Here is a 57671-nt window from a genome sequence, read left to right on the forward strand (position 1 = left end):
TGGGCATACTGACATCCTCTCAGCCCGCCCCCACGGGGCAAGCCAACTCAGATGTCACCTATTCGTGCAGCAGACCCAACCGTTGATATGAAACCTGCGTACTGCTGATGGGCTTGCGCTTGCCGCCGAGCCTGCACGTCACCCACGATGTTCGGTGCTGTCGATTTCAAGAGCTCCTCAAGCGCGTGGTACGCCGCGAGCGCGTGTAGATGGAGTCTTCGAAGGCGGTCTACTCGGTCAGTGAGTATGTCGATGTCACTCACCGAATATCTCCTCTACTGGTAAAAAGATCGTGCAGATGCGTGAACATCAATTCTGTCATCGACACCGAGATCCCTGCCGCGGTTTGGTTGTTCTGGGCTATCGCGCAAGCAGCTACGGTGGGCCTTTGTCGCCAACTTGAGAGCTGATTCACTCTTCTGATTGATCTCTGGATTCGACTTGTGGCAGCTCTCTGGGGTATTGACTCGTTGTTGTTGACAACACGGGTGCGCTATGCGTGAATGCGTAGACGTTACGAGGGCTACGGGGGCCACAAATAATGCGTCGCATGCTGATCCTGATCGGATGCGCTCTTAGCGCGATCCTGGTGGCGGTCGCGATCTTCCGCCGGGACGCCACGCATGTGCATACGATATCGATTGCACTCATGGCGGTAATTAGCCGGCATGGACTGGTATTTGCGATGATAGTACTCATCGCTATCGCAGCGTTCATTGTTATTACGATCAGGCTAGATGTCACTAAGATCCGAAGCCGCATGATACCTCCCGATAGCATGCGGCTCGACCTAGGTTCTTTGAATGTGTCTTCTCGCGGAAGTCACCAGTCTTTCCCCGATCTTATTGATGAACTGAATCTCATAGCCGATCTGAGGTTTCCCGGTGGATCAGGAGCCACGGCTCGTCTCAGCCTGGAACATCCCGCAGATATTTCCCCACGTGGCCGCCTGAGGGTCTCGGTCGATTCGTCGTGCGCGACTTTTGATGCAGTGCGCAGGATCGATCATTTCGGTCCGCCCGATGAAGAGCTAATAGTGTGTGTCGCGCGGTACCGGAAGGACCGTATCCTCCAGGACTTCCAGGTCCTATTAAACGGATCGAAATGGACGACCCTGCATTCCGAAGAGGGTAAGGCGCTGACGTTGCAGATACTGGAATCTCAGTACGCAGGCCTCTCAACTTCCGAGCAGGCCAATAGGGTATTCGTAACTGCACTGGAAATGGTCCTTTCTGATCACTCACAATGGCCCGAAGAGCCCGTGCGCTTCCGCACAACTAAAATCCCGATGTACCCACACGATGTTTTATCCGAGCTGCGGAGACTGCTGAATGCGTTAGACAATTCCAAGTCCGATGTGCATCGATTCATGCGAATGCTCGAGGATATGTGCTCGTACCGCCCCATCTGGATCAGCCTCGGACTCAAGCACTCACCTATATGGACCGTCGCCGGTGATTCAACGTGGGCGCGGGTAGAATGCAAATACTCGTTGCCCGTTCCAACTAGTCGAACGATCGCCGAGAAGATCAGGACCGGACTTTTTGGTCTTGCAGCACGAGAGCTCGTCCTCCCTATGTATGGCGCGCTGGAATCTCGGAGCTGGCATTTCTCTTATTTACTTCCAGAGGGCTGTTATGTGTATGCCGCCGGGATCGTTCCGCACCCCTCTGAACATCGTCGCTGGTTTAGCAAAAAGGGACGTGCACGCGCTTCGCTGGCGTCTGAAGGGAAGTCGCAGATCGATTTTGAGAGTAGTAGTTCGCGTCTCGACGGTCCTAGTTCCCGACGCGAAGCACTCAAGGATGTAGCGATTAGCTGGTTTGGAGATTCGCAACCCCACGCGCGACTGTCGGGTGTTGGATCGAACCGACTAAACGTATACCTCCGTGACTATGCAAAAATTGCGATTTCTCCAAAACCTAGGGACGCAAATTCAAAACCGCCGGCGCCCAGCGTTCTTATTCCCACTATTCCGACTCTTTATGTGGACGCTCGCGAACGGCCACCAGGCATTTTATTGCCAACCGTGGTTGTAGCTTCGTACTCCCTTATCATTTCGACGCTCTTATCGTTTTGGCCGCCTAGCTTTGCTAGCGGGGTTTCCGACAGATGGTGGACGGTCACCGTATTCGGTCTACCGCCAGTGATATCTGCATGGGTATTAAGTCAGCTTAGGCGCAGCACCTTCGACCGAGCATCGTTGGTCGTGATGGTGTGTGCATGCTGGGGAATTGTAAATCCGTTGCTATTGCTTATCGCATGCTTTGTGAATGTGGCCAGATCAAAGCCGTTCGAGCTTCATGGCGGCATCCCCGGAATTGTTCCACGGTTGGTAGAGTCCTCGGACCTCTTGCTTTCTTTTGCGACGCTTAGCTCGCTTTCCAATGTGATTCTCTGTGTTGCATTGCTCACAGCACGCGCGGCCCGTTTCATTGGCGCGCTCAGGTGGGAATCGGAAAGGAGGAGAACCTCGGAGCTGTGATCTTCAAGGCGGTGCCTTGAATAGCCGAATATGGATGTGGTATATTTTAATCACGATGTCGCGTATTCGATAGTGGATCCGCGGCGCATCGAAAGGAGGATCGCGTGGGCCTGGATAAGCAGAGCGACCGCGGCGCCGATAGTGAGCATTTGAATATTCAACGATACTTCGAACACGTGTATGACGACACTCCGGGGGACGTAATCTACGAAGCTTCGGTGGAGGCCGTGGCTCCAAAGGCGTCAACAATTGTCATTGGCGGAGGTGCGTCTGCGTTTATAGATCAGACCGACCGCACTTTTTCTCGTGGCGAGGTTCTCTCCCGATACCGTAGGGAACGTGAAGCGCTGAGGCGGATCGGCAGTGTTACAGTCCGCCTTGGTGTAGTCGAAAATGAATCGTGATCGTCCCTTAATTTGAGCTTACCTGAGGCAGCCGGCGACCTCGCTATGATTCTCGGTTGCGGAGTCTAGGGGCTTGAGCGTTGTACGCTTCACTCCCTAGTGCTAGCACTACCACGCTCGATGGTATGCCCCGCCACATGGGGATGCGTCGGTAGGCGAAATCCAAACGTGCTGCCTTTATTCTCCTCGGAGTGGAAGATGAGTGATCCGTGATGCGAGGCGATGACCTTTTGGGCCAGAAAGAGACCAACGCCCGTGCCGTCTGGCCGCTGGGTGCGTGCATTTTTCGCTCTAAAGAACTTCTTGAACAGCCGTGCTTGCTCTGCTTTGGGAACGCCGATCCCTGTATCGACGACGGTCAGCATCGCGGCGCCTTTGGTCCTGACGAGATTGATAGTGATGGTGCTGTTGGGGTGCGAGTAATAGATGGCGTTGTCGACGAAGTTCATCACGACTTGACGGAGTTTCGATTCGTCGGCGGTGACGGCGAAGTCATCTCCATCTACGTTGAACTGCAACGTCATCTGGTGCGTGGCTGCGATCGGTTTCAGCAGGTCAATCTCCTCCTTAACGGCCGCGTGAAGGTCGAACGGAGCCTTTTCAATCACGAACTTGCCGGTCTGGATGCGCGAGACGTTCAAGAAGTCGGAGACCAGTCCGGCCATACGGTCGCTTGAGGTGAAGGCCTGTCGTAGTACCTGCTCTTGCTTCGGGAACAACGGACCCATATCGCCTTCCAGCACCATACTGAGATTGCCCTTGACGCCGGCCAATGGTGTTCGTAACTGGTGGCTAGCCATGCTCATGAACTCGTCTTTGACCTCGTCGAGGTGTCGGAGCTTGGCATTGGAGCGCCGAAGTTGTTTCGTTGCAAGGGCAATACGTTCTTCGAGCGTGGCGTTGATCGCTTTCACCTCGCGAAGAGACAACGCGTTCTGGATGGCGATGACGAGTTCGTTGGTAGCGCCGGCGAGCGTGTCACGGTCACGATCGGTGTAGGTTCCACTGAGCCGGTTGCCGAGTGCGACATAGCCAAAGGTCGTGTCTCTATGCCGCAGCGGCATGACGACAGCAATTCCGTTCTGATGGAGGAGCTTCCGGAGTGCTCGGTGCTGATCGCCGAGCAACTCGGGGTTGACGAGGCTTGTCGATGCACCGGCCGCATAGTCGTCCAACATTGCGATATCACGGGACGTCAACGTCGGGTGGCCCGGAGTGCCGGCCGCGAGGTGGCGCTCAATAACGCCTTCTTCGGGGTGAAGCCAGAAAAATACTTGGTCCAGCTTCAATGTCGTTGCGAGTTCTGTTGCGGCACTTTGGAGGAGATTGCGAAGATCATCGGTGGTGGTCAACACCTCTCCGAACCGAGCGAAGAAGTCCTCGACTTTGTATTGGTCGCGATAAAAGATGCCGTCGGTGACCGTGTCGAAGAAGCGCTTGGTCGGTTGGAAAGCGAGTGCAAACGCGAACCCGACGACGAGAATGATGGCGATGGGGTTGACGTCGACGACCTTGGTGATGTCGCCGTTGAGCACCGTCGCCGATATCAGATAGGCGATGGAGTAGAAGACGACGGACAGGGTCAGCAAGCTGGCGGCGTAGCTGAGTGTCCTGACGGTCGCCGATCGGATATCGAATAGGCCGCGGCGCGCGATCAGGTAGCTGATCGCGCCAACCAGGATCACAGTGGCGAGTGGGCTGAAGCGCGTTGCACCCCAACCAAGGCCGACGAGCGGCAGTAGTCCGTTGGTGATCATCACCAGGGCCGCGGTGAGCAGAAAGGCGACGAGAACGCTGTGTGCCTGGGCACTTTCCCTCTTGTCCCGGTCGTGCCGAGCGCTGAGATTCCACGCAATGAATCCGAAAAAGAACAGCGCCCCCACCACGTACAGCCACAACAAGGGGCCGACTGAAAAATCAAGGACACCGCCAGGTTGCTGAATGACCGTTCCCGTCACTGCGTCAGTCGCCGAGAAGAGGAGCGCGATGACCGCGACTGAGCTAAGGACCCAGGCGCGACGTCGCGATATGTCCCGCCGATGTGGAAAGAAGAAAGTGAACAACACTGCGCTCAGAAGGATGCTGTAGGCGCTGACGAACGCAAGCTTGTTCGCGGCCACGTTTATAGCTATATCGAGCGCGTGGTTCGTGATGAAATTGGCGACAAGCCAAATATCGATAAACACGCACAGCAAGATAAAACTACGCGCCATGCCGCTCTTAGCATCTCGCAGGAGAACTAAGAGTCCTAGCATGAAATTCGCGAAAAATGTTGCAATAAGGATGAAAAGATCCATCCTTTTTAGGATAACGCATGCGGCGCATTAATGACAGATTATTCGCCGACGCGAAGGAACTCGTCCTCGGAGTCGTCTTTCAAACTTTGAATCGCTCGCCGTGCAGCCAATCGGCGAGGTGTCAGCATCCGTAACCCGGACATTCTGTCGGCGAATTCCGGGTAGTAACAGTACATCGGATAGCTCTGCTGTGAGCCGAGGTATTCCATTGCTTCGAGGCCGGCAAGGGGTGTGTACGGAATCCCAAGATATTTTGTGGCCTGGTCTTTGAATCGTTTGTCCAGAATCGTAAACACGTGATGCAGGCCGTTTTCCATGCCGTACAGATAGGACGACCTGGTGAGGTATCGCATGATCCCGACATACTTGCCGGTGCCACGATAGATTTTCCGAACCGCGATCGTCGCCCCGTCCCAACATGTAGCTGGGTCCGTGATCCCGTAATACGAAAAGATCTGTTCTGATGCTATTGTCTGGGATGATTTTCGAGGGTCCGAGAGGTCATTCAGCGTCTTAAATCCCGCTGCGTTGTTCTGGATCATGCGCATGACCCCAGTTGGCGCTCCTTTCGCCCTGTCCACTGATATGAAGAACGTGGATGCGCCGGGCACGTCGTACGGCCCATACTCGCGATTCATGACAGCCGAGTCGTTACCGAAATGCTCGTCAAAGACTTCTCGCTCGATATGGCGGCCGATATTCGCGAACCTGCTGCCGCCGTCAACGCGGTAACAGACGTACGGTTGAGTATCCGCCGGTACGGCAAGTGGATAGGCTGCAATAAGGCTCCGTGTTAGATGGTCCAGTTCGTGCTGATCCAACTCGTAGCTGGCGTGGGCAGGAGCGCGTGGGATATCAGGGCCGCTGTCCATTGTTCACGATCCCCTGGCGGCTATCTGGGAGGCGCTGAAATAGTCGCCGGTGAAGTCGACGGCCACCTGTGGGTCGAACGGCTTGCAGGTGTAGATGTCGACACTGAAGAAGAGCAATGGCTGCTCCCAGGCATAGAAGTGCGCGCCTGACGTTTCCCAGTGGATCCAGCCGGCCCAGCCGTAGGTTTCGCTGCGGTGCGTCACCGGCTCGATGAGTTCCTTCATATCGAGCTTGGTCGACAGCTGGGAAAGGAACTGCTTTATGTCGTCGTCGGTGATCGGCGCTTTTGGATAGCCCTCGATCACCAGGCGTTGGCGGTGAATCGATGGAGCCAAATCGCGAAACTGGCTCAGAGAGAAGCCAATTGGCGCGTTGGTTGCCCTCGCCTTACCGAGGGTCACGTCGGTCAAACCGTCTCCATTGCAAACGACGCCGGAACACTCTGATGACCCCTCCGGTCTCTGGCAAACGGCCAAGTGGATGGCAGGACGGCCGTTGGTCGCGCCGGGGCGACGAATCCGCCCTTTTGCCCGCCCGCTGGTACGGCAAATATACCAGGATTCAAAGTATCGGGATTCATTGTCTCTGGATTGATAGTCATGCTACCTATGGGCTTGGGGGCATGCCTGCGCCGTCCCAGTCGCCGATCTCGGATGCGACCCGAGAATTTGGTCGTCGGGTGGTGCAGCGGCGCAATGAACTCGGGCTCAGTCAGGAGAAAGCTGCCGAGTCCATCGGACTGCATTGGACCTACCTGGGCCAGGTCGAGCGGGGACGGCGGAACCTGACGCTGCACAACATTCTAAAGATCGCCAAAGGTCTAAAGATCGATGCAGGAGTCCTGGTAAGCGGATTGCCGGCCCCTATCGATTGAGCGACTTGCGGTACCTGCGTTGATCAAGGACCAGGACCACGCCAGGACCACGCTGCGTCGTTTCGCCCGCGCGAGCGTTCAGCTTCCGTACAACCGAGCGATAGCTACGCGTATATCCGAAGTACGTCGCGCTTGGTTCGGACGCAAGGGCCGAAACTTGTCGGTGGTTACTGCTAAACCGGTACCGAAAGGTGAACTATCAGCAGAAACGGAGCTTGTCGGATGCGCTATCAAATAATCGCGCGGCGAATGTCACCGCCCGCCAGCCGCGAATACACCCATATCGCTGCGGTTCAATACCGAAGTGGTGCCGTCGCGACCTGCACCCGTGAGGAGATGGTTCTCCTACTGGAGCTCGGCAATACGGCTTTTGTCCAAGGCGCAAACCACCAGTCGGAGGTCGCCGTCTTCGAGGTCAACGGTGTGAAATACCTGCGTACCCATGCCGACGGCTACTGGGACGACAACCTTCTTTCCCTGCCAACGTTCTAATTCAAGTGACACCCGGAGGGTGACTGGCACCCCTCTGCCGTCACTGGTATCCATAAACCAGCAGGTCTGAAGGGGGACGAGATGTCGCTTCGGGTCAACATCGAGCATTTGGCCGCATCAGGCATTGCGGTCACCGGCCACGTCGAGAACGTCGCGGCCAAACATGCAGCAGCGGCCGGCCGGATCGACGCCGCCCAAGCAGGTTGGCAAGGCGCTTCGGCCGCCGCGATGGCGCTGTTATCCGAGCAGTGGGTGGCGACCACCAGCGCCCTCGTCACGCGCCTAAGCGATCACGCTCAAGGCCTGCATGCCAGCGCGCTCGGTTTCACCGAAATGGAGCACCAGAACAGCCAGGCGTTGGAACAACCAGCGCAGGCAGCGAACGCCATCGCCAGCCAGACGAAAATGTGAGCCCTGGTGACATTGACCGTCCTCGATATCGAGCGCTGGAACGCCGGCGATGTGCGCGAGGTGTTCCACGCCGCGTCGAGTCGCGCGCAGGCAGCCAAAGATGCTGCCGATGGCCTTGCAACATTGCCAGCCTTCGAGACATGGGGCGGTCACGCTGCCGACGCTGCCAACGACGCGATCGGCAAAACACGCCAGGATCTCGACGCCCACAGTGACGAAGCACTCGTCGTCGCCACCGCTGCCCGCAATGCCGCCGACGAGATCGAGCGCATCAAGTCCGAGCTGGCCACGCTGAAGGGCGACGCCGCATCGCTCGGCATGGAGATCGACCCGGTAGCGGGCACCGTCGTGCCGGGGCCATCGGTTCGTAACCCGATGGAAGCGGAACTCATAGAGATGCAGCTGCAGCCGCGGCTGGACAAAATTGTCGCCGAGGCCAACATGGTCGACATCGCACTGGCGAACGCCATCAATATGGCGAGCGGCAAGACGCCGATCCCGCCAACGCTGCATGCCAGTGACCCCGAAGTCCAGGACGTCCTCAACGGCGGTCCGCTGCCGGACGACCCCAAGCAGTTCCACGACTTATGGGAGAAGTTGTCCAAGGAGGACCGCGACTTGCTGTACAGCCGCGATCACAACATTGGCAATCACCCGGGCATGAATTGGGACCAAGATGCGAACGGAGGTGGCAAGGACTACTACAACCGGTTGCATCTGGACGACCTTCAGCAGACGAACCAAGCGAACCTCGACAGGCTTCGGGCCGCACATCCCGATTGGGCACGAGGTGATGCGCCCTTCCTGCTGTCGGACGAATATAAAGATTGGAAAGCCCAGTGGGACAGTGCGAATCAGCATCAGTCCGAGTACTCGCAGGTGCGTCAGGGACTTAACTCACCAGACGGACTGCCGCGACTGCTGGGCCTCCTCGATGACAAGGGCCACGCCGCTATTGCCATCAACAACCCGGATACCGCCAGGCGGACCGCTACCTTCGTCCCGGGTACCGGCCAGGACTTGAGCCGGCTTGAATTCAGCACCAGCAAGTCGCAGCAGATGCTCCAATCTGCCCTGCGCGCCGACCCGACTCTGAAGCCAGGCGATGTTTCGGTGACGACATGGATGGGCTATGACCGTCCGATGAGCGTCATTACCGATGCGCCATCGACGAGCTACGCCCATAACGGTGCCCAGGCCCTTGATGACTTCCAGGCCGGCTTGCGTGCCTCGCACAACGATATGGCCACCGGCGGCGCATCGATCAACACGGTGATCGGACATAGCTACGGGTCAACGTTGGTCGGCGCGGCTGGGCTCGACGGCCACACGCTCGATGCGAATAATGTTGTCGCAGTGGGTAGCCCCGGCGTGCTGGCTGGACATGCTAGCGACCTCAGCCTCGCACCCGGCGCGCACGTCTTCGCCACCCGCGCCCAGAACGACATCATCGGTATCGCCACCTACGCCACGCTGGGCGCCGACCCTATGTCGTCGAGCTTCGGAGGCATCCCGTTCGAGGCCGCTCCAGGTCCTGCCGGGCCGTTGGGTCTGCCGACTATCGACGCGCACAGCAGTTATTGGAGCGCCGGTAACCCGGCGCTCGATAACATGGGGCGCATTATTGCCGGCCAAACGAACGTCACCCCGCCAAGGTTTACCCCATGACCGCCTGGCACGCCTCCACTGCTGCCGCGCTAGTGCTGGTCGCCGCGGCGCTGGTGGCCTGCTCGTCGTCGCCTTCACTCGGACCGCCCTCGCCGACCGGTGCTACTGCCATTCCAGGAGGCCCCATGGAGTCAATACCTGTTCCTGCCTCACCGAAGATTCCGACGAGCCAGCAGGAGGCGCAGGACACGTTGACTGCCTATCTGCAGAAGACGGTCGACGCACTGCCGAAGGGCACGAGCCTCGACGGCACGCGCTACATCGTGGGTGACGGCACTGCCTACTGCGAGGACAACCCCAGCGGCCCGGACGCGCCGGTCCATGTCGAGGACTGGCGAGACATGAACCTCCCGCCGGGCACCGACTTCAACGCAATCATCAGCCAGACTGGCGACATCTGGAAACAGTGGGGCTGGAAGGTCATTGAGCGCGACGGATTCACTAAACCCAACCGCTTCGGCTATGGGCCCGATGGCTACATCTTGCAAATCGAGGCACGTCCAGATCCCAAGTTCCCGCCGTCACTGGTTGGATCGTCGCCGTGCTTTTCAGGAAACCTTAAGAGCAATAGGGTCACGAAGCCGTCGCTCATACAGCAGGCGCCCCAGCAGTAGGCACTCGGGGCAACTATTCGCGGCTCAATCCCATAGCGGATTGACCCGGGCAAGACCTTCGGCCTTCTGCGCATCGTATTCTGCTCGGAAAAGAGCGTTCAACTCTCGCTCCACGTCATCGAGAGATTCCGATTGGAATAGTTCGTCCGGGTTGATGCCGTCGTTCGGACCGACGTAGTAGCCGTGGATCTTCAAGATATCGTCGAACTGTGCGAGACGACCTGCCAGGTAATTGGATACTGCTTTAGATATAGGTCGTTCGCTGCGCCAACGGATCTCCCGAGCGCCAACATTAATTAGCTGATCGCGGAGTTCGTTAATTGCCGCCTCCCAGTCTTGGCGAAATGCTTGGTACTTGTTGGCTTCAACAAGGCGAGTGGTCGTCGGGAGCTGTTGATAAGAGGCCGTTTTGGCGTGATCTTTGAGGCCCTTGCTCATCGAAGCTGCTATTACCGCAAGGGCGGCCTGAAGTTGCCCTTCGGCGGCGGTCTGAAGCCTCAGCAGCTCTGGTTCAGCGGCCGCCAGCTGTTTCGCAGCCGTAACATCCATCGGCTTGATCAGTTCCGACACGGGCGATTCGGCAGGAGTCGTTTTCGTTGCAGTCGGTGGTGCTACCAACGGCGAAGCAGGTGGCGGTGTCGTGCCTGTTTGAGCGATTCGCTGATTATCGGCCGTGCGTTGAGTAACCGGTGGTGTCAGGACATTGGAAAGTTCGCCCTCAACACTGCCCAACTTCTGTCGTATCTCGTCGTCCGAGGCCGATTTGTCCGCACGGATAGTCGCGAGTACCGTAATCGCATTTGCTGCTGCATTTCGCAACTTATCGTAGGCGCTGTCGACTTGTTCGCTGGCCCAATGTTCAACGACTCTCTTGAGGTCGTCATCGTGTAGCCGCTGCGCATTCCGTATGAGATACCGAAAGATGTCCTTTCGGTGCTCGTCTGGCAAGAAATCCACTCGCTCAGGGTCGGCCAACCAGATGAATCGACTCCATATATCGTTTATTCGATCATTTGTCCATTTGTCGTGAACAGTCTTCCACACACCGCTGAGAGCCACGATCGCAACAAAAATAGTCATGCCTGCCGCAACCAAGGCAGCCCTCGGCGCTGTTAGCCCGGCCTCGTGCGCAGGCTTGAGTTGGTCAAACGTGGTGTCGGGAATAGCAATATCAAATGTTCGTTCGTCATGGTTACTGGGGTGTTCTGGGTTAAAGGGAATCGTGACGCTGATGGTTTGTGACGCTGGCGTTGTTGATGCTGCGTTGGAAGCTGAATGCTGCTTACTGTCGTCCGATTGTCCAATCACTGGCTCGATTAAGCCGACCTTCCAGGGAAAGATACCGAGGCCCAGCATCACCAGCCAGGCGCCAAGAGCTGCGGCTACTACGAGGCTGCTAACCGTGAGTGTTGTCTTCAACCCGGCCTTCAGCTTCAAGATTGTTTTTTCGTACCGTTCTGCGCATGAAGGCGACACTGCTTTCCCACGGCCTTGGTCGGAGGGAGAATTAGACGAAGCGGTAGCCTGCGTTGGCACGCGGATGAACCCCCGACCATATGACACGAGGTAGAGAGTAATTCTCTGGTTGGACATGGTATCCGAAGAAGGGTGGTCGCCCAACTACAAGTACTACGGAACGTTGCAAAGAACTCACGTCCCGGCGCTCTCTCAGAGACGAATTCATCTGGCCCGGCTGGATGTGCCCTTCTGAGGTGAAGATCGCGCTGTTATGCCACCTGAGGCTCGAAGTAGCCTGTTGGCCAGCACATTTTCGATTCGTGTCTATTGATAGAGGTATCTGTGCGATGCGGGGCGCCCATGTTGGGCTTGCCTTGCACAGGGTATTCTCTGCGACGGAAAGGTTCTTGGTCTCATCTTCGATGATCTCGGCCGCCACAGCGGTAGGGTTGCCGTAAGTCGGGTTATGACGGAGGAGAATTGATATGGCCGAACGCATTGTGCGACAATTGATCGACGACATTGACGGGACAGAGATCGCGGAAGGTGCTGGTGAGCGCATCGAGTTTTCGTACCGCGGCATCGACTATCACATTGATCTTTCGTCAGCGAACGTTGCGAAGTTGGATAAAGCTTTAAAGCCGTACGTTGATGCTGCTGCCAAGGTTCGCGGCAACGGCCGAGTGCGGCGTTTTAAGGTCGCTGCTGGCGGAAAGGCGTCGCCGGAACACCTGGCCGCGATCCGCGAGTGGGCTCGTAAGAATGGGCACGAGGTGGCGGACCGCGGACGAATCAAGGCCGAGATCGTGGATGCGTTCGAGGCAGCTCACTGAGGCCTCTGCTCTTACCGTCAATCAAGAGTCGGCATGGATACGATCAGCGAATGGTGGCCACAGTTGCACGAAGAGATTCGTCGGTGGCTGGTCAACAATTTCTGGTCGCCGGTGGCACCGTTTTCGCAAGGTGAGATTGCGCGCCTTGGTGGTCCGGCTGAGGACGACAGCTCCTTTTGGGAACGGCGTGACGGTGAGGCCTACCTGCGCCAGGAGGCAGTCATGTGGATCGTCAAAAGCCCCGACTTCAAGCGATTCAATGCGCCGAAAGAGCCAGATCCGCGAGCAGCTTATTTCCGGCGAGGCTGGCCCCGGCGTCAGCCGTAGGTCTGAACGGCGTTGAAGGACTTCGAGCGTGGGAAGTCTCGTTGCGACACGCGGCTACACCCAGATCCATCGGATCAACTTCATATCCAGGGCAGACGCAGTTATCCCTGTAGCCGTCGACGTGGCAGCCGGTGCTGTCGTGGTCGGTGGCGGGATGCTCGCACGCCGAGCAACAAAGGGCATGCGTGGGCGTCTGCGGTCCGACATCGGGACCATGCTGGATCACGGGGATCCCGGCGATGCGCGCTCGCGTCGTGCAGTCGATCGATCCGCGGGACTCCTGGTCCGATGAACGCGAGACACAGATCGGCGCCCCGGTCGACCATGCGCTGATTGCGCGCCGGGACGCCATCAACGCTGTCCGCATTCACGTCGACCGGATAGATCTCCTCACATTCACGCATTATGCGCAGGTTCCCCGACATCGCAACACGGGAGACCGCAGCAAGGATCTTCGATAGATAGCCATTCGTGAGTCAATGCATCGACGCCCACGAGTAATCCACCGTGGACGAGGATGAATGGACGTGCTCTCGGACCTGCTCCGAGAGCACGCCCAAGACGGTGTGATCGTCGGCCCAATAGCGGGCACCTGTCACCAAGACGACTCGCATAAGTTGCCATGCTGATCGTGTTCGTCGCCGACCTAATGAACGTCGTCGCGGAGGGTGTGTGGTCTCCAGCCTTGGCTGAGGCCCTTGACCGCCACCACCGAAGCGCCAAGCCGCCCACGCATGCTCCGCTGGCTCGGTGAGTCGTCACGTGGCGACACCGGCGAAAGCTTATGGGCAACAGGCAAAGAGCGACAGAATGGCCCCTAGACGGTTCGTTGATCACAGGTGTTTGCGGATGGTCGATCGCAGGGCGTGCCCGTAACGAGGTGACAGCGTCCGCCGCATTCGAGTCGACCGACCAGCCGTGCATCACTGGCGCGAACCCTCAGTTGTTGGTCGGCCCGCAGCGGAGTCTCCCGGAGAGTTTGCACACTCGCTACAGAACTCTCAGCCGGCCGTCGGGTTAGCCATGAAACTCAGGCGCACAAGAGAGACGTTGCTGCACAACAAAATATGCAACTCACCTACGTAAACTAACGTTGCCAAAACCTTGTCATCGGGTTCGAACAATTGTACGATCTCTAGATCCGACGTGTCCATGTTTTCCATCCCCAGCGACGCGTGCGGTTCCTCCGATTCCGGTTCCGAAAGGTCGTCCCTTGATGTCTATGCGCACACCCATCCGCCACGGCGAGATCCTGCTGCTTCCCGTCGCGACGGTACCTTCTGGTGAAAGTGAGCAGGTCACCAGTTGCATTGTCGGGCATAGTGAATCAGGCCACCATCACGTGCTCGAAAGTGACCAGGTCTTCGCGCAAATTGTCGCGATGAACGGCGATCTGTTCGTTGACCTGCCTACCGAAACCCCGCTTCGGCATCACAAGAACCACCAGCAGCACCGCGAGCTGACGGTCCCGGCCGGCACATGGAAGGTTGTCCGCAAGACCGAGTTCGATATCCGCTCGACGGTTGCACCGCGCCGGTTCGTCGCCGACTAACGATGCGTTTTCACCATGACCGGGTGATCGAGCTGGTCACCGATTTCTACCGTGCCCACGGTGCTGACGAGGGCACCAGGTACGAGGTCGTATCGAATCTCGATGATGCGCTGTGCCTGGCAGTCGTTCACGGCGCAGACATGCGCCTCACGAATGCGTCCCTACGAAGAGCGGCAACGGCGATACAGGATCTCGACAATGATCGTCACGTCGTCATTGGGGTGCATGACCTGGTGTTCGACCATGCCGTGCGGCGGGAAGCGACACGGCGGCGCTTTCGGACGGGTGACGTATTCGTCCTCTCGGCGGATGCGATTGCGACGCTGCGCGGAGATCTGCGCGCAGCCTGCCGTGACGGTCTTGGCTGGCTCATTGCCGCAGACCACATAGCGATCATCGTGCCCAGCCCGCTTGTGCGGTTTGCCGAGGGACGGCCAGGTGTGCTCCACGACGACAACGGGCGGATGGCGGTCGTCTGGCCCGACGGCCACGGCTACTACTTTCTGCACGGCGTGGAGTTCGATAAGCGGCTCTATTTTCAGGTCATCGATCACGAACTGCTCGTTCAGGACATCGCTGCCCTCGACAATGCCGATCGTCGGGCGATTGCGCTGCAGTACTTGACCTTTGAGCAATTGGCGCTCGACTCCGACGCCGAACTACTGGACCGCGGTGTGCGGGGCACTGCGCTCTATCGGCTGGAACTGCCGCCACGGTTGGCCCGGGATCGCAAACCCGACTACGGCCGCTACGACTACTTTATCCATATGCGTGACGCCAGCCATCCTGAACGCGAGTTCATCGAGTGGGTTGATCCGCAGATCGGGCGGCAGCGCAGCGCCGAACTCTGCCAGGCCTATGCCTTCGGGATCACGCTCGACGACTGGCTATCAATTGAGCACGAGGGAGAGGCACCGCGGGGGTCATGATCTTGCCCACCTCGAGGTGCGCGCCACTGGCGGTAATCGCGACAAACGAGTCGCATTCGCGTTCCAGGGTTCTGCACCACCAACTGCCGAACTATCGGACCATGACGGCAGCGAGGGTTCGGAACTCCCAGTAGTCACTGACAAAGTTGCCCGCCTGCAGTTGTGTCAGCAGCAGCATGAAGCCCTCCGGAACCAACCGACTCCTTACGCAACTCGTGGGCGCGAACGCTCAACGTTGCACCGAATGCCAGTGCACACAGATTGCGATATGTTCGCCGATCCGGGTTGGCTCGCCCGATAGCAGTCGATGAACTACTAGACGCGTTAGAGCCCCGGCGTCCGGCAGCAGGCAGTGAAGGCGCGCCTCCGGCATGGACGTGCCCTCCCAACAGCCACCGCACGGGCTGTCATTTAAGCCGTCGAGAGACTGTCTCCGAGTATCCGATTGACGGGTTCACCGACGCTGGCTCAACTCGTCGTGACCGACGGAGGCGATTTAGGAATCTTCAGCCATCGGCCGCCTAAGCTGAGGGGAATGAGGGCCCGCAATGTTGGGAACTGTGCACGTGGCATCTGAGGACGCGTTCGAGTCAATAGATGCGATGGCTGCGGCGGCCGGCTTCGTCGGCTTGCCATCAGACGGCGGAATCGTCATTTTGAACGCGGTCGGGGAGATCATGGCCGCATCCGCAGGAGCGCAAGACATTCTAGGGCTTTCCCTGGCCCAGCTGCGCGGCCGGACGTCGCAGGATCCGCGGTGGGCGGTCGTTGACGAGCTAGGCCAGCTCGTTGAGGGCGCGCATGCACCGGCAGCGATCGCCCTGCGTACGCGGACCGCGGTGCGTGGCCGGATCCTCGGTGTGCACCGGCCGCGCAGCGATCCAGCTGGTTACTATGCCTGGGTACACGTTGATGCCGTGCCGCTGGTCCACGCTAGCGGGCCCGCACCCTGGGCAGTCGTGATTGCTGTGAGGCCTGTGCGGGGCGAGCAACGACAGGCTTTGGAATTGCGCGCTTCCGAGCGGCTCTTTCGGATGATTGCCGAACACAGCTCCGACATGGTGGCCTGGCAGTTGCTGCCTGACACCACCTTCCTGTGGGTATCGCCTGCCGCGCGCACGGTACTGGGCGTCGACCCGGACTTCATCATCGGCACTGCTTGCATCGGGCTCGTCCATCCCGATGATCGCGCTGGGCTGGCCAAGTCTTGGTGCGCCGCGGCGGATGTCCCACCGAAGCCAACCGTGCGCATGCAGCACGCCGACGGCTCCTATCGATGGGTCGAGATCACTGCCCATGTCCTTCCTCATCTAAACCGCAAACCGCAACAGATGATCACGGCGTATCGCGACGTCAGTGACCGTGTGATCGCCGAACGAGCTCGCGATGCCGCGGTGCGCAGTTTCGAGTTGGCAATGAGCAGCTCCACCATCGGTGTCGCGTGGCCCCGGCGTAACGGCACATTGGGGCGGGTTAACCCTGCCCTATCCAGGATCCTGGGCCGTAGCGTCGACGAACTGCTTGGACACTCCTTGCGAGAATTCGCCGCGGACGATGATTGGGGTCTGGACGACCCTCTTGTCATTGTGCAGACCGAATCACTCGGCTATCACGAGAGCGAGCGGCGCTTTGTTCGGCCAGATGGGACAGAGGTCTGGTGCCAGTACACCGTGATCGGATTGCGCGACGAGTCCGACGCCATCACTAATTGCCTTCTGCAACTGCAGGACATCACAGCTCAGAAAACGGCAACAGCCCAGCTTGAACAGCTGGCGGTCACCGATCCTCTCACCGGATTGCCCAACCGCACGGTCCTCGGGGATCGCCTTACTCGCGCCCTGGACGAGGCTCGCAACACCGGGACATCCGTCGGAGTGCTGTTCATCGATCTCGACCGGTTCAAGGATGTAAACGACACGTTGGGCCATGACGCTGGCGACGGCCTATTATGTGAAGTTGGCATACGGCTCACCACCGTGGTGCGACACACCGATACTGTCGTCCGCCTCGGCGGGGACGAGTTCGTCGTCGTGCGTGAGCAACTGTCCTCGGCCACTGAGTTGGACGATCTTGCCGACCGGATTAACGACATCTTTGCTGCGCCGTTCGTAATCAATGGCAACCCGCTGCGCGTCTACGCCAGCATCGGTCGTGTCGCCGCCGGTGGCACGTTCACCGCCGACCAACTGCTTTCTGAAGCAGATGAAGCAATGTACCGAGCCAAACGCAGTGGTCGGCCGCGCTAACAGCCGAGGCGACTTTTCTCCAGCTCGATCTCGTCGATGCATCTATTGTCAACCTATGCGAGGCGATCCAGATTACGAAGGCGGCAAGCGGAAAATGAAGACCACAGCCAGTTCCAGGCAAAGGGCCGCTTCTGAGGAACAACACAATTCCAGTGGGGGCTGATAGTCATCGGCCGATATGCCCGCGCCTGTGTAGCATGACGGGCTCAATGCTGTAGTCGACAAGATTCTGCGCCGATGGAACCGAGCTCAACGAAGGGTGACCAGGTGTGGCAGCGCTGAAGGACAAGCGACTTGATTTGAGCGGCAGGGGTTTCCATGTCCCGGTACTTGAGTCCGAGCCGCACGTCGGCGGCGAACGCTGATCATCGGCATAGAGGGCTGATTGATTGTCTGCGCTGCGTCCATGCATTTCAACGCCTGCAAGTGCGCTGTTGAGTCTTATCGACGAGGGTGATCGAGGTGGCCGGATTTCAGCCGACCGCGGGGAGTGCGCGGCGCCCGCCCCCCTGAGGTCCAGCCGTCGGCGGCGGAGACCGAATCCAGATCTACCACAGCTTCTTCGTCCATTCTGGCGGTGAGGCCGTCGCGCCGGACTTGTGGGGGAACCTTCGAACCGCCGGGCACCATCGTCGCCTGGCTAGTGGCGCAACAGTTGCCTTGCCCGTCCTCGATCACCACCTCGACGAACTTGATCCGACGACCGCTGCGCAATGACGTTGCGCGAAGCGTGACCGGCGCAAATGCTGGTCGGTGGAATTCGATATGCAGAGAGCCAGTCGCGGGCAGCTGCCTGGAGTCACACAGCCGCACGGCTAGAGCAGCCATCGCCTGATCTGCCGCAGCAGCCAACATCCCCTCGGCGATCGCACCATCGCGACTGGGGGACAGCGGAGCTCGCTCTAACTGAAAGGACGCCCATGTCTCGCCAAATTCGACGCACCGCAAGCCAATGTCCCGACAGAATGGCAACTTGTTGACCCATTCGAGCCAATCGGCAGTCTCGCCGGCCATTGGATACCACTCATGCTGAGCGCCTGGATCTCGGTTGGCAGCGATCGCCACAGAAAATTCTGCGGGTTCGACGTCGCGTGTCGGTCGGTTAGCCATGACCTCGACCGGAAGCCGCGGGTCGCGGGCGACATCGTCGCGGATCCGGGATGCAGGTGTTTCTCTGATTTCCACAACCGCATTGGCGCCGAGGTCTGCCACGGGCGTGTGGTGTGCGCTCGTATCGAGGCGTGGGCTGGGGCTCATGACATTGCTGCGGCGATCCGCGCGTAGTGAAAGTTCGGTCCGCCAAAGAGATGTTGCGACGATTTGGCGCGACGCAAGTACAGGTGCGCGTCGTGCTCCCACGTGAAACCCATGCCGCCATGAACCTGGATGCAAGCTGACGCCGCGTGAACCAGCGCTTCGGAGGCGGTGATCGCAGCGATGCCGGCGGCGACCGACAGTTCTGTTTCATCGCCTACCTCGTAGTGGCTGGCAAAATCCACTGCGGCCCTAGCTGATTCGATTGAGATCAGCATGTCGGCACACTTGTGTTGCACAGCTTGAAACGAACCGATCGGCCGGCCGAACTGTTTACGGGCCCTCGCGTACTCCACAGCCGTGTCCAGACAGGCTTGTGCGGCTCCCAGTTGTTCAGCGGCAAGCGCGATTCGCGATTCGTCGAGAGTGCGCGCGAGAGTTGACCTTCCCTGGTTTGGCGCACCGATCATGCGTGCGCACGCCTGATCCAGTCGCAGTCGTCCTAGCCTGCGCGTGCGATCGAACGGTTCACGGGGAAGGCATTCAATTTCCGCCTGAGACGTATCGGCAGCAAAGATCGTCGGACCATCCTCCGTCGTGGCGACGACGAGCACAAAATCAGCTGAACACGCATCGAGAACAATGTCGTCGCTACCGGTGACCGTCCAGCACCCCGGTGTGCTGCCGGGGTGGGCCTGGAAGTCACCATCGCCGCCGATTCCCGCAGCTGCGCTATAAGCCACAGTCGCGGTTCGTTCGCCAGAGAGGAGGCTGGGCAGCAGCTCGCGTTGAGCGTCGTGGTCGCCGGAATGGAGCAACAAACGTGCCGCCAGGACCGCGGTGGCTAGATACGGCGAACTAAACAGCGCGCGCCCCATCTCTTCCATCGTGATGCACAGCTCGACTAAGCCTGCCCCGGAACCGCCGTACCACTCAGGCAACGCAAGCCCAGGCAGTTCCATCTGCTGTGCAACGAGTCGCCAAACTTCCCAGTCATAGCTATCGGATTCGGAGATGCGGCGCACCTGTGGGCTAGTCGAGTGCTCCTGCATTAGGGCGCGTGCCGCAGCTCGCAACTCGATCTGCTCCGGTGAAGGCAACAACCTCATTTGGCGCCTGAAGAGCTGACAAACATAGACATAACCCTAGCATCTGGACCAAACGATTGGTTGTATAGATTGGGGCCAGGGACGGATGCTGGTCTGGAGGCGAAGTCTGACGCACCGAACGAACTGCGAGCCAGAACGTCCGGTGCGGTTATCTCTGGTCACGACCGACATGCGCGACGCTCCTTCGTGCATTCCAAACCGAAGAGGTGCGTATGCCAAATCCCGCTCGTGCGTTTGCGCAAGCTCACTGCCTGTCGGAGGAACAGGTCAGTGCCGCGGAACTGGCGGGGCGTATTGCCGCAGGCTATGAGGCGAAGTCGTTCGGAGACCGCGACGCCGTTCGCGAGCTTTGGTCCAAACTGGTAAACGCTGGTTTTGCTGGGATGTCGCTGCCCGAAAAGTATGGTGGCGCAGGGTCGGGCCTACTTGAACTCTGCCTGGTGATGGAGCGTACGTCCGCTGCCGGATTTCCTGCGGCGAAGCTCATTCTATCGCAGGGGATCGTCGGTCCAATCCTTTTGCGCAGCGGTTCATCTGAGCAGTGTGACCGTTGGCTTCCACCAGTCGCTGCTGGAGATATCGAGTTCAGCTTTGCACTGACTGAGGCCGATGCTGGATCGAACCCTAGTCGTATGCGCACCGTCGCCGAGCCGGTTGGGGATGGCTCTTGGCGACTCCGTGGTGAAAAGTGTTACATCACGGCCGTGGACGACTCAGCTGCGATGTTGGTCGCGGCTCAGACGCCATCAGCGGATGGCCTGACGCTGTTCATTGTTGAGGAACCCGTCCAGCGGCTGGGTCTTACCAGGATGAACATCGACATCTCGTTGTTCGAATCGCAGTTTGTGGTTCATTTCGACGACGTAGTGGTCGGGCCCGACGCCATTGTCGGCGAGCCGGGGAACGGCTTGTCGGCGTTGTTCCATGGGCTGAATCCTGAACGGCTTCTCACAGGTTCGCAGGCGGTGGGCCTAGGCAGGTGGGGTCTGGACCGTGCCTGTCGGTACGCCAACTCGCGCGCTGTCTTCGCACACCTCATCGGGGCGCATCAGGCGGTGCAGCACCCGCTCGCGGAATCCTGGCTTCAGCTCGAGGCGGCCTGGGGTCTGATGATCGCTGCGGCGCGGGGATACGATCGCGGCGAAGCCGTTGGTGTCGAGTGCAATGCCGCGAAAGTCCTTGCCTGCGACGCCGGTTGGCTGGCACTCGACCGGGCTCTCCAGACCTACGCAGGCAGCGGATTCGTGGCAGACCATCGCCTCATCGAACGCCTGATGGTGGCGCGGCTGTTCAAGATTGCGCCGGTTACCCGGGAAATGGCGTTGAACCACATCGCAGCGGAAGGCTTGGGGCTTCCAAAGTCTTACTAGTACAACGCCTTTGCCCAGATTTGCGGGGCAATCGGCTGCAATGAATACCATACCGAGCGAATCGATACCGACGGGCGTCCCAATTCGGCCGACGCTCGTGTCACCTCGATCTGAGCGACGGCGATGTCTCGCACGTGCGGCCAAGCTGACCAGCGCGCCTACCTCACCTGGTGGTTTGACCGACGGAAGAAGCTCAGTAGTATGACAACCAAACGATCGGTTGTAACGGAAGAGATTCGGTGAAACTGCCCCTTGACATCAGCAGTGTGCTCGAATTCGAGGACACCATAGCGAGGGCCGCGTTTCGAGACGAGTTCCGCTGCTGGCTTGCCGATGCCTTGCCCACGGGATGGCGCGCCGCCCAAATGCAGGGCGATCGTGGCCGCATGCGGGCATACCGCAAGGTCTGGGACGAGGTCGCCTGGCACCAGACCATGGGCGAAGCAGGGTATCTGGCGGTCCACTGGCCGACTGAATACGGGGGCCGGGGCCTGAGTCTGGCGGAACACTTCGCCGTGCAGGATGAGGTCGCACGCGCCGGGGTTCCGATGATGGGCCTTGCCATCCTCGCAGTGGGCCTCTGTGGCCCAACCATCATGGAGTGGGGAACCGACGAGCAGAAGAATGTCTACCTGCCGGGGATCGCGAGCGGTCGAGACATCTGGTGTCAGCTGTTCTCAGAGCCAGGCGCTGGTAGCGATCTGGCGTCGGTGACAACACGCGCCGATCGAAGAAGCGATGGCGGATTTGCGGTACGTGGACAAAAGGTTTGGACCTCGTTGGCCCAACATGCGCGGTACGGCATGTTGCTTGCCCGGACCGATGCCGCCGCGGATAAACACCACGGCTTGTCGTGGATGATCGCTTCGCTTCGTGACGACGAAGCGCATCCACGCCCGGGCTACACCATCAGGCCGTTGCGGATGATCACTGGCGAGGCACATTTCAACGAGGTATTTCTCGACGGCCTGTTGGTCGGCCAAGACGAGGTACTCGGGCCTGTGGACGCAGGTTGGCGTGTGGTGCGCACGACGCTGCTCAACGAACGTATGGCGATTTCCGGCGCTTCGTTCGATCAGGGAGACAACCTGGCGGATATCCTGCGCGCGGTGACCGAACGGGGTATCGGCACCGACCCGTATGTCCGTCGCGCACTGGCGGGACTGTTTGTCGACCAGTCGATTCGCGATATTCTGGCGCACCGATCGCTGGAGCGCAAGCTTGCTGGAGCTCCGCCGGGCCCCGAGGAATCAATCAACAAGATTCTGATGGCCAGGTTCAATCAAGCGCGCACTGAACTCAACCTGGACCTGGCGGGCATCGAGGGCGTTGTTGTCGATCATGATGGCCCGCAGCCGTCCGCAGATCTCCACTTTGGTTATCTACGAGCCCGTGCGAATTCCATCGAGGGTGGGACGGTTGAAGTTCTGCGCAACGTAATAGCTGAACGGCTGTTGGGTCTCCCTAAAAGTCTCTGAGTTGCTGGGGCATTCGGTCCCGTGAAAGAGGAATTGTTATGAGAAGGACCATCTTTGACTCCGACCACGAACAATTCCGCCAGACGGTCATGGCGGCGCTCGAACGCGACATTGCGCCTCGCGTTGAGGCGTTTGAGCGGCAGGGGCATATCGACCGTGATGTGTTTGTACAGCTCGGCGAACTGGGGATCATCGGCATTCAAGTACCCGAACACTTCGGAGGCGGTGGCCAGCGGAGTTTCAAGTTCAATGCGGTGATTTTCGAGGCCAGTGCACACACGCGGATCCCCTTGGGAGCGCTGCAGGTACACATGAACGTGGTGATGCCGTACTTCCTAAAATACAGCACACCAGCGCAGCAGCAACGATGGTTCCCCGGCCTCGCTTCGGGTGAGACTTTGACTGCGATTGCGATGACCGAGCCTGGTGCCGGATCTGACCTTGCGGGAATAGCCGCCGCAGCGACTCCGCGTGGCGATGGCGGCTATCTGCTTTCGGGAAGTAAGACTTTTATCACCGGCGGTTACAACGCCGACCTGGTCGTCGTCGTGGCGCGAACTTCAGCGGAGGAAAACAGGCGCTCGGGAATGAGTTTGCTGGTCGTCGAAGAAGGCATGACCGGTTTCGCCCGCGGACGCAAGCTGTCCAAACTCGGGCTCGGCACTCAAGATACGGTTGAACTCTTCTTCGACGAGGTCTATATTCCTCCGGACAATGTGCTTGGTGAGACAGGCGCAGCCTTCACGCTGCTTGCGTCCAATCTGCCCCAGGAGCGGCTATCCATTGCGCTCAGCGCGGTCGCGATGTCGGAAGCCGCACTCACGGAGACGATCGCCTATACCAAGGGCCGCAACGTTTTCGGCAAGCCTTTGAGCACCTTCCAAAATTCGAAGTTCGAGTTGGCCGATATGGGCGCTTCAGTGACGGCAGCGCGGGTACTGGTCGATCATGCTTTAGAGGCCCTCGATGCGGGCGCTTTGACTCCTGCGGACGCAGCGCGAGTTAAGCTGTTCACGACCGAGCTTCAGGGCCGGGTCGTAGATCGATGTCTGCAGTTGCACGGCGGATACGGCTACATGCGTGAGCAACCGATTACACGCATGTACGCCGATGCGCGGGTGTCCCGCATCTATGGCGGGTCCAGCGAGGTGATGAAACTCATCATCAGCAAGGACATGGGTCTGTAAATCGGACCAGCAACGCCAGCTGAATCAGTTCGTCGTTCCTACCGAACGCCTTTCGGCTGAGCGGGCCGGCCGGGCGTCGCCCGGACTGCTGCACGTTGCGCGGCCCGTAACACCTGCTCGAGATCGACGTCTTGATCGACATTGTGTGCAAGGTCCGCTTCGTGATCAGGCATTAACGGTGACCCGAGCGTTCTCTTGTGTCCCGTCCGGTGTTGCCGAGGTTCGCAGACCACACCGCCAAGAATCAAGTCAGCGAACTGATCTCCCAGCGCCTCTGGACTGATACTGCCCTCGGGGCTGTACCAGCGATACATCCAATTCATCATGCCGAAGATGCCCATACTGACCGACTTTGCGTCGAGGTCGGGGCAGACGACCCCTTCGGCCTGCCCTTGGCGCAGCAGTGTCCGCAGGTAGCCGTCGTAGACGTCGCGTTCGGCAACGATCACCTGGCGCCGCGCCGCGCTCAAGGAGCGGAAATCGTGGATGAAGACTGAGGCGAAGGTGAAGTTCTCCACGAAATGGGCGACATGGCCCTTGATGAACATCCGCAGTTTGAGGTGGACGCTACCGTCGACCGGCTGCCATCGCACCATGTTGGCCAATGAGGTTTGATGAACCTTGTCGATGATCGCAAACAGGAGATCATCCTTGGTCGTGATGTAATGGTAGAGGCTGCCCTTGAGCATGCCGATACGTGACGCCAGTTCGGTGAGGCCGGTTGCATCGTAACTCTTTTCGACAAACAGCTGCGCCGCTGCGTCCACGATCTCTTGCCCTTTCGGAGTGGCGAGAGCGGCGAGTAAGCGAGAGGTCTCATCGCGTTCCGCCGCAGCGAGCACGGGTTGCTCAGCACCCGATTCCGCCGCTTCATCCGCCACCGTCTCCACCTCTCGGGGTCTGGCCAAGGTAGTTGAACCCTTCTTCTCCGTACCGCGTCAGCGGGTCGATCGACCTGCCAAACAGTCGTTAGCCTACCCCGAAACCGACGAGTCGACTGTCGGCCCGGTTTGGTCACGGCCGAAACAGTCTTTAGGCGCGCACTTTCCGGTAACGACCCCTGAATCGCGCGGTAAGCGATGGCACGGTTCGTTGACAGAGAAGTGATCGCGCCGCATACTTACAACCAAACGATCGGTTGAGGAGCGAAGCTGTGCGATTCGGTATTTTTACCACTCTGGAAGACGCGGGGTTGGCGCACGATGCGGGGTATGAGGAGTTCTTGGATCAGGCCGTGCTCGCAGAAGAGCTGGGCTATGACAGCGTCTGGCTAGCCGAGCACCACGGGTCGGCCTACGGCACGATCCCGCGACCGAGTATTTTCGCGACGGCAGTGGCGATGCGCACCAGCCGAATAAGGATAGGGACGCTGGTGACGATCCTGCCGTTCTGCAACCCCGTGCGCACCGCGGAGGACTGGGCGATGGTCGACGTGCTCAGCGGTGGCCGAGTGGATCTAGGGGTGGGTCGGGGCTATCAACCGTCAGAATTCGCGCTGATGGGTGCCGATCCGACCTTCAGTCGGGAGGTATTTTCCGAAGGTCTCGAAGTGCTTCTGGGGCTGTGGCGTAACGAATCGTTCAGCTTCACCGGCAAGCATTTCACATTGCGTGATGCGCAAGTGTTCCCGAGGCCGATCCAGTCCGGCGGGCCACCTGTGTGGGTAGGGGCCCTAAGCCCGGAAGGCTTCGCAGTCGTGGCCAAACATGGACTCAACCTGGCCATGCAACCGACGATGATGCCGATGCCAGTGCTCAAAGATGCGGCTGTAGAGGCTGCGCGCACTCTCATCGACCATGGGCGCCGTCCGGAATCAATCGACTTCCCGCTGCAGATGATGGTGCACATCGCCCCAACCAAGGCCAAAGCTCGCGAGATCGCCCATGAGCCAATCAATTGGTTCTTCGACCGCGTTCTGACCAAAGTGCCGGGGGCACAGGGCCCCGCGGCCGCCAGCTACGAGTTCTACAAACAAGTCGCCGATCAAATGAGTGGAGCCGTAAGCCTTGCCAGCCTCGAAGAAGCCGGCATCGTTATGGTTTGCGATCCTGATCAGGCGATCGAGACCCTGACTCAACTGCAAACTGATATCGGTACTAAACAGTTCTCAGCCTGGATGCGCTTTGGCGGCCTAGCCGATGAACACGTGCGCAACTCGATGAAGCTCTTTGCCGCCGAGGTCATGCCACATATCCCGACCGACTCGCCAACACCGGCAGCCTTCACCAATAGTGAAATCGAACCGTTCACCACATCAGTCTGACGGTGGCCATGAAGTTCCAACCGCCGACGACGGGGGTCGCTGAACGCATCGCCCCCGACGACGAAACTCTGTTGTTGCGAAGCAGTTTGGGCAAACTACTGCGCGATGCGGCTCGTAGGTGGCCAGACCGCGAAGCAGTCGTTTATTCCACGCAGCCTGACGTGGACGCGGTCCGGTGGACATTCGGCGAGCTCGACGCCCAGGCCACGGATCTCGCGGCGGGCCTCTGTGCCGCGGGGTATCAACCTGGTGAGCACATCGCCGTGTGGGCGCCCAATTATCCCGAGTGGATTCTGCTGGAGTGGGCCGCTGCTCGAGCGGGCCTGGTGTTGGTAGCTCTTAACCCGCTGTACCGCGCCGCGGAGTTGGCGTTCGCGCTCCGGGTCACCGCTACAGTGGCGATCTTCGTGGTCGACGAACTGAAAGGTATGCGGCCTGCTGAGCTGGTGGCCACAGTCCGTGAGCAGGTTCCGAGTCTGCGCGACGTTTATCAGCTGCGTTCGGATCTGCCCGCTCTAGCGAGGCGAGGGGGCGCTGTTGAACTCTCTTGCCGCACTGTGGACCCGACACAGCCAATGATGGTCCAATTTACTTCGGGCACTACTGGGGTCCCGAAAGCAGCTCAGCTAACCCACCAAGGTCTCGCAACTACTGGGCGCGACCTTCTGCGGCGACTGGGCGTGCAACCGGGAGATCGAATCGCACATGGGTTTCCGCTGTTCCACGTGGGCGGCTCGGGCGTCCTGACTCCTGCGACAGCATCGGTGGGATACACCACTTTGCCGTTGGTCATCTTCGAGGCGGGCCGGGCCCTGGACCTGTTGGAGTCCGAGAGGTGTACGGGATTCTTCGGGGTTCCAACGATGTTGCTGGCGATGCTTGAGCATCCTTCTCTGCCCGAACGGGATCTGTCCTCCTTACGGTTGATCGTTGTCGGTGGAGCAGTCTTGCCGGTCGACCTTGTTCGGAAAGTAGAGCAGGCGTTTGGCGTCGGCGTGCTCAACGTGTACGGACAGACCGAGTGCTCAGGAGTCATGGCCTCGGCGTTGGCCACCGACAGCGCCGAATTGAAAGCTGAATCTGTTGGAGTGCCACTGCCTGGAGTGTCGGTCAAGATCGTCGACACAGAAGGCGCGGTCGTCGCCTGCGGAGTAGCGGGCGAGCTCCTGTATCGCGGGCCAGGCGCGATGGCTGGGTATCTCAATCCCGAATCGTCGGATACCGATTCGGCCCCAGTCGGGTCGGATAGCTGGCTCGCTACCGGCGACATAGCATCCATGGATGACTCTGGCTACCTGAGGATCTCGGGCAGGGTCAAGGAGATGGTGATCCGAGGTGGCGAGAATCTGTCGCCCGCCGAGATCGAGGGCGTACTTCTTGGCCATCCCGACATCGCAGAAGTCGCCGTTGTCGGGGTGCCGGATAGGTATTACGGCGAAGAATTGTGTGCGGTAGTGCGTACCGTCAGCGGAGCCGACGTGGACCAGGACTCAGTCCGGCAATGGTGCTCAGATCGTGTCTCACGTTGGAAGGTGCCGCGCTACGTCGTGACGGTGCACGAGTTTCCGATGACTCCAGCGGGCAAGATTCGGAAGTTTTTGGTCGCAGAGCAGATGGCCGTTCAACTGGGCCTCGACACGGTTGTTAATGGCTAGGTCACGTTCATCCCCCAACATCTCGCAGCGTTGTGGCGACCTATCAGGTAGCAGCACCGTCGGCGGGGCGCCCTCGTGCCCGATCTCTTCTGGAGCCGTTATTGTCGCCGGTCTTAGCTTCAGGGGTGAGACTAGCGGGCAACCGGTGGCGAGGCTGTCGGCAGTTTTGCTTGACACACCGCCGGGGGCATTTCTCGCTGCGGCTACTCTCAAACGCTGGCCGGCGATCCGCGAACAGGTCGGATTCTGCATCACAGTCGATACCCGCTGCCAAGTGCCGCGCAGTTACTTCCTTCGGTCTTGCCGGGGAGACGTCCGTCGAAGTGGCTCAGCCACCGTCTGTCTTGACCGTAAGGCCTCGACTGGCAGGGTGCGCTCATGGATGGAACGCGCAGTGCACCAAGAGATCGAGGTAGCCGACCACACCACGGTGGTCGGCCGCGCGGAGTTGTTGGAAGCCAAGGGTTCGTGTGGCCCGGGGGTGCATCTCCGGGTCGGAGATCACCTCCTGTCGAGCACGACCTTCCACGACCCCCCACCACTCGCTGGCGATCGGCCACCGAACTCACCGAATGGGAGAAATGGATGTCCGTTAGGACGACAATCTACGTCGACGGCCAGTGGGCATCGTCCGTTAGGGGGTCAGTGATTGACGTTGAGAATCCGGCCACCGGTGAGATCATCGCTCGTGTGCCGGCCGGAACCTCAGCTGATGTGGACGCCGCGGTCACAGCGGCCCGCCGTGCCTTCGACTCGTGGTCGCAGACGTCCTACGCCGAGCGGGCCGAGATGTTGAAGGGTCTGGGCGCTGCGCTGATAGCCAGATCCAAAGACATGGCGGCCACCATAACCGCCGAAATGGGCTGCCCGATAACGACGTCCACGCGCCTGCAAGTTTCGTTGCCGCAGATGATTCTGAGCAGCTACGTCGACATACTCGAGTATTTCCGCTTTGACGAGCAGGTAGGAAATACCCTCGTTACTCGAGAACCAGTCGGTGTGGTCGGCGCCATCACGCCGTGGAACTATCCGCTTCATCAGATCGTCTGCAAGTTGGCCCCCGCCCTCGCCGCGGGTTGCACAGTCGTCGTCAAGTCCAGCGAGCTTGCGCCTACCGTCGCCTATGAGCTGTTTGATGCACTACACGAGGTGGGCTTCCCCGCCGGCGTGGTGAACTTGGTGCCGGGTTATGGAACCGAGGCCGGCGAGGCGCTTGCATCGCACCCGGGCATCGATATGGTGTCGTTCACCGGGTCCCGGCGCGCAGGTGTCCGCGTCGCGGAACTGGCTGCGCCCAACGTCACAAGAGTGACGTTGGAGCTAGGCGGGAAGTCGGCGAATGTCATCCTTCCTGACGCGGATCTCGGCACGGCGGTCAAGGCGGGAGTTGCCTCGGCGTTTCTTAACGGTGGCCAGACGTGTACGGCCTGGACACGGATGCTTGTTCACGCCGATGTCTATGACGAAGCGGTTGAACACGCGGCTGCTCTGAGCACACGCTACGCACCTGGCGACCCGACGCAGCCCGACACGAGGCTGGGACCGCTGATCAGCGCGACACAGCGCGACCGGGTGCGAGGACTGATCCGCCAGGCCGTCGATGAAGGAGCGCGGATCGCGGCGGGGGGCACTGCAGTGCCCGATGGGTGCGACGCCGGCTACTTTATCGCTCCAACGGTATTGGCGGATGTTGATCCGAATTCCACAGTGGCTCAGGAAGAAGTCTTCGGCCCGGTTCTCAGCGTGCTGCGGTACACCAACGAACAGCAGGCATTGGACATCGCCAACAACTCCCGTTACGGACTGTCGGGGGCGGTGTGGTCAGCGGACGAGGCGCGCGCATTGAAGTTTGCACGTCGCGTGCGCACTGGATCTGTTGACATCAACGGCGGTAGATACAACCCCGTTGCGCCCTTCGGTGGTTACAAACAGTCGGGTGTAGGCCGGGAGAACGGGGTTGAAGGGCTGCGAGAATATCTGGAAATCAAGGCAATTCAGCGATGACGATACGTTCTGGCAATGGCGGCGCTGCGCTGCGCCGCGCTGCCGTCGTGATGCCCGTGCGCACTCCCGTGGGCAAGTTCGGCGGATCCCTTCGGACAGTGCCAGTCGAAGACCTCGCTGCCACCGTTGTCCGTGAGGTCGCGCGTCGCTCCGGCATCGATCCCGAGCGCATCGATGACATCTGCTTCGCGCAGGCCTACGCGAATTCTGAAACCCCGTGCATTGGCCGCTGGGCTGGCTTACACGCTGGCTTACCGGTCGGTGTTCCCGGATTTCACACGGACCGACGTTGCGGCGGGGGACTGCAGGCGATTGTCACCGCGGCCATGATGGTTCAGACCGCCACGGCCGATGCTGTACTCGCTGGCGGTGTCGAAAGCATGAGCAACATCGAGTTCTACAGCACCTCGGCCCGCTGGGGTGCGAGGTCAGGTACTCAGCCGCTATACGACCGTCTCGATCGTGGTCGCGAGCGATCGCAACCCGAAGCGCGCTTTGGGCCTATATCAGGGATGGTGCAGACCGCGGAGAACCTGGCGGCACAGTTCGGCATATCTCGCGATTCGGCCGACGAATACGCGGCGCGCAGCCATCAGCGAGCCGCCGCGGCGTGGCAGGCGGGACATTTCGACGGCGAAGTCGTGACGGTTACAGTGCCCCCGCACGGTCGCAGCCCAGCCTCGCTGGTTGCGCGCGACGAAGGAATACGCGCAGACTCGACTGCCGCGGCGCTAGCGGACCTTCCGCCGCTGCAGCCGTCAGGCACGGTTACTGCAGGCAACTCCAGTCAACAAAACGATGCTGCGGCTGCGTGTTTGATCGTGGCCGACGATAAGCTCGACGTACTGGGGCTGGAGCCAATCGGTTATCTCATCGGGTGGGCGAGCACCGGTTGCGAGCCCGCGGCAATGGGCTTGGGCCCCGTTTCAGCCGTGGCGAAGCTCTTCGAGAGAACCGGTATGACCTGGGACAAGGTCGACTTGGTCGAACTTAACGAAGCTTTCGCTGTGCAGGTGCTGGCCGTGCTGGCCGGCTGGGGATGGAACGAACCCGACAAACTCAACGTCAACGGATCAGGCATCTCACTTGGTCACCCGATCGGGGCCACCGGTGCCCGGATGCTCGCAACAGGCCTTCACGAGCTCAACCGTCGCGGCGGTCGCTACTTGCTGGTCACCATGTGTATCGGCGGTGGCCAGGGCATGGCGGCGTTGTTCGAATCGGCCTAGTTGGAGAGAGGTATTTCATGACAGTCGCCTCCGAAGGACCAGAGCACTGATGGACAACGAATCATTTCAGCAGGTGCTCTCCGCAGTCCGCCATTTGGTGCGAACCGAGGTGATTCCCTGCGAGGACGAAATTGAGGAGACTGACGCGATACCGCCGCGCGTGCGGACGCTTGCCACCGACATGGGTCTATTCGGGTACGCGCTGCCGGCCGAACACGGAGGCCTGGGACTGTCGCTGTCCGAGGACATCCGTCTGGCTTTCGAATTCGGTTATACCGTTCCCGCGTTTCGATCGATGTTCGGCACTAACAACGGCATTGCTGGCCAGGTGATCGCGAAGTTCGGCACCGAACAGCAACGTCAGCTTTATCTCCCGCGGTTGGCGGCCGGTGCGATCGCCTCGTTCGCTCTCACCGAAGCCGAAGCGGGTTCTGATCCTGCGGGGCTACGCGCCACCGCGCGCCGTCAGGGCTCTGACTGGGTAATCAACGGCCGCAAACGCTTCATTACGAATGCAGCACTGGCCGATCTGCTCGTCGTGTTCGCGCGCACTGACCCCAACGCGAAGGGCGCAAAGGGCATCTCAGCCTTTATCGTTGATACCACGACTCCTGGAGTTGCGATTGGGCCCAAAGACCGCAAGATGGGTCAAGCTGGGGCATGGACATCCGAGGTGTCCTTTGACGATGTCCGAGTAGACGCGTCCCGGCTCCTCGGCGGGGCCGAGGGCGGCGGATTCGCCGCGGCATTGACGGTGCTGTCGCGCGGTCGGGTGCACGTTGCGGCCCTGTGTGTCGGTCTTGCTCAACGTATCTGCGACGAATCGGTGGCCTATGCGGCAATGAACAAGCAAGGCGGCCGTCCGATCGGCGAGTACCAGCTGGTCCAAGCGATGCTCGCCGAGTCGCATGCCGAACTGCTGGCGGGTCGAGCATTGGTTGTTGACGTTGCCACGCGCTATGACGCGGGCGAGGACACTACGGTCGGACCATCGTCAGCGAAACTCTTCTGCAGTGAGATGGTCAATCGCGTCGCTGACCGCGGCGTACAGGTCCACGGCGGCATGGGTTATATGCGGACGACTCCGGTTGAGCGATTTTTCCGCGACGCCCGGCTCTACCGAATATACGAGGGGACCAGTGAGATTCAGAAACTCGTCATCGGTCGAGAGCTAGTGCGCAAAAGGCAGAGCTCCACTGAGGGCCGCTGACCCTTCTCTTCCGCGGCGCGGAATACTTCGCAGCCGGTGACGCGGTGCTGGCCGCTTTGGAGCCAGCTAATTAGCCGCCAGGGATCCAGACGCTGAAGGTTGCAGCGGTGCAATCCGCGGCATCCGCCGGCGAGTGGGAGGCAGGAACCGACGAAGGTGGAAGGCTCGCCGACGAGGTCGCTGCGGGGAGGCGTGCTCGTTGCTGATCTTTCGGAGCTCCATGATTGGCCGCTGCGCTTATGGTTGGCCATAGGATTCCATCGGTTCGGGCCCCGCCCGACACGTGGCGTTTAGATGTCCAGCACAAGCCGCGCAGACTTAGCCCGGCTCACACAGATCATCATTGTGGTGTTGGTTGCTCGCTCGTCCTCATCGAGCACCTTGTCGCGATGATCGACCACACCGTCCAGAACGCGCGTCTCGCAGGTACCGCAAAATCCGACCTGGCAATCGAATTGCACCTCAGGTCGAACTTCGCGCACCGCAGCGAGAATGGAGCGATCAGCAGGCACAGAAATCGTTGTGCCAGATCGGTGCAGTTTCACTTCGAACGCCGAATCATCCATTCTGCTGACGTGTTCTGCCTCCGGATCGGCAACGAACCGTTCCAGTCGGAGGCTTTCGGTACGTCCCGCCCGCGCGCATTCGCGTTCGGTCGCACTCAACAGGCCTGGGGGCCCGCACGCATATATCTTCCATGTCTCGGAGATATCCATGATTTCGCCGTGGATGTCTGGGAACCCTTGCTCATCCTGCGGCACGTAGACAATGTTGCCGCCCACCATCTCGCCGAGTTCGCGAATGAATGCCAACGACTTCAATGTTCGTCCCCCATAGACCAACCGCCAGTCCCGCCGGGCTCGTTGAGCCATTCGGATCATCGGCAGGATAGGGGTAATGCCGATACCTCCGGCGATGAACAGATATCCCGGCGCCTCGACGAGCGGAAAAAGATTGCTCGGTCCTCCTACCCATAGTGTGTCGCCTTCGCGGACAGTCTTGTGAATCTCTGCTGAACCACCGCGCCCAGACTTCTCTAACAACACTGAGATGCGATATTGGGTGAGGTTGACGGGATCGTTGGACAGCGAATACTGGCGGATCAACCCAGACGGCAGTTCGCCGTGTACATGGGCGCCGGCCGACCAAGGCTGGAGAACTGCCCCGTCAGTGGGTTCCAGGTAGAGCGAACGGATTTCGTCAGTCTCGTGCTCAGTCTTGGTTACTACGAGGTCCATGCGTTCCGGCGTCACCGACGCTTCGCATCTCTGGGTGGCCGCGGTTGGCGGAACAATGGGAGAACTCCGGCGTCATTGCGCGGATGTTGCGGCGTTAAAGCTGTCATGCAAAAGGTGTAGCGCAGGCTCGTTGCGGCCGAACACCAGTGCGGACGGCGTGCCTGCCCGCAATGACCGAAAGACCCTTTCGGAAAGTGGATAGTCCTCGGTGTCTACGAGACTGAAGTTGTAGTCGAGGCCAGCGACGATCATCGACTTGAGATCGTCGTCGGCGGCACCGGTGACGATCTGATGGTCGGTTGTCGTGGACTCACCGACGACTGCTCCAGGCAGAACTTGATATGCGGACGCGCCGAAGTCTGTGGTCACTACCGCCACGTTAGGAAAAATAATGTAAACGATGAACATGTGCTGCCCGAGGACTGCTTGTGCCAATTCGCCGTCAGGCCTACCTCGCAGCTCATCGATGGGACCGAACGGGTATGTCATCCGGATGTGATGACCGAAATTGTCGACTTCCATCGTGTTCGGGATCGCGGTCGGGAGGGAATTGGTGTGCACATAGGGGAAGTGGTACGCCTCGCAATAGGTATCCATCGCGAGCTTGTAGTTCGACGCACACGATATCGTCCTCGTGTTTCCGGCAGTGAAGTTCGCCCAGCCGTGCGCGCCAAGTTCGGGCCCGAGGCCCGAAAGGTGGTCGTCGAGATCGAATTGCCCGTCGGGATCGGCGCAGGCAAAGATCATCCCGTATTTCTCCTGGACCGGAATAGCGGTCAATCCCCGTTGGGACCGGTCCAGGGGCGCGAAACCCTGATCGTGGGGTATGCCGGTGAGCTTGCCGTCGTGGTCGAACGACCACGCGTGGTACGGGCATACGATCCTGCGACCGATACACCCGGTGCCCTCTGGCAGCAGAGTCGCGCCGCGGTGTGTGCAGGAATTTCTGAAACCTCGCACCGATCCGTCTTTGCCGCGAAGGAAAATCATTGGCACTTGGGCGATTTCAATCGCCTTGTAGTCGCCGGCGTTGGGTAGTTCGGCAGACCACGCTACCCACAGTGGTGAGCGACGGAAGAGTTTGTCGACCTCGCCAGCAAACTGGTCGGGGTCGATATAGCCGCGGGCTGGCTCGAAGTAGACGTTGTCGGCTAGGCGAGTGGACTTAGCGTCCAGATGGCCAAGCAAACGCCGGACCAAGTCGGCGCGATCGACTCCTGCGGCGGGTTGGACTGCCGTGTCCATGAAGCGACTCCTCTGCGGTAGAACATGGAGAGCATAAGGCGCGTAGCAGCTCAGGGTCAACCAATCGATCGGTTTAATCCGGTCAGGTTTGGACGGCTTGACGACTCGACCTGCGTTGTCATCGTAGTCGGAGTAAAAGATGCGAAATCCTTGACGCCGCTGTCGCGTAGCCAATAGCATCGTAACCAATCGATCGGTTGGTCGAATTGATCCTCAAGGATGCGGAGGAATTCGGTGGTGGTGGCAGACCGGTCGGAGTTCTTCATCGGCGGCGGATGGGTGCGGCCGAGCACCTCGGACGTGATTGAGGTGATATCGCCAATCACCGAGAAGGTCCTCGCCGTCGCACCTGCGGGCAGCACGGCCGACATTGACGCCGCGGTCGCCGCCGCGCGAACAGCGTTCGCCTCCGGGCCTTGGCCGCGCATGACCGCAGCTGAGCGCGCCGACGTGTTGGATCGACTGGTCGCAGCCATCGCGGAGCGCAGCGCAGACTTCGCCATGACCATCACCGAGGAAAACGGGTCGCCGTTGGCTTTCTCCGAACTGGGACAAGTCGGGCTAGCCACCATGGCGCTGGCGTACTTTGCTGCCCTGGCACGTCATTTCGCTTTCGAGGAAGAGCGTGAGGGCCTGATGAGTCGGGCTCGGGTCATCAGATCACCGGTTGGCGTGGTGGGCGCCATCGTCCCGTGGAACATCCCGCTGTTGAGCATCGTCATGAAACTGGGCCCGGCATTAGCCGCTGGATGCACGGTAGTCGTGAAGCCCTCGCCCGAGACGCCGCTGGACAGCTACATTTTGGCTGAATGTCTTCTGCAGGCTGGCATTCCAGATGGGGTCGTTAACATCGTGCCCGGTGGGCGCGAAACGGGTGAACACCTCGTGAGCCACCCGGGCGTGGACAAGATCTCGTTCACAGGATCTGTAACCGCGGGTCAACAAATCGGGGCGCGCTGCGGTCGACTCCTGCGCCCTGTCACGTTGGAGCTCGGCGGCAAGTCGGCGGCGGTACTTTGTGAGGACGTCGATCTGTCCGCGACGATTCCTGCGCTCATCCCATCGATCATGGGCAACAACGGCCAGATGTGTGTAGCGCAGACCCGTGTGCTGGCCCCCCGCGCGCGTTACCACGATGTCGTGGAAGCGCTGGCGGCTGAAGTTTCAGCGCTATCAATTGGTGATCCCCGCGATAAGGCCACCGATGTTGGGCCGTTGGTATCTCAGCGCCAGCGCGACCGCGTCGAGAGTTACCTTCGGCTGGGTCGAAGCGAGGGTGCCAGGGTCGCGGCCGGTGGCGGTCGGCCAGATGCCAGTCCCATCGGCTGGTTCATCGAACCCACCGTGTTCGCTGACGTGGACAACGGGATGCGGATCGCGCAAGAGGAAATCTTTGGGCCGGTGGTAGCAGTCATTCCGTACGAGTCGTCCGCAGATGCGGTGCGGATCGCCAATGATTCGGTGTACGGATTGTCGGGGTCGGTGTGGGGAACCGATATCGACCAAGCCACCGCGATCGCACGTCAGGTCCGCACCGGCACGATCACCGTTAACGGCTTCGCTTTTGAATTTAACTGCCCGTTCGGCGGCGTCAAGTCCTCAGGGATCGGTCGCGAGTTTGGACCGGAGGGCCTGAGCGCGTTTCTTGAAGACAAGACGCTATGCGTCGCGAATACGACGTCGGCCATCTACACCTAGACCCAGACTTCGGTCTTCACCATCCTTGTACATACGACATCCCGATCACTCGAGAATTGAAAAAGGGCCAGATCATGCCAATGAAAGCTGCGGTTGTGCGCGAGCACGGGACCGTAAAGATCGAGGAAGTGCAGATCCCGGAGCCGGGTCGTGGTGAAGTGCGCGTTCGAATGGTCGCCACCGGACTGTGCCAAACCGATGTGATGGTTTGTGAGGGCGGCTTTCCCGCAACGTTGCCTGTGGTACTTGGCCACGAAGGCGCGGGCGTCGTCGACTCTGTCGGGCCCGGGGTAACCGGCCTCGCGATCGGCGACAAGGTTCTCATGACGATCGTGATGTGCTGCGGTTACTGCTTTCAATGTGAACGCGGTGATGGAGAGCTATGTGAAACACTGGCGCCGATGGCGATGACCAGCGCCATGCTCGACGGCACCGTACGATTGCATGACTCTGCCGGTGTTGAACTTCATCACTCGTTCTGTCAGTCGTCGCTGGCCGAATTTGCCGTCGTGCCACAAGAAGTCGTGACCAAGGTCCGCGACGACGCCCCTTTGGACCTGCTCTGCGTACTGGCCTGCGGGGCTACCACGGGGATCGGAGCGGTGCTGCGCCGCGCGAAGATCGAAGCCGGCGCTCATGTCCTGGTTGTCGGGGCTGGCGGTGTCGGTCTTGCCGCTGTGGCCGCGGCTAGACTGGCGGGCGCATCGACGATTCTGGTCTCCGATCCCGAAGTCCATCGCCGTGACGTAGCTATCAATATGGGCGCGACCCACACCATCGATCCACTCGAGAATGACCTGGTCGCCAAAGCTTTCGAGCTGACCGGGCGCGGCATGGACTACGCTTTCGATGCGGCTGGTGCTGCCAGCACTTTCGATCAATCTCTTGCCGCTATTCGTGCTGGCGGTGAAGTCGTCCTCCTCGCGATACACGCACTGACGGATGCGGTTTCGGTTCCGGTGCTAGCCATGCTGTTACAGAAGCGGGTCACCGGTTCGTCGCAAGGTTCGATCAAACCGCACACAGATCTACCAATCCTCGTCGATCTCGTGATGAGCGGCAAGCTTGCGCTGGAGCCTCTCATTGCTCGGCGTGTCGGTCTCGACGAACTCCCCGGCGCGATGAGCGATATGCAAAAGCATCCAGGCCGCACCGTGGTCGTGTTCCCACCCGCTGACGTCTGATTGTTTAGATCGGTGCGTTGACACGGGCGGCGGCGCAGCACATACTACGAAACCAAACGATCGGTTGGGAGACGAAGAGTGTGGGATCATCGCGATTGCCGAAGCTCGATGAAACTCGTCGCCGCCAGGTACTTCATCCGTCGATCGTTCGTCAGCGCACCGGTCCAGCTCCGCACAGCGACGACGGCCCAGTCGGATGTGTGCAATGGAACGGAGAAGTAACGAATGCCGACCAGAGTCGTTCGTGGGACCAGCCTGCATTACGCGGATCACGGTCGCGGAGACGTGGTACTGCTCATCCACGGCTACTGTATGAACTTGCATCTGTGGGATGCCCAGGTCGTGGAGCTGTCAAAGACCCATCGGGTTATCGCCCTCGACATGCCAGGGCATGGCAAGTCTGAGCCCTTGCAGCCAGGTTTCAGCTTCGAAGATGTCGGGCAGCTGTTCCTCGCGTTCCTCGACGCGCTCGAGGTCAACGAGTTTCACGTGGCTGGGATGTCGCAAGGCGGCTTTACCGCACTTCGGATGGCCCTGGCCGCACCTCAGCGGGTTCGTAGCCTTGTTCTCGTCGCCAGTGCGCCCAGAGGCAAGGTTAACGAGGCGTTTTCGGGGATGGTCCAAGGTTTTCGAGACGGCCAACGCGACACCATCATCCCGATGGTGGTGACGTTGCAGATGGAACCAGGTACCGCTGATCGTGACCCCGACCTGATCAAGAAGCAGATCGCGGCGATCGACCATGAACTCTCGGATGAGTCTCTCATCGCGTTCGGGGAGGCGGTACTCACTCAGACCGACGTGACTGATCGGTTGCCGGACATCAGCGTGCCTGTCCTGCTAATCCATGGCGATGCCGACAGCGGCATTCCCGTGAGTGAAGCACGGGAAGCCGCCAAGCTGTTTCCGAACGTTCGTTTAATCGAGATCGCCGGAGGCGGTCACAACATCAACATCCAGAGTGCGAGCGAGGTGTCTGCAGCCTTGTCAAGTTTCTATCGCAGCTTCTGAAATCCATTGAAAGCAAGAGAAAGACACGAATCTATGACCGCAACAGAAGACCGAGCGGCGTCGGTCTCTTCTGGGCCTCTGCCGACGCTTCCACCGACGATTACCTACGAGCCGCGTGGGCATATCGTGATCATCACGATCAACCGTCCCGAAGCACTCAACGCACTGAGCATTGACATGATGGCGGGAATCGACGCCGCGTTTGCGGCCTTCAACGCCGATCCCGATCTCTGGGTTGCCGTCTTCACCGCAGCGGGTGAGAAATCGTTTTGCGCCGGTGGCGATCTCGACGAAACCATTAATTTGTTGACCAGCAATCAGCGTAATCAACTGATCCCCGACGACACCAAGCGCTTCTTTTCCGATGTGTTCAAGCCGATTGTGGCGGCGGTCAACGGCTACTGCATCGCGGGTGGCCTGGAAATGCTTCAGGGCACCGATATCCGAATTGCTGCCCCGCATGCCAGTTTCGGGTTAGGGGAAGTCCGCTGGGGCCTAGTGCCAGGAGGCGGCTCTCACATCAGGCTGCCACGGCAGATCCCCTGGGCGGTCGCGATGGAGATCCTGTTGCTGGGCCGCACAATCGACGCCGCCCGAGCACGCGAAGTCGGCCTGATCAACGAAATTGTGCCGATGGACCAACTCCTTGACCGCGCGATCGCGATCGCTGAACTGCTCTGCACCAATGGACCGGTGGCGGTACGCACTGCAAAAGAGATCAGCGTGCGAGCAATGAACCTCGAGCCGGGGTTCGTGCTGGAAGGTGCGTTGTCGGAAAAGGCTTTCGCGAGTGACGACGCCAAGGAAGGTCCGCGTGCATTTCTTGAGAAGCGGCGGCCCGAATTCAAAGGGCGGTGAATTGACTATGGCCAGCGCGGCCACGACACTCCGGGGCAGGGCGTGCGTCACCGGAATCGGAACGACTGAATACACCCGCGGCAAGGGATCGATGGTCTCGAACTTGCTGCTTTTGTTGCGCGCGTCAGTGGCGGCGATCAACGATGCCGGGCTGCTGCCCACAGAGATCGACGGAATCATAGCTCCGATTACTGGCGGATCAGTGCGCGAACTCGCGGCGAATCTGGGAACGACAGACCTGCGCTTCTCGGGAAAGATTGACAACGGTGGTGCCAGCGCGGTTTCCGCGCTGCGGATGGCCGGGTTGGCCGTAGCCACTGGAGCGGCCCGCCACGTTCTGGTGCCGGTCGGGTGGAATGGATACTCATCCTTTCGTGCACGCGAGGCAGAGGAACTCGGCATCCTTCCAGGCGCTGTGGCCCGGGACTACTACATGCCCACCGGGGCCACGGCGCCGCCGCAGTGGTTTGCGATGCTTGCTCGAAGACACATGCACGACTATGCCTTGCGCTCTGAGGCACTCGGTGAGATCGCGGTCGCATTCCGCGCGCACGCGCAGCTCAACCCGCAAGCCGTCATGCGCGGAAAGCCGATGACGCTCGACGATTACTTGGCGGCGCCTATCATTTCCGATCCCTACCGACTACTGGACTGCAGCCTCGAAACCGACGGTGCCGCAGCCATCGTCGTTAGCGCCCGCGAACGCGCAGAAGATCTCCCGTCGCGGCCGGTTCATATAGCCGGTGCGGCCGAGGGCCACCCCTTCCCGGCTGACTGTTACCTCAACCGATCCGACACACATCATATCGGTCTACACACGGCGGCACCCGAGGCGTTCGCCATGGCGGAACTGACACCCAAAGACGTGGATTTCGCTGAGATCTATGACTGTTTCACCTTCGAGGCATTGCAACAGATCGAGGCCGCGGGGTTCTGTCCCGCAGGAGAAGGCCAAGATTTCATCGCCGACGGCGCGATCCGCCTCGGGGGCGCACTTCCGGTCAACACACACGGCGGACTTCTTTCGGAAGCGCACATTCTCGGGATGAATCACATCGTCGAGGCCATACGCCAACTCCGTGGCGACGCTGGCGATCGGCAAGTCGACGATGCCCAGGTGGGTATCGTGACTGGTTTCGGCGATTTCGGTGAGGGCAGTATTGCCGTACTTACACGGAGTGCACCATGACTGTCGAACAGGTCGCCGTTGGCCGTCCACTGCCTGAATTGCATGGTTTGACAAAGCAATTCTATGCCGCGCTGGGCGAAGGCAGACTCGATTTCCAGCGCTGCACGACGTGTCAGCGGTGGCAGTTTCCTCCCCGCGAGATGTGCCCGCGATGCACCACCGAGACTCTGGCATGGGAAGCGTCACCTCAGACTGGTGTGGTCTTCACTTACACCGTCGTCCATAGGCCCTTGCATCCGGCTTTCGCTGCTGTTCCGTATGTCGTTGTCGGCGTGCAGTTCGATTCTGGCCCAAGGCTGATGGGTCGCCTGATCGGTGTGAGCGTCGACGAGGTGGAAATCGGGATGCCCATCAGGCTGGCAACCAGAATCGACTCCGACGGCGTTCCCCAGATCGAGTTCGAAAGGACCTCGCGATGACACCCCGTCATTGGGCCGGCCCGCTAGACCGGGGATCGTCATGGAGGGGCTGACAGTAGCGGACGTATGCCGACACTATGGCCGAAGCAGCCGCACCGCTGATCGATCGGCGCTCGTGCTCGCCAACGGGAGTGTTGCCTGGAGCCAAATCGATAGGCATTCAACGCACCTGGCCTTGGCCTTGCTCTCGATCGGGCTGGAGCCCGGCGACAAAGTTGCAGTGCTGATGGCCAACGACGGCATCTACTTGGAGGCGATGTACGGGATCGCTAAGGCGGGCCTTGTCATCGTTCCGCTCAACGCGCGATCCGTGGCCCGCGAAATCGCCTATTTCTTGAGCCGATCCGACGCGAAGGCGGTGATCGTCCACTCGTCCCTCACACAGACCTTGGCTGAAGCGCTGCCTGAGCTCGCGCCGCCTCCAGCGTTCGTCTTCGTGGTAGGGGAGGAATCCCAACTCGGTGTCTCGTACGCCGAGTTGATTTCCACAGCAACGGCTTCGGCGGCAGAACTACCTTCCGTCGACCCTGACGACCCTTACTGGCTGTCTTTCACCTCTGGGACCACCGGGCCGCCGAAAGCCGCGTTGGTAACTCACCGCAGGCTGCTCGACACCTGGAACACTTTTGTTCGGGAATTCGAATTGACGAGTCGCGACAAGATTCTGCTGGCGGCCCCGATCTACGCGGGTATTGGCTTCAACTTCGCGCTTGCCGCCCTCTACGGAGGGGGGCAGCTGGTGATGCAGCCGGCATTTGACGCTGCGGCCGCGATCGCTGCGATCGATGAGCACCAGGTGACGATGCTGCCCATGGTGCCCACGATGTACGAGTCGATGATGAATCACCCTGCGGCAACTGACGCCGACCTAAGCTCGGTCCGGGTCGTGCTCTCACTTGGGTCTCCCCTGCTCAATAACACCAAGAAAGGGCTTCTTGCGCTCTTTCCACACGGGGGAATCTATGAATTCTACGGGTCCACCGAACTGGGTGCCACCGCGCTGATCCACCCCGTTGATCAGCTACGCAAGGATCGTTCCGTCGGTCAAGCAGTGATGGGAGTGCAAATCAGGCTGCTCGACGAGGACGGCAACGACGTTCCCGTCGGCGAAATCGGCGAGATCTACAAACGTGGCCTAACCATGGGCAGTGCCTATTACCGCAACCCACAAGAGACCGCGTCCATGCACCGTGGGGAGTGGATAACGTCCGGCGACATGGGCCGCTTCGACGACGAAGGCTATCTCTACGTCGTCGATCGTAAGAAGGACATGATCGTCAGCGGCGGATTCAACGTCTATCCCGCGGAGGTTGAGGACGTAATCGCCGCGATGGCCGGGGTGCGCGGGGTTGCAGTGATCGGTGCACCCGACAGTCATTGGGGTGAAATCGTTTGCGCGGTAGTCGTTCTCGATGATGGCGTCACCGCAGAAGACGTCTCAGGGCACGTTAGTCGGGAACTGAGTGACTACAAGCGCCCCAAGCGTTACGTCACTGTTGAGTCGTTGCCTCTGAGCGCAGCCGGAAAAGTTCTCAAGACCACGTTACGTCAGCAACTCGCAAGCGACGATAGCTAGGTAGTGGCGTCCAATCCCCCGCATGAACGTCGCAGACGCACAGCAGTTTTAACAAACAAGGATAGGAAATTGGATGATGACTGGAGATAAAACCAGCGAGTATCACACGATCCTGACCTCGGTTCGCGATGGCGTTGCGGAACTGAGATTCAACCGCCCAGAACATATGAACGCGTTGAACTCTGAGCTATTCGGCGAAGCGATCGACTGCCTGAGTGGCTGGAGTCGCGACCCATCAGTGGCTGTGATCGTACTGACCGGTGGCAACACCGCGTTCGCAGCCGGACTCGACCTCGATGAGCTCGTCCATCACAACGCTGACGACCAGGATCTGTACAACGAGACCACCTACGCGTTCTATAAAATGATCTTCGAGTACCCCAAGCCCACGATTGCTTCCATCGCAGGGCCGGCGATCGGCGGCGGCGCTGACATCGTCGGCTTCTGCGATATCCGGATCGGTGCGACCAGTTCGATCTACTCGTGGCCGCAGGTCAAATTCGGGATGACCACCTTCATCGATCCTCTGTCGAGCATCGTGGGGCTTGGACAGGCCAAGCGCTTGCTGTTCACCGGGGAGACGATCGACGCCGCCGAAGCGTCGCGGATCGGACTATTAGAGTTGCTGGTTGCCGACGATGCACTCGACGCTCGGACCCAGAAATTGGCCCGTGCGATCGCGCGCAACGGCATCAAGACGTTACGCGTGTTCAAGGAACAAGCGTTGCGCAGCCCGGCGATGGACCCGTTGGCCGGTTTCGTTTATGCGCACGCGTTGTACCGAGATGTGTCCCGCGATGCGCAGGTGCAGGCCAATATCCGGGACATGGCGGACAGGCTGAAAGCTAAGACCTCGTGAAGCGGGCGACGTCATGATCGTCACAGTGAGCGGCAAGGCACCCGCCGTGGTCTCACTGAGGGACCCCCAGACGTTCACAGAGTTTCACATCGTCGCGGTAGGAGACCGAAATGCCGAAGCATTGTCCGCAGCGTTGGAGTCTGCTGACGTGGGGTTTGCGTCTGGTCCCGACCAGGCCTATATCACTGCCGCCGCAGTGATCAGGCTCGTAGGGCCGGCCTCAGAGACACCCGATTGGCAGCGTCAATTCGACCAGATGGTCGAGTACGCGACCACCAGGGGATGGTATGACACCGCTTCGGGTGCGATAGCGGCGCACGTCGAGTGGCGCGCGCGGGATTCGGAGCTTCCTAACGAATTCGAATCGCAGAACTAAAAAGAGGGTTCGCCAAGATGCGGTCGACCGGCGCAACAACGAATAGCCGATTGGTTAGTGATATGCCAGAGAGACCTACGGCCAGGCCAACTCACGTTATGTGCGCGACACCCCCCGGCGTTTCTTTGACGATGTTGTGAACGGTATTTGATTTGCACACCAATCGAATGGCCGGTCGATCGGTGGAGCTCTGGTCCATTCGTAACTGAGGTCAGCTCCACGGCCGACTGGATGAAGGTGAAGGTCCACCCATGCGTATCGAGATCCCCTCAATTCTGCCTTGGCAACCCGGGACCTCCCTCGGTCCCCAGCAACCGCCCGTGGAAATGGTCATGCCGCACACCGCACAGGTGGTGTGCACTATTGCGGTGGCGGTTGTCTCAGTGCTCGCGGTGATCGCGGTTTCGCTGGCTTGGCGGCGCACGAGATCCTCGGTCTACCCGTTGATCATGCTGGGCGGCCTCGCCTGCGTATTCAACGAGCCGATTGTCGATCTGCTTGGGTTGTGCTGGCATCCACGGACGGGGCAATGGCGGTTATTCGAGACATTCGGTCGGCCGATCCCAGTTTGGGCGGCGCTGGGCTACATGCTCGTGTTCGGCATCATGAGTGCCGTTCTGTTCGGGCTGCTGAGCCGTGGCGCAGGCTATCGGCGGTTGTGGGCTGGAGTGGTCGTGTTCTGGTTGGTCGACCTCGCCGTCGAACTGCCCCTCTTGCGGCAGGGCATTTACATCTACTACGGGGACCAACCGTTGCGTGTCGGTGGGTTTCCGCTCACGTGGCTGCTGATCAATGGTCTCGGTGGACTGCTCATCGCTGTCGGGATCGCGCGACTACCTGGCCTGTTTGGGGGCCGTCGGCGGTGGTTGATCGTGCCGTTCATGCCGGCCATGCAACTGCTGGCCGCATCAATTGCGATCCCTGCGTTCTCGGTCCTCAACGCGGATGTCTCGAGCGGCTGGCGATGGGTCGGCGTGCTCGCCACTGCCGTGATCGGCGTAGCGCTGATAGACGGTCTGATCCGCTTCGCGGTCAGCGGCCGGGAACTGATTGCGGTGCCCGTCCGAGCCGCTCAGGCGCTCCAGCCGGAGGTCACCAGTGCGCGCTGACGTCGAATTCGACCATTATCTGCTCAGTGCGGCAGCCGATCCGCATCCTGAAGTAGCCCGGCTGCGTGAACAGTGCCCCGTCGCCCACACCGACGCTCACGACGGTTATTGGGTGCTGTCGACGTATGACAACGTGTGGGCGGCGGCGCTAGACACCGCAACGTTCTCTTCGTCGTCCGGCGCCTCGATTCCCCCGTCGGGGCTTGGGATTCCATTGATTCCCCTCGAGGTCGATCCGCCGCGACACACCGGCTACCGCCGGGTGTTGGGTCGCTACCTGCTCTCGAAGGCCCTGGCCAGATTTGAGGAACCGATCCGGGCGCACGTCCGTGGCGCGATCGACACATTTGCCCCGAAGGGCAGCTGCGACATCTCGACCGAACTGCTGTTCCCGATGGCGACCTACGCACTAGGCCTGGTGTTCGGTCTGCCAGCCGAGCGCGGTCCAGAACTTGAGCAAATCGCGACCAGTTTGATCCGGCTCGGCGATACCAGCGCGGCGATGCGCCTCTACACGGTCTTCGCCGAGGTCATCGCTGACCGTAAGGCCAATCCGGCCGACGACCTGCCCAGCGGGTTGGTGTCATCGACGGTTGGAGGCGTCGCGCTGACCGACGAAGAGATCGTGCTGTGCTGTTTCACGATTTTCGGCGCGGGCCTGGAGACAGTAGCCAGTGCCGGGGCGCACATGCTGGCAATCCTGGCTGAGCACCCCGCCGACCGCGAGGTCCTGTGCGCCGAGCCGACGCGCATCCCGCAGGCCGTCGAGGAGCTGCTTCGGCTGGTCAGCCCCCTGCCGGCGATGTCACGAACAGCCACCAAGGACGTTGTCGTAGGTGATCACCAGATCAGCGCCGGCGAACGCGTCTTACTAATGTGGATCGCCGCCAACCGCGACCCCGAAGTCTTCGCGGACCCGGGTCGACTCAACTTCGACCGGGACAAGGCCAGCGTCGCGTTTGGCGTTGGACCCCACCGATGCATCGGTGCGCATCTGGCACGCCTCGAGCTACGCATCATGCTCGAGGAGCTACTAAACACAATGCCCGATTACCGAATTACCGATCCCGACCAAGTGGTGCGGTTCGCCGGAGCTGCCCGCGGGGTGGCGTCCATGCCGATTTCTTTCACTGCGTCCTCACCGTCGAGGGGGAGATGAGAGTTTATGCCGGGATGGACCCCGCGTTGCCGCTGCGGGAAGTGGCCACCTACACGCGGCGGGTTGAGGCACTCGGATTCGACGGCATCCGCATTCCGGAATCCATCCATGACGCGTTGATGGTGGCCACGTTGGTGGTCGAACATAGCGTGAAACTGCAAGTAGGAACCGGGGTGATGTTGGCGTTTCCCCGCAGCCCGATGGTCGTGGCTCTAGCCGCGTGGGATCTGCAAGCTCTCTCGGGAGGGCGGTTCGTATTGGGGCTAGGGTCCCAGGTGCGCGGCAACATGATCGGTCGATTCAGCGGATCCTGGGCCCCACCGGTGCCGCGCATGCGGGACTACATCGCGTCGCTGCGCGCCATCTGGGCGGCCTTCCAAAGTGGATCACCGCTCACACACCGCAGCGAGCACTACACATTCACCCGACTCCAACCGCTCTTCAATCCGGGACCGATCGAATTTCCACACATCCCCATCGCCCTGGGCGCGGTGAACCCAGGGATGTGCCGGCTGGCTGGCGGATCCGTTGAGGAACTCATCACCCATCCGACGAACTCCAGTAGGGACTACCTGCAAAAGGTCGTGTTGCCAAGCTTGCGGGAGGGCAGCGCCGACGCCGTGGCCGCCTCGGTGTCGCTTACCGCGATGGTGCCATTGATAACCGCGTCCAGTCTGCAGCAACTCGACCTGGAACGGGGCCGGCAGCGGCGGCTATTTGCCCAGCTGTTTTCCACTCCGAATTACGGGTTCACGCTGAAGGCACTCGGATGGCAAGAAGTCGGTGAGCGGCTGCACCAGCTCAGCAAGCGGGGTTGCTGGGCGGAAATGGAGGCACTGATCACCGACGAGATGCTGGATGCGATCGCACCTGCCGCCCTGCACGACGAGATCGCAGATGCCCTGCTGCACCGCTACGTCAATACGGCCGATGCTCTTCTGTTGATGCCGCCTGACACACCGATTCATGATGATGCGCTGCGCGCCGTAATCGCAGCGCTGCGCGCAGGCTGACTTCTCGGCATCCGGGGTCACGGCGGCACGGTCGAGGTGCCAACCAGCCACGTCGGGTAATAGCCGGAGTTCGTCGGCGGCGTTTCGAGGAACCGCATAGCCCGGCTCGGCGAGGATCTGCGCCTGGCTATCTCGAACGGTCTCGATTGTCGGTTCGCGCAGGACGGCGCCTGGTCCAATCGCGGTGAAGGCGCGGGCGACGGGGCCGCCGAACGCGCTGAGGATTTCCCCGTTCAATGCGCAGGTCTCATGAATGAGCCACACCGCCACCGGGGCGACCAGCGCGGGGTCCAAGCGATCGGCATAGGGGCCGAGTAGCGACTCTGTCGTCGCTGTGCGGGCCACTGGCGCTAACACATTGGCGGTGATTCCTTGCCGGCCTCGCTCGGATCACGGGCGCTCTCCGCACCAGAAGACGTCACCAGATCCACGCGGAGTTTCTGGACTGCGAGCCCTCGACGTCGGCTACTGCAGTGTGACGATCGAACTCTGAAGGGTGCGCGAGTTCGGGGCGTCGACGAGCCAGCCGAGTCTCGCCGGGGTGACCGCGTTCGTTGAGGAAGTGACCCTAGGTTTGGTCGGGGGAGTGGGCCATCGAGGAACGCATGCTGACCCGGCTGGTGAGCGCGACGCGGCGATGGTATCCGTACACTCTTTCATAATTTACAACTTACAAGAACAGATAATTGTAAAATTCTGTGAGTTGCAGGCCGTGGTCGGGCCTCGCCATGATCGACAGGAGACAATATGGCTCGCCGACGGGGCGGCACTGGGCTCAGTCTCGTCGCCGACGAGGCGCGGCAGCAGATTCTAGGCGCGGCTGAGCAGGTCATTCTGAGGTACGGCGTCGACAAGACCACGATGGACGATATCGGCAGGGCAGTTGGCGTATCTCGACCGACGGTCTACCGGTACTTCGGCGACCGCGACGCGTTGTTGGGTGCCCTCATCGAGCGACGGGCGCGGATGCTGTTCGAACGCGCCCGCATTTTCATCGCCAGTCACGACACATTTGCCGAGCAGCTTGTCGAGGGCTTGATCTATCTGGTCGACCACGGACGCCGGGATCCGATCGTCCGCATCCTGGTCAGCCCTGAACATGTGGAACTGGCCGGAGGGGTCGGCTTGGCGGCTGCGCTGACCGGCGAGATGTGGGCGCCGATCCTTCAGGCGGCAGCCGAACGCGGCGAGATTCGCGATGATCTCGCGATGACCGATATCACGGAATGGTTGGCCTTGGTTCAGCTCATCCTCGTCGGCCGTCTCGATTTTTCACGGGTCGACGACCCAGGCCACCGCACTCTGTTGCGTTCGTTCGTGCTGCCGGCGTTCCTGCCTGCCGGAGTCAGCGCACCCGCGGTGTAAGGGCGAGGCGGCTAAATCTTCCATTATCGAGGCGATTCGAATCGTGATAGAGGTCATCTACGACCACCCGACGATGCTGCCGTGATCGACGGGACCGGATCCCGATTCTGATCGATTCGGATTGGCCCGGTCCTGAAGAACATCGCGATGGTGACTGGGCTCGCGATGACCAATGCGAAGGCTCGACGTCAATTCGACTGCCGTATGCCTATCTGTGTTCGCCCCAACCTCGGCGTGGTTTGCGTGGGTCGGGTCGTTGACGCCATTCGTGCTCGAGGTGGTGTCCTGGATCAGGCAATTGCCGTCGGTCGTCGCGAATACCGGCCGAACGGGCGACACGGGACTCGGCCGGCCCTGGTCAGCTCCGGAGCTGCCGCGATTGTGTTCTCTGGGAGTGCCTCAAGCCGACGTGGGGTGACCCTTGTATCTGGGCATCAGGTTGTTAGCGCTGCCCGTGGCGACGACAGTGTTAATCTTTGCGGCGCCGATCGGGGCCCAGCACACCTGGTGTTTGGGTGCTTGGTTACGGTGTGGTTCCATGGTGGGCCCGTGGCAACCTTCTGCGTACTGTTCTTCGGTATCTGGCGGGCGTCACGGCCTGCGGCATGTGTGTATTGGTGCTGGTCCTAGTGTGTGACGTTGCGCAACGGCACCCCGTCCCTGGGTCCATCCGGGATTTAGGGGCGCCCGGCCTCTAAAATCGACGTAATGACCGTACCGGGCGCTGGACCGGCACATTCTCCCGTCCAATGAGGTGCTGATGTCAACCGATGCGAATGACGGTCGTGCTTCTCGGTCCAGGGGGCGTCCGAGACTGGAGATCGATCGGGACGCGGTCGCTAACGCGGTGGCCGAGCTGTTCGCCGAAGGTGGCATCGACGCGGTGTCGATCGCCGAGACCGCCGAGAAGCTGGCTGTCTCGCGGGCCACGCTCTACCGCGCCGTGCCCACCAAAGAAGAGCTGCTAGGAATTCTGTTCGAACGCAGCACGCGCGAACTCACCGAGCGCACCGATGCCGTGCTGGCCGCCTCTTCGGAACCCAGCGATCAGCTTGTCGAATTGATCAAGTTGCAGGCCGAAGCAGCGATTCGGATGCGCAGCTATATGCCGGTGTTCTTCGGTGGTGGCGGCCTGCCGTCCGACGTCTTCATGCGGTGGCGAAACTGGAGCCGGCAGTTTGAAAAGCGGTGGTCGGTGGTCGTAATGGCTTGTATGGACGCGGGCGTTCTCGACAAGACCGACCCCGTGGTGGCCACCCGGCTGATCCTCGGCATGATCATCTGGGTGTCCCGCTGGTACCGGCCGAGTGAGAAGATCACGGGCGAGGAGATTGCCGATTCTGCCATCACCTTGTTGCGGCTGCGACTGCCCGAGGTCGAGGCCTGACACCCCGCTCACCAGTCTCCCCGCAGCATGACCGCCTAAAACCGACACCTGGTCTCACTGAGTTAATTCCGGCGCTCTTGATCGATTATCGCACGGCAAGGGATCTCGTCGGAGGATTGCGCGCCGTCCACCCCGCAGAAATATTGAGATCAGCGGGTGCAAAAATGTGGCGACCGGGTCGGGGTCGCGACGTCGTGAAGGTTGGGGTCATGCACACGTCTTATCCGGCGCCCTCGGCAGCGCCTCGGAAATTGGTCCATGCGATCCGCGAAGCTTTGGCAGACGGCAACATCCCCACGCTGCTGATGGTGCTGCGCCACCTGACCGGCAATCCAAAATGACTGCTGAGCCGTATCGGCCGCGGCGCCGCAAACCGCTGACTCCGGCCATGACGGCCTCTTCGACCGCGGTGCGTAGATGTTCGCCGGGGTCGGCGTTTAGCACGGTGACCACCTCGTCGTCATCGCCGATGTCGAAGACCTCAGGCGCGGCGACCATGCACTCACCGTGAAGTTCGCAACGGTCGGTGTGAACGAAGACCCGCATGGGACGTTACGCTCCAGTGATCGTCACCGGAAGCTGATACACGCCGCGGGAATACGCGTCCCGGACGTAGACGATGTCGCCAGCTGGCTCGATGGTCTTGGTCCGCCGCAGCAGCTCTTCGAGAAGTATCTTCATCTCCAGCGACGCGACGTGCTTACCGACAAACTGGTGCCGACCGTGGCCGAAGCTAACGTGAGGGTTCTTTTCCCGCGACAAGTCGAAGGTGTTCGGGTCGGTGAACGCGCGCTCGTCGAAGTTACCCGCGGCAAAATGCATCAGCACCTTGTCGTTCTCCTTGATTTCTTTACCGTGCAACTCGTGGTCGGTGGTCGCCGTACGGACCAGATGGGTGAACGGGGAGGCGATCCGGACGATCTCCTGGATCGCGGAATCGGGTATGTCGTCGGCACGGGCCCGCAACCATGCCATCTGCTCGGGGTTGCGCATCAGCTCGTGCATGCCGTGCGACAGCGCCGTGCGAGTGCTTTCGGCGGCGCCGCCGGCCAGCAACGCAACGTTGCCCCTCAGCTCGTCGTCGGAGGTCACGTCGGCACCGGTCAGGACCAGCTGGGTGATCACGTCGTCATCGGGCTCGCGGCGCTCGAGATCGCCGAACTCGTCGGCGTAGTTGAACAGGTTCACGATCGACAGGACCACCTCGTCGAAAGACGCGGTGATCCTGGTGTCGAACGGTGCGGCGAACTTGTCGACCCACTCGAAGAATTTCGCCCGATCGCCGGCCGGCACACCGAGGACGTCGCCGACCGCCTCCATCGGCATGGCGTTGCCGATATCGTCGACGAAGTTAAAGGTGCCCTTCTCCAGCGCCTCGTCGACGATGTTGACCGCGTACCCGCGGAACTTCTCCTCGAGACAGCGGACAAATCCCGGCGTGAACGCCTTGCTCATCACCGCGCGCTCTTCGCGATGCTTGTCGCCGTCCATCGTGAGCGTGGCCGACTTGCCGCCCGCTTCGGCGTCCAGCGGCGTCACTCGCCACATGTTCACCCCCCCGCGGACGGTGGTGTACAGCTCGGCGTTGCGGTCGACGGCCCAGATGTCGGCGTTGCGGCTCACGACCCAGGCCCGGTCGATGAGCATCGGGTCGTCAAAGTCCTGCAGGAAGCACGGTTCGTTGTCGCGTAACCAGGCGTACTGATCGAGCGGCAGCCCGAAGGTGGTCGGGTCGCCGTTCGCATACGTCTCGGCGTCGAGTACCCGGATGTCGGGCTGCTGTGTGACCGTCATTTCCTGCTCCTCACCGAAGGTGACGCTGACCCGGGTGCATTCCCCAAAACGGAGGTGGCTGGTAGCGCCCTAGACAATATGAGGCAATCAATCTCAATTATTAAAGGACGCTCTTTCCAGAGTCAAGCATGACGGCCTCGCAAGAGGCGCTTTCACCGACTCGAAGGCAGAAGCCCGAATGTCGAGGAGACGACGTCGCGCTGGATCTCGTTGGTGCCGGCATAGATCGTCGGCGCGATGCTGATTCGCAGGTGGTGTTCCATGCCGAATTCGGAGGAGTAGCCGGAGGATCGCGTCCTTGTTCGGAAAATGCCGGTAGATCGCCGAGACGCCGGTGCGCCGACCGCCTTGGTGGTCAATCGGGGCAGAAGGCACCGGTCACACCGGATCCTGGCCGATGATGGCCTTCATGATTTCGGTGTACCCGCCTGCGCGGCTTCGCCTGACTGGTCGCCAGCCATGAGCGGCTGGTCGCGATCTGGATGCGTGAACAGCGTTCGCTGGCAAAGCAATACCGCGACCAGCGCGACCGCAGGCACAAGCGAGTGATCGAACGCTGCGTGAGCTGCCCGCAGCGCTGTCATCCCGGTGCGTCGACAGATGAACTCGTCACCGAGGCTTTTCGGCCGCTGGGCGCGCGCGGCTCCTCACGCGCGGGAACTGCTCGTGGAGCTAGGCCTATGGGGTGCTGGAGACGCTGGGCTAGGCCTTGAGGAAACCGCTGAGTACTTTGTCGAATGCCTCGGGTGCCTCCAGCATCGGGAAGTGCCCGCAGTCGAGTTCGACCATCGTCGAATCCGACAACTGCGATTTCAGCCAGTGTGCGCTCTTGGTCGAGCGCACTCGGTCGGCAGTGCCGTTGATTTGCAGGACAGGCTGCTCCACGTCGGGAATCTCGTCGAGCAGATCGGTTCGCAGCAGCGTGTTGTAGCAGGCGATGGCCGACCACGTCGGCATTCGCAACCAGGTGCTCATCAGCCAGTCGACCACTCGGGGATCCGGTTCGGCCGCGAAGTTCGTCTGGATCAGTTGGTATCTGGCGGCCACCCGGTCGGTCTCTTCAGCCTTGACCATCTGTGCGACGACGTCGTCGGGCGGTGCGCCGAACGGGAAGTCTGCACTTCGGCTGGCCCGCACGGCATTGGAACTGACGAGCACCAGCCGTGAAACGATATGCGGTGCCAGCGCAGCGGTGTGGAACGCCACCTGCCCCCCGAACGAATGGCCGACTATCACCGCCGAGCCGACTCTGAGGGTCGCAAGGACGCTGAGCACGTCAGTACTGAGCCGGTCGATGTCGTAGCCGTGCAGCGGGTGATCGGAGTGGCTGTGGCCGCGTTGCGTAATGCAGACGGTGCGGTAGCCGGCTTCAGTCAGCACCCGCACCTGACGATCCCAGAGTTCATGATCGAGCCCGAAGCCAGAGATGAACACTACCGCGGGACCACTGCCGAGATCCTGAACATGCACGCGCACTTGGTCTTCCACGTTGATCATGGGCATTGGTCGGGGCCACCTCCGTTCGTCAATAATGATACTATTCGTCCTAATATTAAGGAAGGGTTTGCGGATGGGCCCGGAATTCCGTGGCTTGGCGCTGACGGCCCCGCGGTGCCGGGTATGCGAGTTCACATTGGCCGCCCCGAACTGCGCAACCGCTTCGACAAAGCGCTCCAGGTCGAACTCGCCACCGCGCTTCGCCGGCTCAGCGACCACGATGCCGGTTTGGGCAATCGTTCTGGCATCTACCGGGCCGGCGTTCTCGGCGGTGGTGACTTCGCGGTGATGCAGGCGGCTCACGACGACGCGACGATGCTCCGCTATACGGTGGCGTTGGGCCGGGATCTGTTGCACGCCTTTCTCGGTTTGCGCCAGCCGATTATCGGGGGATGAACCGGCGAGCGGTCTCCCGGAAGGCCGGACGGTCGGACGTCAGGTTCGGCTGGAGTGCCAGTGTTGTCACAGTCGTTCGATCACCGTGGCATTGGCCATTCCGCCGGCCTCGCACATCGACTGCAGCCCGTACCGCCCACCGGAGCTCTCCAGCGCGTTGAGCATGGTCGTCAACAGCCGAGCGCCGGATGCACCGAGCGGGTGGCCAAGGGCGATCGCCCCGCCCCGCGGGTTGAGCTTGTCCGGGTCGGCGCCGAAGTGCTGTGCCCAGGCCATGGGCACCGGCGCGAACGCCTCGTTGATCTCGTAGTGATCGATGTCGTCGATCGTCAAGCCGGTACGGCGGAGCACCTTCTCGGTTGCCGGCAGGGGACCGGTCAGCATCATCAGTGGGTCGTCTCCGGCTAGCCCGAAGCCACAGAACCGCGCCCGGGGAACCAGCCCGAGCCGCTCGGCGGTGTCGTCGGACATGATGAGTACCGCCGCCGCGCCGTCGGCCAGCTGGGACGAGTTACCAGCCGTTATCGACCATTCCGTAATATCTGGGAAGCGGGTGGCCATGTCCTCGGTGTAGAACGAGGACTTCAGGGCGCCGAGGCGGTCGACCGTGGTGGCGGCCCGGATCGTCTCGTCGATGGTCACCAGACCCTCTGGCGTGGTGATACCGACGATCTCGGCGCTGAAATCGGCTGCCGCGGCATTGCGGTGCGACCGGGCCGAGAATTCGTCGAGTGCCTCGCGGTCCAGCTTCCAGCGCGCCGCGATTAGTTCGGCCGAAACACCCTGTGGGATAAGCCCGGGAGCGTACCGATTGGCGACCGATGGGCCGTAGGGGTCCATGCCGATGCGGGCGGTGAACATCGGGATCCGGCTCATCGACTCCACCCCGGCCGCGATCACGATGTCGCAGGCGCCTGCGATCACTGCCTGAGCGGCGAAGTCGGCCGCTTGCTGGCTCGACCCGCACGCCCGGTGGACTGCGACCGATGGCACCGTCTCGGGCAACCCGGCCGCTAGCCAGGCCCACCGGCCGATCGGGCCGGACTGCTCGCCGACCTGACTGACGCACCCGGCGATGACATCGTCGACGGTTGCCGGATCGAGCCCGGTCCGCTCGATCAGCGCCCCGATGACCTGCCCGAGCAGCTCGACCGGGTGAACCCCGGACAGTGAGCCGCCGGGCTTACTGTCTTTGGGCGCCTTGCCTTTCCCGATCGGGGAGCGGACGGCGTCGATGATGACGGCCTGTCGGGTCATGGTTTCTCCTTCGGATCAATGCGGTCAAGTCAGGCGTGCTGCGGGGTCGAGATCGCACCGGTATCCCAATGGAACGCTCGGATCTCCGGTACCAGACCGTCGAAGAACCGCCACAGCTCCAACGCTTGATTGGGCACAGGGGCGGTACTTCCCGGGTTGCAGCCAGTCGAAGGTGATCCGGGCGACCACCTCGTCGCCGTCCCCTATCGCGCTGACCAGCTCGAGGTTCCTGGTGCCCGCCGGCGCATCGGTATTAGCCGACGCGGAGAACACCGCACGCCGCCGCCGGGCGCCCTCTACCCGGCCACCGTGCGGCAGTGACGGAGGCCATTCCACCACGGCGTTCTCGACAAATCGGGTCTCGATGTTGTGCACGATCGTTTCGGTATCGGCAGCAGAGAGTGCGCTGTAGAAATCCGCGACGAGCTGGTGCGGGTTGGCCGCTGGTTCAGGCATATTCCCTCGGGCTCGTGGCGATATAATTTTAGAAATTTATCGTCTCACTATTTAAAGGTCAAGCCGGGTTCAGTCGAGCCGAACGGCAGAGGAGCCCCCGGCGACCATCGTGCCCTGGCTGGTCGCGCACCGATTGCCGGTGGCGTCCTCAACCACCACTTCGATGAACTTCATCCGCCTGCCGCCGCCAAGGGGGCTCGCCCGAAACAGCAGTGGGGCCAGTGCTGGCCGGTGGAACTGGATGTGAAGGGAGCCGGTGGCCGGGAGTTGGCCGGGATCGCTGATCCGCATGGCCATCGCGGCCATCGCCTGATCGGCCGCCGCGACGACGATGCCGCCGTTGACCGCGCCGTTGGGGTTGGGCGTCAAGGTTGGTCGCGCCATGCGAAAGCGGGCGACGTCGCGGGTGAACTCCTCGCACTGCAGGCCGAGATCCCCGCAGAACGGCAACGCGTTTGCCCAGGACAGCCAATGCTTATCGGTGTCGCCAGTGGGTAGCCACCAGGGTTCGGGGTGCTCGGCGCGTCTGGGCATGTCCTCAGGTTAGCGGTCGGGATAACGATCGTTGTCACGATAGATAGCTTGTGAGCGTTGACACATACCGCACGAACAGGTAATTATGAGACGAAACGACTTAAAAAATAGGCCGCGCGAAGGAGATCAGGTCATGGGGCTGGCCGAGGGAAAGGCCGCATTCATTTCAGGGGTGGTACGTGGGCAGGGACGTTCCCACGCCATACGCCTCGCCGAAGAGGGTGCCGACATCATTGGGTTCGATATTTGTGCTGACGACGACGCCGTCGAATACCCGCTGGCGACCCCGGCCGATCTCAGCGAGACCAGAGCGCTGATCGAAAATTTGGGCCGCACAGCGTCCTTGGAAATCGCCGACGGCCGTGAGTATGACGTGGTCAAGAGCGTCGCCGCCTCCGGTGTCGCACGGTTCGTGCAGGAATATCCCGACGTAGCGGCCATCATGCAGAATCCGTTCCCGCTGCCCAACGGGCTGCTGGAGCCCGAGGGCGTGACCAACTCAATCCTGCACTTGGTCTCCGATGCGGGCCAGTTCATCACCGGAACCGAGTTCCGCGTCGCCGCCGGGTTCTCCAGCCGGGCCTGAGTACCAACACGATTTGCGCCGATCCGGTAAAACACTGCCGGATCGGCGTGTCGTTGGCGGGCGACTCAATCACAATGAAACGAAAGGCATTACATGAACATTGACGGCGCATCTGCAGTCGTAACGGGCGGGGCATCGGGCTTAGGCCTGGCTACCGTCAAACGACTGCTCGACCATGGTGCACATGTCGTGATTGCGGACCTGCCCACGTCGGCGGGGGAGTCCATAGCCGCTGAGCTCGGGCTGCGCGCGCAGTTCGCTGCCACAGACGTCCGCAGCGCGGACGAGGTCAGCGCGGCGCTGGACCTCGCCGCCCAGGCGGGACCAATTCGTGCGGTCGTGCACTGCGCCGGTCGGGGTGGGCCAGTCCGAGTCGTCGACAAGAACGGCGAACCCGGTTCGCTCGAGCTCTACACCGAGATCGTGACAACGAACCTGATCGGGTCGTTCAACGTGCTTCGGCTTGGGGCTGCACGGATGGTGGGCAACGAACCCCTGGACGGTGACCGCGGGGTCGTGATACTCACCGCATCGGTGGCAGCGTTCGAAGGCCAGATCGGCCAGACTCCCTACGCCTCGTCGAAGGCCGGCGTGGTCGGAATGACCATCGTTGCGGCACGTGACTTGGCGGGCAAGCAGATTCGAGTGAACACCATCGCCCCGGGTACTTTCGACACCCCCTTATTGGCCCGATTGTCCGAAGAGGTGCGGTCCTCGCTCGCCGCGACCGTCCCGCACCCCAGCAGGCTCGGCGATCCCGCTGAGTACGCGCACCTGGCATTGGCTATCATCGAGAACGGCATGCTCAACGGTGAGACCATCCGGCTGGATGGGGCGATCCGGATGGCGCCCCGATGAATGTCGAGATCGCCATCGTCGACAAGGTCGGCGTTCTGGCGATCAATCGGCCCGCTGTGCGCAATGCGATCGACCTCCCCACGGCCGAGGAAATCGCCGCCGCCCTCGATGATTTCGAAGCCCGGTCGGAGATCCGGGCGATCGTCATAACCGGGCGCGGCGGCTTCTTCAGTGCAGGGATGGACCTCAAGGCGCTGACCGCGACCAACCAGCGGCCCATCACGGCCTCCCGGGGTGCCTTCGGGGTGGTCGAGCGGCCGCCGGCCAAACCGATGATCGCCGCAGTCGAGGGGGCCGCGCTTGGGGGAGGCCTGGAGATCGCCCTGGCGGCCGACGTCATCGTCATTGCCGAGAACGCCAGGCTTGGCCTGCCAGAGGTAGCCCG

53 protein-coding genes and 1 pseudogene (1 of these 54 running past the window's edge) are annotated in these 57671 nt (G+C 60.8%); 39 read left to right on the plus strand and 15 right to left on the minus strand.

The window, feature by feature from the left end:
- The first annotated feature begins 550 nt into the window (after positions 1 to 550).
- Both CG716_RS29945 and CG716_RS29950 read left to right on the plus strand, forming a co-directional pair.
- Positions 551 to 2485, plus strand: coding sequence for a hypothetical protein (locus CG716_RS29945; RefSeq protein WP_133067001.1), 1935 nt, complete (start codon positions 551 to 553; stop codon positions 2483 to 2485).
- A gap of 104 nt (positions 2486 to 2589) precedes the next feature.
- The gene (locus CG716_RS29950; protein ID WP_133067002.1) at positions 2590 to 2889 is read left to right on the plus strand and encodes a hypothetical protein; all 300 of its coding nucleotides are present in this window, start codon (positions 2590 to 2592) and stop codon (positions 2887 to 2889) included.
- Between the two features lie 89 nt (positions 2890 to 2978).
- Here CG716_RS29950 and CG716_RS22630 read toward each other — a convergent pair whose 3' ends face one another.
- The 3 genes from CG716_RS22630 to CG716_RS22640 are packed head-to-tail and all read right to left on the minus strand — an operon-like array spanning position 2979 to position 6460.
- The gene (locus CG716_RS22630; RefSeq protein WP_094483367.1) at positions 2979 to 5186 is read right to left on the minus strand and encodes a sensor histidine kinase; all 2208 of its coding nucleotides are present in this window, start codon (positions 5184 to 5186) and stop codon (positions 2979 to 2981) included.
- Between the two features lie 38 nt (positions 5187 to 5224).
- Positions 5225 to 6058, minus strand: a complete 834-nt coding sequence (locus tag CG716_RS22635) for a hypothetical protein (RefSeq protein WP_094483368.1) — start codon at positions 6056 to 6058, stop codon at positions 5225 to 5227.
- Between the two features lie 3 nt (positions 6059 to 6061).
- A complete protein-coding gene (locus CG716_RS22640) occupies positions 6062 to 6460 on the minus strand; it encodes an S-adenosylmethionine decarboxylase (protein ID WP_234817982.1) in 399 nt (132 codons plus the stop codon).
- 44 nt (positions 6461 to 6504) lie between these two features.
- Between CG716_RS22640 and CG716_RS31245 the strand changes: the two genes are divergently transcribed.
- The 5 genes from CG716_RS31245 to CG716_RS22665 all read left to right on the plus strand — a co-directional run bounded on the left by CG716_RS31245 (position 6505) and on the right by CG716_RS22665 (position 10118).
- Complete coding sequence (locus tag CG716_RS31245) at positions 6505 to 6933, plus strand: helix-turn-helix domain-containing protein (RefSeq protein ID WP_337360776.1); 429 nt, start codon at positions 6505 to 6507, stop codon at positions 6931 to 6933.
- Positions 6934 to 7155: 222 nt separating this feature from the next.
- The gene (locus CG716_RS22650; RefSeq protein ID WP_094483370.1) at positions 7156 to 7425 is read left to right on the plus strand and encodes a DUF3892 domain-containing protein; all 270 of its coding nucleotides are present in this window, start codon (positions 7156 to 7158) and stop codon (positions 7423 to 7425) included.
- Positions 7426 to 7506: 81 nt separating this feature from the next.
- Complete coding sequence (locus tag CG716_RS22655; protein WP_094483371.1) at positions 7507 to 7836, plus strand: WXG100 family type VII secretion target; 330 nt, start codon at positions 7507 to 7509, stop codon at positions 7834 to 7836.
- 6 nt (positions 7837 to 7842) lie between these two features.
- Positions 7843 to 9504 (plus strand): Rv0964c family protein, encoded by a 1662-nt coding sequence (locus tag CG716_RS22660; RefSeq protein WP_234817975.1) that lies wholly within the window; start codon positions 7843 to 7845, stop codon positions 9502 to 9504.
- Positions 9501 to 10118 (plus strand): hypothetical protein, encoded by a 618-nt coding sequence (locus tag CG716_RS22665; protein ID WP_234817976.1) that lies wholly within the window; start codon positions 9501 to 9503, stop codon positions 10116 to 10118. The genes CG716_RS22660 and CG716_RS22665 overlap by 4 nt, the downstream gene beginning before the upstream one ends.
- A gap of 24 nt (positions 10119 to 10142) precedes the next feature.
- Here the strand turns inward: CG716_RS22665 and CG716_RS29955 are convergent, their stop codons facing one another.
- Positions 10143 to 11555: a hypothetical protein gene (locus tag CG716_RS29955; RefSeq protein ID WP_133067003.1), complete on the minus strand. Its 1413-nt coding sequence runs from the start codon at positions 11553 to 11555 to the stop codon at positions 10143 to 10145.
- Between the two features lie 506 nt (positions 11556 to 12061).
- On the opposite strand from CG716_RS29955, the gene CG716_RS22675 reads away from it, so the two are divergent.
- From CG716_RS22675 to CG716_RS22695, 6 genes are all read left to right on the plus strand, one after another.
- Complete coding sequence (locus CG716_RS22675; RefSeq protein WP_094483374.1) at positions 12062 to 12409, plus strand: histone-like nucleoid-structuring protein Lsr2; 348 nt, start codon at positions 12062 to 12064, stop codon at positions 12407 to 12409.
- Positions 12410 to 12442: 33 nt separating this feature from the next.
- Complete coding sequence (locus CG716_RS30315; RefSeq protein WP_165774255.1) at positions 12443 to 12736, plus strand: hypothetical protein; 294 nt, start codon at positions 12443 to 12445, stop codon at positions 12734 to 12736.
- 239 nt (positions 12737 to 12975) lie between these two features.
- A complete protein-coding gene (locus tag CG716_RS30320; RefSeq protein WP_165774256.1) occupies positions 12976 to 13197 on the plus strand; it encodes a hypothetical protein in 222 nt (73 codons plus the stop codon).
- Positions 13198 to 13952: 755 nt separating this feature from the next.
- Positions 13953 to 14288, plus strand: coding sequence for a DUF8820 family protein (locus tag CG716_RS22685; protein WP_094483375.1), 336 nt, complete (start codon positions 13953 to 13955; stop codon positions 14286 to 14288).
- Between the two features lie 23 nt (positions 14289 to 14311).
- A complete protein-coding gene (locus CG716_RS22690; protein WP_234817977.1) occupies positions 14312 to 15217 on the plus strand; it encodes a hypothetical protein in 906 nt (301 codons plus the stop codon).
- Positions 15218 to 15819: 602 nt separating this feature from the next.
- Complete coding sequence (locus tag CG716_RS22695) at positions 15820 to 17463, plus strand: sensor domain-containing protein (protein WP_165774257.1); 1644 nt, start codon at positions 15820 to 15822, stop codon at positions 17461 to 17463.
- Between the two features lie 441 nt (positions 17464 to 17904).
- Here the strand turns inward: CG716_RS22695 and CG716_RS22700 are convergent, their stop codons facing one another.
- Positions 17905 to 18675, minus strand: coding sequence for a PaaI family thioesterase (locus CG716_RS22700; protein ID WP_165774258.1), 771 nt, complete (start codon positions 18673 to 18675; stop codon positions 17905 to 17907).
- A 41-nt stretch (positions 18676 to 18716) separates the two neighbouring features.
- Positions 18717 to 19817: an acyl-CoA dehydrogenase family protein gene (locus tag CG716_RS22705; protein WP_165774259.1), complete on the minus strand. Its 1101-nt coding sequence runs from the start codon at positions 19815 to 19817 to the stop codon at positions 18717 to 18719.
- A 221-nt stretch (positions 19818 to 20038) separates the two neighbouring features.
- Here CG716_RS22705 and CG716_RS22710 point away from each other — a divergent pair, with 221 nt between their 5' ends.
- The 3 genes from CG716_RS22710 (at position 20039) to CG716_RS22720 (ending at position 23861) form a co-directional block, all read left to right on the plus strand.
- Positions 20039 to 21196, plus strand: a complete 1158-nt coding sequence (locus CG716_RS22710) for an acyl-CoA dehydrogenase family protein (protein ID WP_094483380.1) — start codon at positions 20039 to 20041, stop codon at positions 21194 to 21196.
- 239 nt (positions 21197 to 21435) lie between these two features.
- Positions 21436 to 22674, plus strand: coding sequence for an acyl-CoA dehydrogenase family protein (locus CG716_RS22715; protein ID WP_094483381.1), 1239 nt, complete (start codon positions 21436 to 21438; stop codon positions 22672 to 22674).
- Between the two features lie 38 nt (positions 22675 to 22712).
- The gene (locus tag CG716_RS22720) at positions 22713 to 23861 is read left to right on the plus strand and encodes an acyl-CoA dehydrogenase family protein (protein WP_094483382.1); all 1149 of its coding nucleotides are present in this window, start codon (positions 22713 to 22715) and stop codon (positions 23859 to 23861) included.
- 38 nt (positions 23862 to 23899) lie between these two features.
- Here the strand turns inward: CG716_RS22720 and CG716_RS22725 are convergent, their stop codons facing one another.
- Entirely contained in the window at positions 23900 to 24742 is an 843-nt protein-coding gene (locus tag CG716_RS22725) for a TetR/AcrR family transcriptional regulator (protein WP_165774260.1), read from the minus strand.
- A 272-nt stretch (positions 24743 to 25014) separates the two neighbouring features.
- Between CG716_RS22725 and CG716_RS22730 the strand changes: the two genes are divergently transcribed.
- The 5 genes from CG716_RS22730 to CG716_RS22750 all read left to right on the plus strand — a co-directional run bounded on the left by CG716_RS22730 (position 25015) and on the right by CG716_RS22750 (position 32222).
- A complete protein-coding gene (locus CG716_RS22730; protein WP_165774261.1) occupies positions 25015 to 26124 on the plus strand; it encodes an LLM class flavin-dependent oxidoreductase in 1110 nt (369 codons plus the stop codon).
- A gap of 8 nt (positions 26125 to 26132) precedes the next feature.
- The gene (locus CG716_RS22735; RefSeq protein ID WP_094483454.1) at positions 26133 to 27779 is read left to right on the plus strand and encodes an AMP-binding protein; all 1647 of its coding nucleotides are present in this window, start codon (positions 26133 to 26135) and stop codon (positions 27777 to 27779) included.
- A gap of 585 nt (positions 27780 to 28364) precedes the next feature.
- Positions 28365 to 29783, plus strand: coding sequence for an aldehyde dehydrogenase family protein (locus tag CG716_RS22740; protein WP_094483385.1), 1419 nt, complete (start codon positions 28365 to 28367; stop codon positions 29781 to 29783).
- A 29-nt stretch (positions 29784 to 29812) separates the two neighbouring features.
- A complete protein-coding gene (locus CG716_RS22745; RefSeq protein ID WP_094483455.1) occupies positions 29813 to 31012 on the plus strand; it encodes an acetyl-CoA C-acetyltransferase in 1200 nt (399 codons plus the stop codon).
- A gap of 49 nt (positions 31013 to 31061) precedes the next feature.
- A complete protein-coding gene (locus CG716_RS22750) occupies positions 31062 to 32222 on the plus strand; it encodes an acyl-CoA dehydrogenase family protein (RefSeq protein ID WP_094483386.1) in 1161 nt (386 codons plus the stop codon).
- 290 nt (positions 32223 to 32512) lie between these two features.
- Here the strand turns inward: CG716_RS22750 and CG716_RS22755 are convergent, their stop codons facing one another.
- Entirely contained in the window at positions 32513 to 33475 is a 963-nt protein-coding gene (locus CG716_RS22755; protein ID WP_234817978.1) for a PDR/VanB family oxidoreductase, read from the minus strand.
- Positions 33476 to 33532: 57 nt separating this feature from the next.
- Positions 33533 to 34765, minus strand: a complete 1233-nt coding sequence (locus tag CG716_RS22760) for an aromatic ring-hydroxylating oxygenase subunit alpha (RefSeq protein WP_234817984.1) — start codon at positions 34763 to 34765, stop codon at positions 33533 to 33535.
- 180 nt (positions 34766 to 34945) lie between these two features.
- On the opposite strand from CG716_RS22760, the gene CG716_RS22765 reads away from it, so the two are divergent.
- The 14 genes from CG716_RS22765 (at position 34946) to CG716_RS31165 (ending at position 50249) form a co-directional block, all read left to right on the plus strand.
- Entirely contained in the window at positions 34946 to 36403 is a 1458-nt protein-coding gene (locus CG716_RS22765; protein WP_207760752.1) for an aldehyde dehydrogenase, read from the plus strand.
- Positions 36367 to 37587: a zinc-binding dehydrogenase gene (locus CG716_RS22770; RefSeq protein WP_094483390.1), complete on the plus strand. Its 1221-nt coding sequence runs from the start codon at positions 36367 to 36369 to the stop codon at positions 37585 to 37587. The genes CG716_RS22765 and CG716_RS22770 overlap by 37 nt, the downstream gene beginning before the upstream one ends.
- Positions 37588 to 37812: 225 nt before the next feature.
- A complete protein-coding gene (locus CG716_RS22775) occupies positions 37813 to 38598 on the plus strand; it encodes an alpha/beta fold hydrolase (protein WP_094483391.1) in 786 nt (261 codons plus the stop codon).
- 33 nt (positions 38599 to 38631) lie between these two features.
- A complete protein-coding gene (locus CG716_RS22780) occupies positions 38632 to 39456 on the plus strand; it encodes an enoyl-CoA hydratase-related protein (RefSeq protein ID WP_094483392.1) in 825 nt (274 codons plus the stop codon).
- A 7-nt stretch (positions 39457 to 39463) separates the two neighbouring features.
- Complete coding sequence (locus tag CG716_RS22785) at positions 39464 to 40645, plus strand: thiolase C-terminal domain-containing protein (RefSeq protein ID WP_094483393.1); 1182 nt, start codon at positions 39464 to 39466, stop codon at positions 40643 to 40645.
- Positions 40642 to 41064, plus strand: coding sequence for a Zn-ribbon domain-containing OB-fold protein (locus CG716_RS22790; RefSeq protein ID WP_094483394.1), 423 nt, complete (start codon positions 40642 to 40644; stop codon positions 41062 to 41064). The genes CG716_RS22785 and CG716_RS22790 overlap by 4 nt, the downstream gene beginning before the upstream one ends.
- A gap of 40 nt (positions 41065 to 41104) precedes the next feature.
- A complete protein-coding gene (locus CG716_RS22795; RefSeq protein ID WP_094483395.1) occupies positions 41105 to 42640 on the plus strand; it encodes a class I adenylate-forming enzyme family protein in 1536 nt (511 codons plus the stop codon).
- Positions 42641 to 42713: 73 nt separating this feature from the next.
- Entirely contained in the window at positions 42714 to 43499 is a 786-nt protein-coding gene (locus CG716_RS22800; protein WP_094483396.1) for an enoyl-CoA hydratase/isomerase family protein, read from the plus strand.
- A 708-nt stretch (positions 43500 to 44207) separates the two neighbouring features.
- The gene (locus CG716_RS22810) at positions 44208 to 44984 is read left to right on the plus strand and encodes a hypothetical protein (RefSeq protein ID WP_133067004.1); all 777 of its coding nucleotides are present in this window, start codon (positions 44208 to 44210) and stop codon (positions 44982 to 44984) included.
- Complete coding sequence (locus CG716_RS22815) at positions 44974 to 46143, plus strand: cytochrome P450 (RefSeq protein WP_094483399.1); 1170 nt, start codon at positions 44974 to 44976, stop codon at positions 46141 to 46143. Before CG716_RS22810 ends, CG716_RS22815 begins: the two co-directional genes overlap by 11 nt.
- Positions 46140 to 47156: a TIGR03617 family F420-dependent LLM class oxidoreductase gene (locus tag CG716_RS22820; RefSeq protein ID WP_165774262.1), complete on the plus strand. Its 1017-nt coding sequence runs from the start codon at positions 46140 to 46142 to the stop codon at positions 47154 to 47156. The genes CG716_RS22815 and CG716_RS22820 overlap by 4 nt, the downstream gene beginning before the upstream one ends.
- 747 nt (positions 47157 to 47903) lie before the next feature.
- Complete coding sequence (locus tag CG716_RS22825) at positions 47904 to 48521, plus strand: TetR/AcrR family transcriptional regulator (protein WP_094483401.1); 618 nt, start codon at positions 47904 to 47906, stop codon at positions 48519 to 48521.
- 760 nt (positions 48522 to 49281) lie between these two features.
- Positions 49282 to 49908, plus strand: a complete 627-nt coding sequence (locus CG716_RS22835) for a TetR/AcrR family transcriptional regulator (RefSeq protein WP_094483456.1) — start codon at positions 49282 to 49284, stop codon at positions 49906 to 49908.
- A 209-nt stretch (positions 49909 to 50117) separates the two neighbouring features.
- Positions 50118 to 50249 carry a hypothetical protein gene (locus tag CG716_RS31165; protein ID WP_272938286.1) on the plus strand — a complete coding sequence of 44 codons (132 nt, stop codon included), beginning with the start codon at positions 50118 to 50120 and terminating at the stop codon, positions 50247 to 50249.
- 64 nt (positions 50250 to 50313) lie between these two features.
- On the opposite strand, the pseudogene CG716_RS31170 reads toward CG716_RS31165, so the two are convergent.
- The 3 genes and pseudogenes from CG716_RS31170 to CG716_RS22855 form a co-directional block, all read right to left on the minus strand.
- Positions 50314 to 50454, minus strand: a pseudogene (locus CG716_RS31170) (ferredoxin); the annotation flags it as partial.
- Positions 50455 to 50460: 6 nt separating this feature from the next.
- Positions 50461 to 51702 (minus strand): cytochrome P450, encoded by a 1242-nt coding sequence (locus CG716_RS22845; protein ID WP_094483404.1) that lies wholly within the window; start codon positions 51700 to 51702, stop codon positions 50461 to 50463.
- A gap of 702 nt (positions 51703 to 52404) precedes the next feature.
- Positions 52405 to 53205 (minus strand): alpha/beta fold hydrolase, encoded by an 801-nt coding sequence (locus CG716_RS22855; protein ID WP_094483406.1) that lies wholly within the window; start codon positions 53203 to 53205, stop codon positions 52405 to 52407.
- Positions 53206 to 53322: 117 nt separating this feature from the next.
- On the opposite strand from CG716_RS22855, the gene CG716_RS22860 reads away from it, so the two are divergent.
- Entirely contained in the window at positions 53323 to 53595 is a 273-nt protein-coding gene (locus CG716_RS22860) for a Clp protease/crotonase-like domain-containing protein (RefSeq protein ID WP_094483407.1), read from the plus strand.
- Positions 53596 to 53661: 66 nt separating this feature from the next.
- On the opposite strand, the gene CG716_RS22865 is transcribed toward CG716_RS22860, so the two are convergent.
- The 3 genes from CG716_RS22865 to CG716_RS22875 all read right to left on the minus strand — a co-directional run bounded on the left by CG716_RS22865 (position 53662) and on the right by CG716_RS22875 (position 55842).
- Complete coding sequence (locus CG716_RS22865; protein ID WP_094483408.1) at positions 53662 to 54852, minus strand: thiolase family protein; 1191 nt, start codon at positions 54850 to 54852, stop codon at positions 53662 to 53664.
- A 24-nt stretch (positions 54853 to 54876) separates the two neighbouring features.
- Positions 54877 to 55308: a nuclear transport factor 2-like protein gene (locus CG716_RS22870; RefSeq protein ID WP_094483409.1), complete on the minus strand. Its 432-nt coding sequence runs from the start codon at positions 55306 to 55308 to the stop codon at positions 54877 to 54879.
- A 69-nt stretch (positions 55309 to 55377) separates the two neighbouring features.
- A complete protein-coding gene (locus CG716_RS22875) occupies positions 55378 to 55842 on the minus strand; it encodes a PaaI family thioesterase (RefSeq protein WP_094483410.1) in 465 nt (154 codons plus the stop codon).
- Positions 55843 to 55975: 133 nt separating this feature from the next.
- Between CG716_RS22875 and CG716_RS22880 the strand changes: the two genes are divergently transcribed.
- The 3 genes from CG716_RS22880 to CG716_RS22890 form a co-directional block, all read left to right on the plus strand.
- Positions 55976 to 56428, plus strand: a complete 453-nt coding sequence (locus CG716_RS22880) for a Rossmann-fold NAD(P)-binding domain-containing protein (protein WP_094483411.1) — start codon at positions 55976 to 55978, stop codon at positions 56426 to 56428.
- A gap of 93 nt (positions 56429 to 56521) precedes the next feature.
- A complete protein-coding gene (locus tag CG716_RS22885) occupies positions 56522 to 57286 on the plus strand; it encodes an SDR family NAD(P)-dependent oxidoreductase (protein ID WP_094483412.1) in 765 nt (254 codons plus the stop codon).
- On the plus strand, positions 57283 to 57671 hold the 5' portion of the coding sequence (locus CG716_RS22890) for a crotonase/enoyl-CoA hydratase family protein (protein WP_094483413.1). Its footprint extends 373 nt past the window's final position; the window shows 389 of its 762 coding nt (coding positions 1-389); the start codon lies at positions 57283 to 57285; the stop codon falls past the right edge of the window. The genes CG716_RS22885 and CG716_RS22890 overlap by 4 nt, the downstream gene beginning before the upstream one ends.

The sequence above is a fragment of the Mycolicibacterium sphagni genome (assembly GCF_002250655.1).
GTDB lineage: Bacteria > Actinomycetota > Actinomycetes > Mycobacteriales > Mycobacteriaceae > Mycobacterium > Mycobacterium sphagni.

Bases quoted from the DNA above. Each gene is read 5' to 3' on its own strand.
- CG716_RS29945 (WP_133067001.1), top strand. From the start codon at position 551: ATGCTGATCCTGATCGGATGCGCTCTTAGCGCGATCCTGGTGGCGGTC.
- CG716_RS22630 (WP_094483367.1), bottom strand. From the start codon at position 5,186: ATGGATCTTTTCATCCTTATTGCAACATTTTTCGCGAATTTCATGCTA.
- CG716_RS22635 (WP_094483368.1), bottom strand. From the start codon at position 6,058: ATGGACAGCGGCCCTGATATCCCACGCGCTCCTGCCCACGCCAGCTAC.
- CG716_RS31245 (WP_337360776.1), top strand. From the start codon at position 6,505: ATGACCCCTCCGGTCTCTGGCAAACGGCCAAGTGGATGGCAGGACGGC.
- CG716_RS22650 (WP_094483370.1), top strand. From the start codon at position 7,156: ATGCGCTATCAAATAATCGCGCGGCGAATGTCACCGCCCGCCAGCCGC.
- CG716_RS22655 (WP_094483371.1), top strand. From the start codon at position 7,507: ATGTCGCTTCGGGTCAACATCGAGCATTTGGCCGCATCAGGCATTGCG.
- CG716_RS22665 (WP_234817976.1), top strand. From the start codon at position 9,501: ATGACCGCCTGGCACGCCTCCACTGCTGCCGCGCTAGTGCTGGTCGCC.
- CG716_RS22675 (WP_094483374.1), top strand. From the start codon at position 12,062: ATGGCCGAACGCATTGTGCGACAATTGATCGACGACATTGACGGGACA.
- CG716_RS30315 (WP_165774255.1), top strand. From the start codon at position 12,443: ATGGATACGATCAGCGAATGGTGGCCACAGTTGCACGAAGAGATTCGT.
- CG716_RS30320 (WP_165774256.1), top strand. From the start codon at position 12,976: ATGCGCGCTCGCGTCGTGCAGTCGATCGATCCGCGGGACTCCTGGTCC.
- CG716_RS22685 (WP_094483375.1), top strand. From the start codon at position 13,953: ATGTCTATGCGCACACCCATCCGCCACGGCGAGATCCTGCTGCTTCCC.
- CG716_RS22695 (WP_165774257.1), top strand. From the start codon at position 15,820: ATGGCTGCGGCGGCCGGCTTCGTCGGCTTGCCATCAGACGGCGGAATC.
- CG716_RS22710 (WP_094483380.1), top strand. From the start codon at position 20,039: ATGCCAAATCCCGCTCGTGCGTTTGCGCAAGCTCACTGCCTGTCGGAG.
- CG716_RS22720 (WP_094483382.1), top strand. From the start codon at position 22,713: ATGAGAAGGACCATCTTTGACTCCGACCACGAACAATTCCGCCAGACG.
- CG716_RS22735 (WP_094483454.1), top strand. From the start codon at position 26,133: ATGAAGTTCCAACCGCCGACGACGGGGGTCGCTGAACGCATCGCCCCC.
- CG716_RS22740 (WP_094483385.1), top strand. From the start codon at position 28,365: ATGTCCGTTAGGACGACAATCTACGTCGACGGCCAGTGGGCATCGTCC.
- CG716_RS22750 (WP_094483386.1), top strand. From the start codon at position 31,062: ATGGACAACGAATCATTTCAGCAGGTGCTCTCCGCAGTCCGCCATTTG.
- CG716_RS22770 (WP_094483390.1), top strand. From the start codon at position 36,367: ATGCGTCGCGAATACGACGTCGGCCATCTACACCTAGACCCAGACTTC.
- CG716_RS22775 (WP_094483391.1), top strand. From the start codon at position 37,813: ATGCCGACCAGAGTCGTTCGTGGGACCAGCCTGCATTACGCGGATCAC.
- CG716_RS22780 (WP_094483392.1), top strand. From the start codon at position 38,632: ATGACCGCAACAGAAGACCGAGCGGCGTCGGTCTCTTCTGGGCCTCTG.
- CG716_RS22785 (WP_094483393.1), top strand. From the start codon at position 39,464: ATGGCCAGCGCGGCCACGACACTCCGGGGCAGGGCGTGCGTCACCGGA.
- CG716_RS22790 (WP_094483394.1), top strand. From the start codon at position 40,642: ATGACTGTCGAACAGGTCGCCGTTGGCCGTCCACTGCCTGAATTGCAT.
- CG716_RS22795 (WP_094483395.1), top strand. From the start codon at position 41,105: ATGGAGGGGCTGACAGTAGCGGACGTATGCCGACACTATGGCCGAAGC.
- CG716_RS22800 (WP_094483396.1), top strand. From the start codon at position 42,714: ATGATGACTGGAGATAAAACCAGCGAGTATCACACGATCCTGACCTCG.
- CG716_RS22810 (WP_133067004.1), top strand. From the start codon at position 44,208: ATGCCGCACACCGCACAGGTGGTGTGCACTATTGCGGTGGCGGTTGTC.
- CG716_RS22820 (WP_165774262.1), top strand. From the start codon at position 46,140: ATGAGAGTTTATGCCGGGATGGACCCCGCGTTGCCGCTGCGGGAAGTG.
- CG716_RS22825 (WP_094483401.1), top strand. From the start codon at position 47,904: ATGGCTCGCCGACGGGGCGGCACTGGGCTCAGTCTCGTCGCCGACGAG.
- CG716_RS22835 (WP_094483456.1), top strand. From the start codon at position 49,282: ATGTCAACCGATGCGAATGACGGTCGTGCTTCTCGGTCCAGGGGGCGT.
- CG716_RS31165 (WP_272938286.1), top strand. From the start codon at position 50,118: ATGCACACGTCTTATCCGGCGCCCTCGGCAGCGCCTCGGAAATTGGTC.
- CG716_RS22845 (WP_094483404.1), bottom strand. From the start codon at position 51,702: ATGACGGTCACACAGCAGCCCGACATCCGGGTACTCGACGCCGAGACG.
- CG716_RS22855 (WP_094483406.1), bottom strand. From the start codon at position 53,205: ATGCCCATGATCAACGTGGAAGACCAAGTGCGCGTGCATGTTCAGGAT.
- CG716_RS22860 (WP_094483407.1), top strand. From the start codon at position 53,323: ATGCGAGTTCACATTGGCCGCCCCGAACTGCGCAACCGCTTCGACAAA.
- CG716_RS22865 (WP_094483408.1), bottom strand. From the start codon at position 54,852: ATGACCCGACAGGCCGTCATCATCGACGCCGTCCGCTCCCCGATCGGG.
- CG716_RS22870 (WP_094483409.1), bottom strand. From the start codon at position 55,308: ATGCCTGAACCAGCGGCCAACCCGCACCAGCTCGTCGCGGATTTCTAC.
- CG716_RS22875 (WP_094483410.1), bottom strand. From the start codon at position 55,842: ATGCCCAGACGCGCCGAGCACCCCGAACCCTGGTGGCTACCCACTGGC.
- CG716_RS22880 (WP_094483411.1), top strand. From the start codon at position 55,976: ATGGGGCTGGCCGAGGGAAAGGCCGCATTCATTTCAGGGGTGGTACGT.
- CG716_RS22885 (WP_094483412.1), top strand. From the start codon at position 56,522: ATGAACATTGACGGCGCATCTGCAGTCGTAACGGGCGGGGCATCGGGC.